This window comes from Calditrichota bacterium, from assembly GCA_013152715.1.
Taxonomy (GTDB): Bacteria; Zhuqueibacterota; Zhuqueibacteria; order Thermofontimicrobiales; family Thermofontimicrobiaceae; genus 4484-87.
Genome location: JAADFU010000131.1, coordinates 1 through 53,184, shown reverse-complemented (window position 1 = coordinate 53,184; position 53,184 = coordinate 1). Strand labels below are relative to the sequence as shown.

Sequence of the window (53,184 nt, the reverse complement as noted above, 5' to 3'; positions counted from 1 at the left end):
GAAATTGCAGAATAGAGCACCGCAATGCCGAGGCAAATGAAAACAGCCGTATGTTTGGGAATGTTGAAAGTCAAATCCATGATTTTGGTCATGGAAAGGATTACCCACCCCATGATAAGGCAATTGTACGGCAGGGACAAATAGACAGCACGAAAGCCGCGCAAGAATTTGGCAGATTTACCGGAATAGCGGATATTCACCAGTTCTGTGTCAGTGAGCACTCTGGCTCTCTTCCAGAGACGGGAAAAAAAGAAGACTCCCCCGGTGAAAATCGGTATTTGCGCCCACCAGAACCAGTTTCCCCAGATGCCCTGTCTGACGACTAATCCGCTGATCGCCAGCGGCGTATCTGCAGCAAAAGTTGTCGCCACCATGGAAGTGCCGAGAAGCCACCACGGACTCCCGCCGCCGGAAGCGAAGTATTCGGCAATGTTTTTCCTGCCGCGTTTGGAAAAATAGAGACCGATGGAAATTGAAAAGAGAATGAAAAGTAAGATGATCGAGAAATCTATAGTCGTGAGATTTGATGTGAAGGTGAATTCTTGAAGTTGAGTGTTCATTTGCGGTTTGGGTTAAAGTGAATGTTTCTGGTAAAATTTTGTATAGCGTCAATCGTCTGGTCGTAAAATGCAAATTCTCTCTACACGTATTTTTTGTTGAACTCCTGCGGAGTTCCTCGCCGTGATAGAATCGGTTTTTTCTACAAATGTTTATCCGCCTGTCAGCGGATTTTATCCTCAAATTTTAAACGTAACCCAGAACGCCGAAGGTGTTCGACATTTGTAGAAAATATTCGAACGTGGCAAATTGCCAACCCCGCTGGCGGGGTTGAACATAATTCACAAATCGATATATTTAGGATCATAATCCACACCAAATCTTTTCAACATTTCAATATATTCCTCTTTGAATGTTTTCTTGCGGTGGTGTTCTTTTTGATTTTTTATGTAATCAATGATATTGGTCAAATGCGATCTGGAATAGCTAAAAGCACCATATCCCTTTTGCCAGGCAAATTTAACAGGGAAAAATTTATTATCATTGATGAAATTGGTGGAACAGCGTTTAACCTCTTTTACCAAATCAGAAATGGTTTTGTCCGGCGACAAGCCGACTAAAATATGGACATGATCCGGCATCCCATTGATGATGATCGGTTTATGTCCGATATTTTTGATAATTCCGGTCATGTATTTGAATACCCTCGTTTTGGTTTCACCCATCAGCAGAAGTTGGGGATTCTGGATATGGAAAACGATATGGATGTAAATTTGGGTGTAGGTGGACATTTTGGTAATTCTCCTTTTTTTGTTTGATTGTTATTTCTGTTGAATTCCTGCGGAGTTCTCCGTTTGTGTTGCGACCGTTTTTTGCTACAAATGTAAATCCGCCTACGGCGGATTTCGATCTCAAATTCTTATTGAGCCAAGAACACGGGAGGCATTCAACTTTTGTAGAAAAACACCAATCAGACCAATTACAACCTAAAGGGTTGAACATTGTCAAGGTGTAGTCCACTTCAGAAGTGGACTACATCTTAAACTTACTATTCTTTCTTCATCCCAAACTCCGGATCGATGGGCAAAAATTTACACAAAATAATTCCGGGAATTGTCGAGATGAGCACCCAGATGAAAAAATTGTTATAGCCAATCAATTCCTGAACCCAGCCGCTAATCATGCCGGGAATCATCATGCCCAGTGCCATGAATCCCGTTGTAATGGCAAAATGGGCGGTTTTGAACTCGCCTTCGGAAATGTAAATCATGAACAACATATATGCGGTGAAGCCAAATCCGTAGCCAAATTGTTCGATGCCAACGCAGAGATTGATGATGAAAAAATTATCCGTCTGCGTATGCGCCATGTAAAGGTAAACGGCATCGGGCAGATTGATGAAGATCGCCATCCAGATGAGCCATTTTTTGAGACCGTATTTTGCCGCGACAAATCCGCCCAGCAAACCGCCGATGGTGAGCATGGCGATGCCAATGGTGCCGTAAACAAAACCGACTTCGCCGGTCGTCAGTCCCAGTCCTCCGGCTTCCTGACTGTCCAACAGAAATGGCGAGGCGATTTTCACCAATTGCGCTTCCCCGAGACGGTAAATGAGCAGAAATGCCAGAGAAATGCCGATTTTGTCTTTTTTGAAAAAGAGCACGAACGTGTTGACAAAATTTTTGAAAAATTGTTGCACATCGCCCAGAGAACGGGACACATCTGCTGCCGGGTGCGGGAGAATAAATTTGTGGTAAATGGCGAACAGAAAAAACAGCGCCGCCATAAAGGCAAAAGTCAGAATCCACGACAAAGGAATATTTCCGGCGCGGGCGGCGAAGACTGCAGAGGCAGCGTGATCCAGTTTCGCGTCAAGTTGAACGATGACCATGAGTGGCTGATTCCAGTTTTCCGCTGTGAATTCGCGACGACTTCCTTCAATCAAATTGATGCTTTTGTCTCCTCTCTCCCTGCCGAAATTGACGACGATTTTTTCGCCTGCGTCAGGTTTTTTTGACAAATAGAGGTAGCCGACGCCGATATTTCCCACATATTTTGAAATTGCTTTTTCTTTTTGCTCAATGCCAAAAATCGATTGAATTCCGCTGCCCAACGGTTTGGTGACATGCTCGTGCCACCAGCCAGGTTTTTCCTGCTTTTGTTTTTGTTCCTGAATTTCGCGCTGGGTGGCAAATTGACTGTTCCATTTTTTTGCTTGAGCAATGAGTTCATTCACTTTTTCTGCAGTGCGTGGAACAGCAGCAATTTCCAACTCCGGCGGATAGGCGATAATGTGCAGATGTTCATCCAGAGGCGTAATGTGCAAACTGTCCGGAGAAATGACTTCCTGCACTGTCTGCCCCGGCGCTGCAGAAACGCGATAATCAATACTGGGCAGACCGCTGTGGCTCTCGATGTAGCCGGCCAAAATCACCAGCAGGCCCTGACCGGTCAACATAGCGAAACGGTAAAACGTACTTCTCACTCCCACAAACCATGCCTGTTGGTGCTGATTCAGCCCTAACATGTAAAATCCGTCGGCGGCAATGTCGTGCGTTGCCGAGCTGAAGGCTAACAACCAGAAAAAAGCAAGAGTGAACTGAAAAAATCTGGGCAAAGGAATGGTCAGCGCAACAGAAGCAAGTCCCGCGCCGATGATGAATTGCATAGTTACGATCCAGAAGCGCCGCGTTTTCATTAAATCAACTAACGGACTCCAGAGTGGCTTGATGACCCAGGGCAGATAGAGCCAACTGGTGTAAAGAGCAATGTCTGTATTGGAAATACCCATTCGCTTGTACATGATTACGGAAATTGTCATCACAACAATGTAAGGGATGCCTTCAGCAAAATAGATGCTCGGCACCCAAAGCCAGGGGGAACGTCCGGGAGATTGATTTTGCGCTGCGGTTTTCGCCATTGGTTTGCTCCGCTTTTATTTGATAATTTTCATAGATATTTAATTCTACTGTCCGTCGCTACGACCATTAAGATCACGGATTGAGAGATGAGACACTACTCCTGTGCTTTCGCCCACCACTTTGAACTTAAATATTTCTAAAAACAATCCGGACAAATTACGACTTAATGAAAAAGACGATAATAATTACCCAAACAACAACAGCAAAAATTTTTCTTCCCAGTGAATATTCTGACCAATTGCGATAATCGGCTAACAATGCCAATGCGAGCCAGACAAATACCAGAACTATCAAAATGGTTTTCCCAGTCGGGCTTTTTGCAAAATTTGCTAATGGTTTCCCTAATGGAGTTGATCCCAGAATGACAAAAATCAACACAACGACAGTAATGATGAGTACAGCTTTCGGCAACGAAATTTTTCGAGAGTTACTCATGTGCACCATCCTTTCTTGTTTGAATTCTGTTTGTTCGCAGAATTGTCACCAGTAGTTGAATTATTACAACAAACGGTTTACCCTTTCCCCGAAAAGTCACTTCATCACCGCTTTAATATTTTTTCCCACTCCTCGCGCAAAATACCCATGACCCAGAAGTCAAAATAGCGGTTGTTTTTGAACATTGCCTGGCGCAACACACCTTCTTTTTGAAATCCAACGCGTTGGTAAATTTTTATTGCAGGCGTATTTTTTTCATTTACGTGCAGTTGGATGCGGTTTAAATTTAGCGTTTGAAAGGCATAATCGACCATCAATTTCGTGGTTTCGGCGCCAAAACCGGAACCCCAAAATTTTGCATCGAGAATTGCAAGATAAAACACCGCTGCGCGGCTGATGTAATCGATACGAAAAAACGCGGTCTGTCCTACGGTGATATGGCGGTCTTTTGTCACAATCATAAATACGATCTGGCTGGGATCATTGATGGATTTTTCAATTTTTTCGCGGGCGGCGGAAAGGCTTACTGGCAACGCCAAAAACAGCGCATCGCGGACAAGTTCGTCATTCTCCCCCTGGTAGATGAAATTGGCGTCATCGATTGCAATCGGCCGAAGGTAGATTTTTTCTCCGGCAATAAAAGAGTGGACCGTGTTTATTGATCCGGAATCTATTTTTGCATCTCCTTGTTGGATAATGTGTTGTTTGGCAGCTTTTTGAACAAAAAAATGGCACCGCCATGAAAGCATACCATTTCAATGAAATTTATCGAGAATGAATTTTATTGTTAAAATTATTGTTGGTGACGCTCATGTTTCAAGTTGGCAATCTCATCGCGGATGCGAGCCGCGTCTTCGAATCGCTCTTCTCTGATAGCTTTTTGCAGCTTGATATTGAGTTCTTCCAGTTGGTCGACATCGCGCAACGGCCTATCTGTTTCCTGGTTTTTAATGATTTCCTTTGGCTCGGAATCTTCGGCAATGGCGGCGTTCACCATCACCATTTCTTCTACAAAAATTGGCGCTCCCATCCGCAGAGCCAGCGCGATGGCGTCGCTCGGTCTGGCGTCGATTTCGTATTTTTTCCTGCCCTGATGCAGATAAATGATAGCGTAGTAGGTGTTTTGTCTCAGGTCGTTCACGATGATTTTGTCGATCTCTATGTCGATGGTTTTCAACAAATCTCGCAGCAAATCATGAGTCAGAGGACGAGGCGGAACAATGCCTTCCAATTGTAAAGCGATTGCCTGCGCTTCAGTTGTGCCCACCACGATTGGCAGCCAACGGCTAAATACATCATCGCGCAAAATGACGACAAATCGGTTCGATGATGTATCTAATGTCACGCGATCAACTCTCACGGGGATTTGCATTCACCTACCCCTCCTCTCATTTATGAAATTACACCTCTGAAATACCTGTTGCATTTGAAGATTGCCAACACTTTATTATATCAAATTATTCGACAAGTGTCAAGTAAAATTTGTAAAAAGTTACATTTTTTATGGTTGGCTACCGAAATGTAATCAAGATTCTGGACGGCAAATCAGGATTTTTTTCATTTAATCCAATTTTGATATTTGTTTTAAAATTACAAAAATAATACTTGACAAATTCAAAAAAAATTCCTAAACTTAATTGAAATAATTTTTTTACCAATGATTTAAAATGGAAAAAATATTTCGCGTGCACATTGAGAATAGTCTTTAACCGTTAGTTTTTGGAAAAGCAATAGCGATTTCCGTTTTAAAATCATTTCAAAATAACCCCGTCCCTGGATCCCGAATCAACCTGGACAGGCAATTTGGTCAATTTTTGATCTTCAATTCATTGTCGAATTAATTTGCTCTTCCGCTGAGGTGTGATAAAATTTTCGCCAAATGAAAATTGACGAATTCGCAGAATGAACTCAAAAATGGTTATTTCAGGACAGAGAAATGGGGCGAAAAAAATTACCAACAATTGCTTTTTAGGGAAGATCCAGAAATTTGCCTGAAGGATCAGTGAATATTATTTCCGGTCGATATTTGCCAAAAAGAGGCATAGAGAGCAAGATTTTGTCAATAATATGTTAAAATAATTGAAATAGTGAATAGTTACTGACATTGAGTTGAGAAAGACAAAAAATGGATGCTGAAAATGTATGCGAGACACTCATTCTGATAAAGGGTGCAAAGGTTTACGCTCCCCGATTTCTGGGGAAAAAAGATGTGTTGATCACTGGCGAAAAAATTGGTTTGATTGCTGAAAACATTGATTTCCCTGCTTCCCTGCAAATAAAAGTTCTCGATGGAACAGGCAAGTTGCTCATGCCCGGATTTATCGACAATCACGTCCATATCCTCGGCGGCGGCGGCGAAGGAGGTTTCAAAACACGCACTCCGGAAATTGTATTGACGGATATTACCCGCGCCGGTGTGACTACGGTTGTCGGGTGTCTGGGAACGGACGGAATCACCAGAACCATGAGCAATTTGTTGGCCAAGGCGCGCGGTCTGGAAGAAGAAGGAATTTCTACTTTCGTTTACACCGGCTCTTACGAGGTCCCGGTGCGAACAGCGACCGGATCTCTTGTTAATGACATTATTCTCATCGATAAAATTATCGGCGTTGGCGAGGTCTCCGTATCTGACCATCGTTCCTCGCATCCGACGATTGAGCAATTGGCGAAATTGGCCTCTGACGCGCGTCTGGGTGGCATGCTTTCCGGGAAAGCGGGAATTGTGAACGTCCACCTTGGCGACAGCGAGCAGAAACTCGCGCCAATCGAGCAAGTCATTGAACGCACAGAGATTCCGCCGACGCAATTTGTCGTCACCCACGTTAACCGAAACAGACCGCTTTTCCTCTCTGCAATTGCATTTGCCAAAAAAGGCGGATTAATCGATATGACCACGGGCAGGGAGAGAAGAGATCGACAAGAGATTCCCGGTTCGTGCGCCCAGTTGCTCAAGGAAGCTCTGGAAGCCGATGCCCCGATAGAAAACATTTCCTTTTCCTCGGACGGGCAGGGAAGTTTGCCGGTGTTCGACGGGAACGGCAATTGCACCGCACTGGAAGTTTCCGGCGTTGACTCGATTTTGCACCAGTTAAAATTGGCAACTCTTGAGTTAAATCTGTCGCCGGAAATAGTTTTGCAGACAGTGACCTCGAATCCTGCCAGAAATTTGAAATTGAGCAATAAAGGCGAAGTTGTGGTCGGAAAAGATGCCGATTTAGTGCTGCTGGATGCCGACTGGGAAGTTGACACAGTGATTGCCCGCGGCAAAGTGATGGTTGAAAACAAAAAAACGCTCGTGTACGGGACTTTTGAACCAAGAGATTGATTTTTGAGAATGGGACGCGGATTTTCGCGGATTCAATTTTGAGCAGATCGGCAAAACAGGGCAGAACGCCCGCGCACGAAAAATAACTAATGCCTTCGCCGAAAATAAAGGAACGACAAAAGCGGAATAATACAAATAGCCGCAAAATTAAATTTATTTTTCCGGCGCTCATTCAAAACAACAATTTTTCAGGGTATCCTTGTGGAAAAAATATTTGAAAAAATAGGCCATTCCCTTGGCGCAACTTTTAACAAAGGAAAATGGCTCTACCAATCGGCCTTCGGATCAGAAAAAGATGCGCTCCAAGCTGAGTTAAAAGTCTCACGCGATCTCGTCCGTAAATTAAAAAAAGAAATCACAATTTTAATTCAATCCGATGGACAGAAGACATTAGAGCGCATCGGTTCACGGCTTTGCGATCAATTCAGGGAGACGGACAGGGATTTTCGCTTTTATCTCATAGCCAGCCGCGATGTCAATGGTTTTGCTCTGCCCGGCGGGTTGGTTTTTCTCACTTCCGGTTTGTTCAGAAAAATCGAAAACAACGAGGATGAGATCGCTTTTGTGCTGGCGCACGAAATGAGCCACATTCAACTTCGCCATTTGATGAGCCGAATTCTTGCCAATTATTCTATTCAAACCATTTCCCGATTATTGAGACCCGGCGGCACTCTTGGCGCCCTGGCGAGTGAGATTGTCGCCAATCTGCTCAAAAGTGGTTTTTCGCAGGAAAATGAATTTGAAGCGGACAAAGGAGCGGTTCGCCTGATGTCGCGCGCTAATTTTGATGTCACAGCTTCAGCCTCGCTGCTCAGAAAATTGCAGTCGGAGAATGAATCGAGCCCTGCAATTCATCACTATTTTTCCACGCATCCGCCGGTTCAGGAAAGAATTCGGGCGCTAACGCCGCTAATCAGGAAGAAATTGAAATAACTTTTGCTGAGAACAAATCTGTCGGAAAATTGGAGAGGAGAAAATCATGCCCCGCAAAGCCATCTTGCTTTTCATTTTTTTTCTGTTTCTCATTCAAATAACAGCCTTTGCTGATGTCCCGTCGCCAGAGCAATTTTTAGGCTTCAAGCCCGGCACAGACCGAAAATTAGCTGACATGCGTCAAATTGTGGCATATTTCAAAATTTTGGGCGAGAATAGCGGGCGCGTCGCCGTGGAAGAAGTTGGTAAAACGACCCTGGGAAATCCGTTCATCGTCGCCGTCATTACTGCCGAAAAAAACCAGTCCCACCTGTCTGATTTCCAAAATTATCAGCAACTGCTGGCAGACCCCAGAAAAATTTCTCCGCAACAGGCGGAAGAAATCATACGCGATAAGGGAAAAACTGTGGTGATGATCAACTGTTCCATTCATGCCTCCGAAATCGGCGCTTCGCAAATGGCAATGCAGCTCGCCTACGATCTGGCAACAAGCCAGAACCGGACATTTCAGGAAATTCTCGACAAGGTTATTTTGTTACTCGTTCCCATGCACAATCCCGATGGCGTTCAGATGGTTGTAGATTGGTACCGTCAATATTTGGGCACTCCCTACGAAGGCGGAAGAATGCCGTGGCTGTACAACAAATACGTGGGACACGACAATAATCGCGATTGGTACATGTTCACGCAGGTGGAATCGCGGCTCACACTAAAAGTGCACAATGCCTGGCATCCGCAGATCATCGTTGACATGCATCAGATGGGCAGCAGAGGCGCGCGTCTTTTTGTGCCGCCTTACGTGGATCCATTCGAGCCAAATGTAGATCCCATTCTGCAGCAGGAAGTGGGAATGATGGGCACTTTTATCGCGACGGAGTTGACGTCGCAGGGCAAGGCCGGCGTCATCCACAGCAGTCGTTACGACGCCTGGACTCCGGCGCGGGCTTACCATCATTATCACGGCGGAATTCGGATTTTGACGGAGTGCGCCAGTGTGCGCGTCGCCACGCCGATAAAAATCGAACCTTTTGAATTGGCGGCAGATGTCAGAAAACCCTCGGTGCGAATGCCGCTTCCCTGGCAGGGAGGCGATTGGACGCTGGAAGATATTGTTGATTACGATTACGCTGCGGCGGTTGCGGCGCTGACAAATGCCGCACGGCTGCGGGAAAATTGGCTGAGAAATTTCTACCGAATCCACTGGAAAGCAGTGAACCGGACAGCGCCGCCATTTGCGTTTGTCGTTCCTGCCGCGCAAGGGGACTATTCCACAACTTTGAAATTGCTCGAAGTGCTCAAACTAGGGGCAGTGGAAATTCACCAGGCACAGGAAGATTTCGCCGCAGACGGGAAAACTTTTTCTGCCGCTTCTTTCATCATTTACATGGCGCAGCCCTACGGCAGCTTTGCCAAGACGCTGTTGGAGCCGCAGGTCTATCCTGAAATTCGCGCTTATCCCGGCGGACCTCTGAAACCGCCTTACGACGTTGTTGCCCACACCTTGCCGCTGTTGATGGGGGTGAAAGTAATTCAAATTAGCAAGCCTTTTTCAGCGTCGGCTGAATTGCTCAGATCACTTCCTGCGCCGCAAAGTCAAATCGACGCGACGACTGCTGAATTTTACGGCTATTTTTGGGACAGCGGGACAAATGACGCTATCGTCGCTGCGGAGCGATTGCTGGAAAAAGGGTTTGGCGTTTCGCGCGCGGCTGAAGATTTTCATCAGACAGGAAGTACGTTCAAAGCCGGTTCCTTTTTCGTGAAAAAGAAAAAGGGGCTGTCTGCTGCCGTCAAAAATATTGCTGATGACCTCAATGTGCATTTTCAACTATTGAAAGAAAATCCTGACGTTCGCGTCCTCAAATTAAAAAAACCAAAATTAGGTTTGTACCACAGTTGGTCGGCTTCGATGGACGAAGGTTGGACACGGTGGGTGTTGGAACAATTTGAAATTCCTTACACGCGAGTGGAAAACAAAATGGTCAAAAACGGAAATCTAAACAAAAAATTCGATGTTTTGATTCTTCCGGACATTCACGAAAGAATGATCGTGAAAGGGATTTCGGAAAAATCAATTCCGCCAGAATATGCCGGCGGTATCGAAGACGTGGGTGTGAAAAATGTGATTCAATTTGTGGAAAATGGCGGCGCTCTGATCACGCTCAACCGCGCGGCTTCTTTCGCTATCAAATATTTTCAAATTAACGTTGTCGATAGCAGCAGAAAATGGACGCGAAAGGATTTTTATTGCCCGGGCTCTATTTTGCGCGCCAAAGTGGATAATCGGCATCCGGTCGCTTACGGTTACGGCAGCAGCAGCGCGATATTTTTCCGGGGCAGCCCGGTATTTTCCGTGAATGAAGGAACCTCGGTAGTCACTTATCCCGACAAGAATTTGCTTCTCAGTGGTTGGATTAACGGCGGAGCGCATCTTGCGGGAAAAAGTGCCATTGTCGAAGTCAAGCGTGGCAAAGGGAAAATCATCCTCATCGGATTTCCGACGCTTTACCGCGGCCAGGCGCACGCGACATTCCGTTTTTTGTTTAATTCAATTTTTTACGGAAGCGCGAAAGAAGGAAAATTTTAACTTTCGTCCGACAGTCCGATTAATTTGACAAAGAAAATTAGGAGGATTTTTTATGACAAATAAAATTAGCCGTTTTTTGATCGTCTTTTTGCTACTATTTCTATTCTTCACGCTTGGTTTAGCTACAGAAAAGCCAATTTTGCACGGAAAGCACTGGGTGGCGATTACAGGCAAGCCACTGGCAGCGACGGCAGGCGCGAAAATTTTTATTCGCGGGGGAAATGCCGTGGATGCGGCTTGTGCCATGTTAGCAGCGACCTGCACCATGTGGGATGTTTTGAGTTGGGGCGGCGAAACACAGGCATTAATTTATAATCCCAACACAAAAAAAATCATTGGCATCAATGCCCTCGGTGTTGCGCCGACGGGCGCCACAGCGGGGTTTTTCAAGAAAAAAGGTCTGAAATATCCGCCCGAGTACGGCCCGTTAGCTGCCGTCACGCCGGGTACGCCGGGCGGTTTGATGGTCATGCTCGCGGAATTTGGAACCATGAGTTTGAAAGAAGTTTTGCAGCCGGCAATGGAAATGGCGCAGGGATATCCCATCGAAGCGCAGACAGCCAATTCAATCGAACACTACAAAAAACGCATCAAACAGTGGCCTTATTCCAAAAAAGTTTTTCTCACTCATCTCGGCGAAAAACGAGAAGCGCCTTACCCCGGCGAGATTTTCCGGCAGGCCGATCTTCTGCAAACGCTGGAGAAACTTGTCGCAGCAGAACAGCAGGCGCTGACACACGGGAAAAACAGAAAAGAAGCAATCTATGCGGCTTACGACCGCTTTTACAAAGGCGACATCGCCGATGAATTTGTCCGCGGCTGCCAGGAACAGGGCGGCTTAATCACCAAACAAGACTTGAGGAACTGGAAAGTCTATCAGGAAGAACCAGTCAGCACGAATTACAAAGGAATTGACGTGTACAAATTGACATGTTGGGTGCAAGGACCTGTGATGCTGCAAACGCTGAATATTTTGGAAAATTTTGATCTCAAATCCATGGGGTACAACAGCGCGAATTACATTCACACTTTGTACCAAGCGATGAATCTGGCTTACGCTGATCGGGATTTTTACTACGGCGATCCCTACTTTCCGCCCGAAGAGCCGCTTGCGGGACTGCTGTCAAAAAAATATGCTCAAGAAAGAGTAAAATTGATCGACACGGAGAAAAATGATCCGAATGTAAAACCCGGTGATCCTTATTTTTTCATGGGGGAAAAGAATCCTTTTCAAAATATTTTAAAAGACTGGTCGGAAATTCAGCGAAAAGGGCGGTCGCTCACGCCGGAAAAATTGGCAGAAGAATTTTTCCGCGGCACAACGTCGATTCAGGCTGCTGATGAAAATGGCTGGGTAGTTTCAGTGACACCGAGCGGCGGCTGGATTCCGGCGTGCATCGCCGGCAAGACCGGCGTGGGAATGAGCCAACGCATGCAGAGTTTTGTGCTTGACAAAAAAGAAAATCCGTTTAATGTTGTTGAACCGGGGAAAAGACCGCGCGCAACATTGACGCCGACAATCGCCATGAAAGACGGGAAACCATATTTGTCTTTCTCCATTCAGGGCGGCGACACGCAGGATCAGAATTGTCTGCAATTTTTTCTCGACATCGTCGAGTTCGGCATGACCGTGCAGGAAGCGTGTGAAGCGGCAAACATTGTGAGTTACCAGATGCACAGTTCTTTTGGCGCCCACGATAAATCACCAGGACGCCTGAGTTTGCGCCGCGATGTGCCACAGTGGGTGCAGTCAGAATTGAGAAAACGCGGCTATCAAATCAGATTACAGAGCAAAACTTCTGGACCCATGAACGCGATCTTTTTTGATTGGAAGCACGGCAGCTTCTGGGGCGGGTCCAGTAATTACGGCGAGGATTATGGGATTGCATGGTGAGAGGAAATTATTAGTCAAACATTTCGTTGTTCCTTTTTACGTTTCTCAAATTGGAGATTTGAAATGTTCAAAAAAATAACGTTAATTTTCGCATTGACGCTGCTTTTTCTTTTTTCCTGTCAAACGAATAATCAAACCTATGATTTAATTATTCGATCAGGAAAAATAGTCGACGGCGCCAAGAATCCTTTTTACTACGCTGACATCGGCATTCGCGGCGAGCGTATTGCTGCCATTGGAGATTTGTCTGACCGCAAGGCAAAAAAAATAATCGACGCCAAAAATCTCTACGTGACGCCCGGATTCATTGACGTGCACACGCACACCGATCGTCTGATTGACTCATTGACGCAGGTGAAAAATTATTTGCTGCAGGGCGTAACTACTGTTGTCGGCGGCAATTGCGGCGGAAGCAGATATCCGCTAAACAAGTTATTTGAAAAATTGGAAAAGAAAGGGATTGGGATTAATTTTGCTTCGCTTGTCGGACACAATACCATCCGCTCGCAGGTGATGGGCGCCGCTGATCGACAGCCCTCGCCGGAGGAACTGGAACAAATGAAAAAATTAGTGGACCAGGAAATGCGCGCTGGCGCCATTGGACTCAGCACTGGGCTGGCTTACGTTCCGGGCAGGTATTCGAAAACAAAAGAAATTATTGAACTTGCAAAAATGATTGCCCCCTATCGCGGCGTTTATACCAGCCATTTGCGCAATCAGGGCAAAGGAATAAAACGAGCAATCGAAGAAGCAATTCGAATTGGCAGGGAAGCCGGCGTGCGTGTTGAACTTTCTCACATCAAATTAGCCAATGACGCTGTCTGGGGACGCTACGAGTTCATCACTGATCCGGTGGAAAATGCGCGGAAAGAAGGGCGGGAAGTTTACATGGATCAATATCCGTACACAGCGACCAGTTCCGGTTTTAGCAGCAGTTTTCGCGGCTGGGTCGTCGCTGGCGGGACAAAGGCTTTCATCGACCGCATGAAAAATCCCGCGACTTACGAAAAAGCGAAACAGGGACTGATTCAAAGACGTTTTGTCTCGGCTCGCGGCATCAATAAATTGGAAAAAATTTACGTTGCTTACAACAAAAATCATCACGAATACGAAGGAAAAAATCTGGCGGAAATTTTGGCAATGCTGGGGAAAGACAAAACTGTTTCCAATGCAGCGGATCTGGTGATTCAGATGACCATGTACGATCATCCGCGAGGGATATTTTTTCAGATGGACGAAAAAGATGTTCAGGAAATAATGAAAAAACCTTACAACATGATTGCATCAGACGGAAAAATTGAAATTCCGGGGGTGGAAGTTCCCCACCCGCGGGCTTACGGTACGTTTCCGCGGATTATCGCCCGCTACGTCAGAGAAAAGAAAGTACTTTCTCTGACGGACGCCATCCGAAAAATGACCAGTTTGCCGGCGCAAGCTATGGGTTTTTATCAGCGGGGCTTGCTCAAACCTGGCTGTTTTGCCGATATTGTTATTTTTGATTTTGAAAAAATAAAAGACAATGCGACATTCCAGCAGCCGCATCAGTATCCTTCAGGCATAAGCTACATCATCGTCAATGGCAAGATTGCCGCGAGAGACGGCAAAATTGTGTTTGACAAGGCAGGTAAAATTTTGTACGGCAACGGAAAAAAATAGCAGAAAAAAAGGGACTCTCTGCGGGGAAAGAGTCCCTGAAGTGTCTCAGCTCAGTTTCTTGAGCGCTAACCTTCGCAATTGAAATTTTACCGATTCGTATCAACCAGAGTGATATGATTGCGGTTTCGCGTGACCGGCGGCTCAAAAATCGTCTGCAGCGCCAGGGCAATGGCGCCTTTCACGCCCGCCATTTGTTTCAATTCACCGGAGACAATGGTACTCGCTTTGAAAGGAATATCTTGCATGTGCTCATCGGCTTTGATGATAATTTTTTTCATGATGTAAGACGAGTATTCGATAACGAAACCGTTGATGACGATCAGGCTTGGATTTATAGTTTTCATCAATGTTGTGCAGAGTCCGGCGACGATTTCCGCATATTCATCAAGGACAGCGCGGACTTCAGCATTGCCTCTTTCAGCTAATTGCAAATAAATTTGTAATAATTCGTCGTCAGTTTTTGACTCGCCAATTTCAGCCGCGAGTTCCGGCGTCGCCTTTTTCAATTCCACTAATAAATTCGACTCGGCAAGCAAGTCTCCGAGAAATTTTTGGCCGTGGAAAAGTCGTTTTTCCTGATTGGCACACGAGATCAAACTTTCTGCTTCAAGAAAACCGATCTCGCCGGTATTGCCACTTTCGCCTCGGATGAGTTGATCGCGCATGATGATTCCGGCGCCGACGCCTTCGCCGATCCAGATGCAGACCAGATTTTGTACGCCTTTGCCGGCACCTATCAATTTTTCCCCGAGCGCAATCGTGTTGGCGTCATTTTCGAGAATAATCGGAATGGGGTAAATTTCATAAAATCTTTTCACTAGCGGAATATCAGCCCAGCCACTGAATTTGTTGATGGCGTGAAGTTGGCCGTTTTCATAATCGACAACACCGGGCACGCCGATACCAATACTCACGAGTTTATCTTTTTTGACTTTTGCCCGATGCATCACTGAGCTGATTTTTTTTCTCGTCATTTGAAGAAAATTGTCAAACCCAATGCCTGGCTCGTATTCAATTTGCCCCCTGGCTTTTATTTCAGATTCAATGTCCGCAAGCGCGATATTAGCGTAGCTCTGCTTGATTTCAATGCCGATCACGTAGCCCGCATCAGGATTGAGTTTCAACAAAATCGGGCGTTTACCGCCGCGCCGGGTGGATTTCCCTTTGCCAATTTCCAGAATGAACCCGGCGATATCCAGGCGATTGACAATTTCCGAAATGGCTACTTTGGAAATTTTGCTTTGTCGGGCAAGTTCGTTGCGAGAGATGGGGCCGTGATCGCGAATGAGGTTGAGTACTCGTTTTTCATTTAATTGTTTAATGAGTTGAATGTTCACTTTTTCTTTCATTTGATTGTCCCGATTTTAGCTTTCATCATGTTAATTCTATTGAACGGCGCTAAAAATGATGAATAGCGCTGCGATTCAATTCGGAAATAAAGCGAGTAAGCTTCTCTCACAACGGAAAAGTTGCAATTTTTTCAGAGAAAGCAAGGATGATGTTTCATCAAGAATTTCGGCTTGGTTTGTTCGGCTAACTAATTATTAAATATTAACGAAAATTATTTTAATAATCAAGAAAAATTTTAATATTTCTCAACGCAGCAAGCTGCGTAATTTCATCGCAAAGGCGCAAAGTTCACAAGAAAAAAACTGATTATTATGCTTGGCGTCCTTCGCGTCTTCGGGACAATAAAACTTTTGCCAAAAGAAACCGAAGCAAATTTTTGAACGCCCATTAAAAACACAAAGCACTATTTTAAAAAAAGCTTTGAATTTCAATGATTGTGTCATTATATTTAATTTTCAAGATACAGCAGACCCGAGTTCCTGAAAATATCTGACTTGCGGCGTCAAACGAAAAAAGAAAAGAGGAGAAAAAACATGCTTCGAAAAATAAACGGACGGACACTGGAGTTGATTCAGGGGGACATCACAGATATGGAAACAGATGCTATTGTCAACGCGGCGAATGCGCAATTAATTTTGGGGGGCGGCGTTGCCGGGGCGATTCGTCGCAAGGGCGGGCCTCGCATTCAGGAAGAATGCAACCAAATCGGCGGAACTTTTGTGGGCGGAGCGGTTATTACTTCCGGAGGGAATTTACCAGCAAAATATGTCATTCATGCGGTGGGACCGCGACTGGGCGAAGGCGATGAGGACAATAAATTGCGCAATGCGACAAAAAACAGTCTGCGTGTGGCGGATGAAAATAGACTCAAATCCATTGCTTTCCCGGCAATCAGCACCGGCATTTTCGGTTATCCACTCGACCGCTGCGCGAAAATCATGCTCGAAGAAACAATAACATATTTGCAAGGGGGCACAACTATTGAAAGAGTCGTTTTTTGTCTTTTTGAGAGCAAAGCCTATGCCATATTTCAGAGCGTGCTGACACAGATGACGACCATAGAATAAGAGGCATTTCATCCAAATTTAGAAAAAAATGTTAGGAATTTTCAGATTTTATTCTTATATTTTAGTTTTAAAACTAATTCAATTATTTAAATATCGATAAGGAGAGGTTCATGAGAAGAATTCTAATTATTGCTTTCTCTATTGCTATTCTTGTTGTTGCGTGCGGAGGCAACAATGGCGTCAAATTACAACCCGATACGCCGGAATATGCGTTGGCAAAGGCGTTGTCAGAGAAGGTCCCCTATTTTGATCCGGATAAGAATAACGTCCTGGTAAAATCCAAAAATTTTGAAATTCGCACGGGAGAATTTTTTACCGAACTAAAAGCAGGCATGGGCAACAATGCTGATCAACTGAAGAGCATACCGGTCGAGAAAATGAAAGACTATCTGAAGAGTATGGCGAAAAGATTTGGCGAGCAGAAACTGCTGTTAAGCTTGGCCGACAAAGCCGGCGTTCAGGTGACGGATGCTCAGATTGACAGTATTCTGCAAGCGCAATATGCCCGTGCCGGCGGCGAAGAAAAATTTAACAGCATGCTTGAAAGGCGAGGCCTTTCAATGGACTTTGTCCGCAATGACATTGCCAAAAATTTGAAAATCAACGCTTATTTGGACAAAATGTTAGAAAAAGAGATGCAGGTCACCGAGCAGGACATTGAGAACGAATACTCACAGGACAAGACGGCGACGGTGCAGCACATTTTGCTGCGCACGCAAGGCAAAAGCGATTCAGCGAAGCAGGAAATTCACAAAAAGATGGAAGGCATATTAGCAGAAGCAAAAGCCGGCAAAGATTTCGGTGAATTGGCGAAAAAATACAGCGAAGACCCGGGTTCAAAAGATCGCGGTGGTTTGTACAAAGACTTCGCGCGCGGACAAATGGTCGCCCCGTTTGACTCTGCGGCTTTTTCCGTGCCCGTCGGGGACATCAGCGGTATTGTCGAGACAAATTACGGCTATCATATTTTGAAAGTTTTGGATCGCAAAAAAGAGACAAAGTCGCTCGCTGAAGTCCACGATCAAATCGCGCAGAAAATCAAAACTGATCGACAACAACGGCTGATCCCGAAGTTGATCGAGAAACTGAAAAAAGACGCTGATTTCGAAATCGTCGAATTTTAACTTTCTTTGTTATTACGAAAAAAGCCTTCCGCTTTACCCAAGGGAAGGCTTTTTTTTGTTCCCGACTCAAGAGATTAATTAATGATATCCGTGCAAGGCGGGATAATTGTTCCTCTGGGAATAATAGTAATCCCATCGCGGATGTAGTAAAGCGGATCGTCTTTGTCCGCAGCTTTGTCCGTGGTGATAATTCGCACGCCGTCGCCGACGCGCACATTCTTGTCGATGATCGCCTTTTGTACGGTGCAATTTTTTCCGATTCCCAACGGCGGTGCGTTTTTCTGGATCATCTCCCTCGTTTTTAGCGTTGGTTCTTCTTGGTAAAAATCTGCCCCGGACATCACAACATCTTCTATGATTGAGCCTTCGTCAATAATACTCCTGGTGCCGATAATTGAGTTAGCGATTCGCGCGCCGTGAATTTGCGAGCCTTCTCCGATAATGCAGTCGCGAATTTCAGAGCGCGTAATTTGGCTGGGCGGCAAAGATCTGGTCCTGGTGTAAAAAGGCCAGCTTGCTTTGTACAAAGAAAAGGGTGGGTTGGGTTTTGCCAGCGACAGATTTGCTTCAAAATAGGATTTGATGGTGCCGATGTCTCGCCAGTAATCGACAAAGGGAAAGGTCGCCACGCGAAATTTCTTGATGGCGGCCGGGATGACTTCTTTGCCAAAATCTTCGTAATTGGTTTTTTCAATAAGCTCGATCAAAATGTCCGGGTTAAAAATGTAGATTCCCATGGAGGCGAGATATTTATCCTTTTGGTGGGGCATTTCGGCGTCGTAAAATAGTTTCTCCGGCGCAGAAAACTGACTGATCAATTGCGGATCTTCAGGCTTCTCGATGAATTTCTTGATGATCCCGTCGTCGTCAACTTTGAGCAGACCAAATTCCGGCGCTTGCTCGGCGGTAACTGGCGTGACGCAAACAGTAATGTCCGCCGTTTTTTTTCGATGGAATCTGAGCGCTTTTTGATAATCCATACGATACAAATGATCGCCGGACAAAATAATCATGTAATCAAATTTATAGTAAGTTGTGTGCCGAAGAGTCGCGCGAACCGCGTCGGCTGTTCCCTGAAACCATCGTTCACCGCGCGGAGTTTGCTCCGCCGCCAGGATATCAATAAAACCGTCAGTAAAAGTATCAAATTGGTAGGTTTGCATGATATGGCGATGCAGACTGGCGGAAAGAAACTGCGTGAGGACGTAGATCCGATTAATGCCTGAATTGATGCAATTGGAAATCGGAATGTCGATTAGCCGGTATTTTCCGGCGAAACTCACCGCTGGTTTCGCCCGTTCGCGCGTGAGCGGGAAAAGTCTTTTGCCCTGGCCGCCGCCAAGGATTACCGCGGTCACATTTTTCATCTTTGCGCTCCAATTGGTTATCTGCTCATCTCGAATACTTTTTAGAATGGACTGCTTCAACAACAAGATTTCATTTTTACCAAATTGAGAAATCAAATCAGCGCCTCGCCTCCTATGCCGCTGCTTGCAAGCGGAGTTGAAAGGTGCCCTTTACTCAAAATAATAGAATTCTGATAAATGTCAATAGAAAAATGCCGCCAAAGCAGAGTTTTTGTCGGATTAATTTCATTCATTCTGCGAAAAAGGCGAACAACTTTGCCAGACGAATCATGAATTACAAAATTCGTCCAGCAATTTTCAAAAAAATTAGCTTGTTCTTTATCTGGCATTATTGAGCTGAATTTACGGAACAATCTCTTCGCTAAACCAATCGCTATTAATTCATCACTTGCTTTTGCCAAAAAAGAAGCCGGAATTCAAAGTCCGATTATTTGAAGCCGAAGTTATTTTCTCATTCGATCAATTTAATTTTCATTCTACCGAACCAGCGAGAGCCCGGCGATGATCCCTGAAACAAATAGGGACTGTATCCGGTTTTTTGAAGAAATTGTTGGCGCAGTTTTTCTACTGATTCGAGAGCAGATTTTTTACTGAGCAGGGCAACCGTGCCGCCGCTGCCGCCGCCGGTGATTTTTGCGCCGAAAATTGCGCTGTTCGTTTCGGATTGCCGCGCCAGTTCGACGAGCAAGTCCGTGGCATCAGAGCCAAGGCCGCAAGCAGAATAGCCGGCGTGGGATTGGTACATGAGCTCTCCCAAAATATGCAGCGTTTTCTCACTCACTGGTTTTTCGATCAGGTTGGCAAAAGCCTTCACGCGAAAATTTTCATAAATCGGATGCTTCGTCGGATTGAGAACGGCGTAAGTGCGCCCGGGATTAACTTGAGTGACCGGGTCGGTGATGCCGCCGTATTTTTCAAGAAATTCGCTACCCTTAATTTCCGGCGGTAACTGTTGTGCAAGAAATTGCTCAAAAATAGAAGGAGACAAATTTGCGAGATAGCCGTGCCAGCGCGGGTCATTGATTCTGGTTTTTCCCTTTTCCGCACTAATTTTCAGCCCGGCAAGTTCTGCAATGATACGATAGCCCATGAAAGCGCCGACGCGGACAGAAGTGTAATCCGCTCCGGAAACAGAATGGCGCACGCCAGAATCCAGTCCGAAAAATTCGATTTCGTCCGGAATTTTGACAGGTGCTAATAATTGCGCCGGTTGGCAGAGCAGCGCCATCAATTCATTTTCCCTGCCGAAAACCGCCGTCATCTGATCCATCACGCCGCAGGGCGCGCCCACGATAAAATTTTCCACTTTTTGGCACAACAGGGCAATCTCTTCCGGCGTCAGGGAGAAATTGTACAGAGCAGCAATCGCTTCCATCGCTGCAACTTCCAGCGCTGCTGAGGAACTGACGCCTTTTCCCTCCGGGACATTGGAGCGAATGAGCAGCGTTGCGCCGTGTGGGAAATGAAAGTTTTTTTCTTGTGCCAGAACTAAAAACGCTCCGGCGACGTAGGCTGCCCATGACGTTTTTTCATTTTGTTGAAAAAATTGCTGCGCGTCTTCGTAAGCAATGGGAGTTTTTCCCTGAAAAAAATAATCCAAAGAAATTTCAAATTCAGCATCGTGCGCGGAATTCTTTCGATTCAAGCTGGTGATTCGGATTTGGCGATCCGAGCGCGCTTGAATGGCGCAAATCGTGGCTTCTCTGATGGGCATTTGCAAAACCAGCGCGCCGGAGTAATCGGCAATGCCGCCCATGACGTCGAGTCTGCCGGGCGCGCGCGTGATCGTAATCGGCTGGCTTGAATCAAAACCAAACGCTTTTCCTTGTGAAAGTGATACGCCGAAATCGGAGATGAATTTCTCCACATCTGGCAGCGCCTGAGTTTTTCCGGACAAAATTTTCATGGGTGGAGTTCCAAAAATATCAAATCAAATCACGTTTTTTTAAAATTCGCTGTAAAACTGGCTCGAGGGCGGCGCGGATTTTTTCATTGGCGTAGCCGATCCAGCACAAATTTTCGTCCACGTCCAGCTTTGTGCGCAGCGGCTGGCCGTATTCGTCGGTAATGACGACGCCTGCTTCCCGTGCGATGAGTTCCGTGCAAATATCGTACGGATGGCAACAAATTCCCAGCTCGAATCCCTGTTTCGCAAGAACTTTGTCCATCAAAGGCCTGATGTCTGCGTTGAAACGATCGTGGCCGGCGATGAGTTCGTAAATCTGGCCGCCGGTGGAAAGATATTGATCTTCGAAACAATGAGTTTTTCCTTTTTGGACAGGCCCCAGAACGGCACGAATCAGTTCCTCGTCAATTTCAGCCAGCACATCCCGCGCGCCGGGGAAAAAACGCGAGATCATGGCAAAACCGTGCGCAATTGTGTCCGCTGTCGATGGCTGTAGCGCAAGCGAAACGGATTTTTGGCTCAATCGGTCGTATCGTTCCGCTTGCACGCCTTGTCCTTTTTGCGCCCAGAGCACGTCGCACAGATGCTGCTTGACCAGCGGAATTTCCGTCTGCACTGCTAATTCGATGTCCTGCAAATTGGTATTCTCCCCTTTGTTTGGCGCCACGCCGGTGAGAATCCAGGCGCTGCGTTTCTGGTACATGATTTCCCGGGTGCCGTCGATGGGGTCGATGATAATTCGCCACTGGGCATCTTCTTCTTTGGCGCTGGCGGGAAGAACGACCTTCCCGTCTCCGATGCCTTCGGCAATGAGCACAATCGGCGCTTGCGCTGCAATTTTTTCCGAGAATAATTCCAGAATCAAATCCTCGCTAATGCGGTCGATGGCGTAAATCGTGTCGCTGGAAGATTCGTGATGAATTTGCGCCATCTGATCAATGGAAAGTTTTTCGCAGGATGCAATGATCTCATCTCTGATTTCAGCGTGAATTTGCAAAAGATGTGGGAGCAATGATTCGATTGTCAGCAAGAGGACTCCTTTTCTGTTTCTTGAAATCTGTTTTTGTCAATTTTGTAGCTTGTAATGAAGTGTCGGCAGTCGCTTCAATTCTTTTGCTTTTTCTTCGGGTGACGTGTCGCTGAGAAAATTCCCGCCGCCGATTTCCGGTCCTGCCAGATATTTCAGCAGATTGGGTTTGCGCAGCGGCGGGTGAAATTCAATGTGAAAATGAAAATTATCATATTTTTCCCCGTCCGTCGGCGCCTGATGCAATGCCATGACGTAAGGGAATGGCATTTGCCACAAATTGTCAAATTTGATGAGAATTTGCTGTAGGATGTCAGCGAGATCATTTAATTCGTCATTGGAAAGAGCGGCCAAATGAGGGTGCGTCTTTTTCGGCGCGACAAAAACCTCGTAAGCGTAGCGCGCGAAATAGGGCATGAAAGCGATCACCGTTTCGTTTTCGCAAATGATGCGTCTGCCATCTTCTTTTTCCGTTCTTAAAATATCCTGAAATAGAATTCTGCCAGTGTCAGCAAAATGCCGCTCGCACACCCGGGCTTCGGTCTCGATGTATTTGAAAATGAAATTTGTCGCGTAAATTTGACAATGCGGGTGCGGATTGGATACGCCGACGACTTCGCCCTTGTTTTCAAAAATGAGCACATGATTGATTTCAGGATGCGCGCCCAATTCGAGATATTGCTGCTGCCACACTTTCAGCAGCGTGATGATTTCCGAAGTTTCCAGTTCGGCGAGTGTCAAGTCGTGGCGCGGACTGTAGCAGACGACGCGTGCGATACCGCGCGCCGGTTTGCGTTTGTAAATGGAGTCGGTGAGTTCTGGCACATTTGGCGCATCAAAAGAAACGCAGGCATGGTCATTGTCAAAGACGAAAGTTTGCTTGTAGTCGGGATTTTGCTCGCCGCTCACGCGTATGTTTCCCGGGCAGAAATAACAGTTCGGATCGTACGGCGGTAGTTGAGTTTGCGGCTGACGAACGGTGTCTCCGATCCAGGGCCTGTCCTGTCGGTGCGCCGCCACAATGATCCATTCTTCCCTCAGCGGATGCCATCTCTGTTCCCAGACCATTTTTCAGCTCCGATTATTTTTGTGAAAAAAAATATTTTCAAGGGTAAGTCGCTGGCAAGCGATTATTTCTGATTTTTCCCCAAATACAAACGGGCAATTTTTTCCGCCACTTCATTCAGCATCGGCTTATTTCTATTCGTTAAAATAATTATGCTAAATCGGTCATCGGGAAAACGCTGGATGATTGTCGTGAAGCCGCATGTCTGCCCGGTGTGGTGAATGCGGCGATGTCCCAGAAATTTGTCAATGCGCCAGCCGAAACCGTAAATTGTCGGCGTGCCGTCGAGCAAAGTGTCAGGCGTGAAAGCGAATTTCAGAGATGCGGAAGACACAAGTGTCTCCGTGTACAGCGCCTGGTCCCATTTGTACAAATCGGGCACCGACGAGTAGATGCCTCCGTCTCCGAGTACGGCGCTGGTCAGACTCTGATCTTTGGGCACAAGTTCTCCGTTTTCCAGCGCATAACCGTAGGCGCGATTTTCGACCGTAGAGATTCCTTTTTCGTAGGCGACGGTATTTTTCATGCCAATTTTTAGGAAGATATTTTCCCGCAAAAAATCAGCAAAACGCTGCCCTGAAATTTTTTCGATGATCATCGCCAGCACAGCGTAGCCGGTGTTACTGTATTGATACTTCGTGCCTGGCGCAAAATATGTCGAGTCCTGCGCTTTCATCATTTCCAGCACATCGCGATCGAGAACTTGTTCTGTGGCAGAATCGGGAATGAGAGATTCGTAGTCAATTAAACCTGAGGTGTGATGAATAAGATTGTGAATGGTGATCTTTTTCCCGTAGTCGGGGAAGTCGGGAAAAATGTCCTGCAAAGTCTGTGTCTCGGACAATTTGCCCTGCTCCATGAGCATGAGAATGCACATCGCTGTGAACTGTTTTGTCACTGATGCGAGCCGAAAATTTGTTTCCGGCGTCACTGGAACTTGATTTTCGACGTCCGCCATGCCGTAAGTTTTCACTAAAATCGGTGCGCCGTTTTTGACGACCATCAGAGCGGCGCCAGGCGAATCGCTGCCGGAATACATCGCCATCCAGCGATTGATTTTTTCTTCCGGAGTTCTGGCGCAAAAAGAGAGAGAGAGAATTGACAATAGCAGGAAAATTTTCAGTAGCTTGTTCATTTGTTCTTTCCGTTGTTTTACCGAATAATTTTGCCAGAAATTGAGCCTCAAAAACTGCTGATTTGGATTTGTTCAATCTAAAAAAAATATATCCCCTGCACGCTGATTTTGGGACCGCTGAAGTTGTCTGTCGGACCTATGATTTGACTGAAAGTAACGTAATGATATTTGAATTCCACAGCGATGTTGAATTTGTAAATTCTAAAATCGAAGCCGGCGCCGACATTAAATCCCAGTCCCAATTCCGGATTTTGCAAATAGGAAAAATCCGGGTCGTCAAGAGTATGCTCGTTCCCTAAAAACCATCCAATGCCGTAAATAACGTAGGGAGAAAACCAGATGTCCGCAAGCATGGAATATTTCATGTCCATTGCGACCGAACTGATCTGCAGCAGGCTTTTGGATTTTTCGCCGTGATATTCCCAATAGCCGCCACTGAAACGGAGCGCAAAACTGCGCCACGGCTTCAGAATAACAATGCCGACGTAAGGATTTTGCCTGGCGGATTTCAGCGACGAAAGCTCAGCGTTGTCAGTGAGTCGCGAGGGGAGCCACTGTCCCATTTCCACACCAAATCCGATCGATGCCGATCCCCGCTTTTTCTGCGCGTGCGCACGATTGCCCCAAAATCCCGACAACATTGCCACGAATAAAAATAAGACAATGATTTTCTTTTTAATTTTATTTCTCTTTTTCATCTTTCAAAAAATAGCCGTTGAGCCTTATTCATTTTGCGGTTTGAATCCGAACGATTTCGATTTTGAGTCTCCCAAAATGCGAATTTCCCCGAAATTTGCCTCGTACTTTTTGATATTGTCTTCCAGCGCCCGAAGCAGTGATTTCGCGTGTTGTGGCGTCATAATGATGCGCGCGTACACTTTTGTCTTGGGAACCCCGGGCAACATGCGGGTAAAATCGATCACAAACTCTGCCGGCGAATGCGTGATCAACGCCAGATTTGAATAAATGCCTTCCGCTTCCTTTTCGCCTAATTCAATATTAATTTGTTGTTGTTTTTGTTGATTCATGGCAAACACCTCATTCTTTTATTTCAGTTAATATTTTGCGGTTCTGTTTTTTTTGCAATTAGCGATGGTATTACAAGAGAAGTTTTCGTTTTATTTAAAAAGATTTTTGCGTCTGCCTTTTCAAAGATTTCGAACTTTTAAAAGGGTTTACCGTCCCGTATTTTTGCGAGTTTGAATTTTAGCTTTTTCAGTGCAGTCTAATAATAAGAAATATTTAACTAATAGTCAATCAAAAACCCTCATTTGTAAATTTAAATTGCCCTGATGACTGAGAAAGTCTGAATTTTTATTGACATTGTGAAAATTTTAAATTAAATTAGAAATTCCACTTCACCAAAATAAAGGAAAGTTGAATGACCGACACAGAAAAAAAATTATTTTTAATTGACAGCATGGCGCTGATTTATCGCGCTTATTTTGCAATTGAGAGAAATCCGCTCATTACGACCCGCGGCGAAAATGTCGGGGCAGTGTATTTATTTTTAAAGTCACTCTTGAAAATTCTAGACGAACAGCGGCCTGATTTTTTAGCAGCAGTTTTCGACACGCCAGAGCCGACTTTTCGCCACAAGATGTTTCCGGAATACAAAGCCACTCGCGAAAAGATGCCCGACGAACTTGTCGATCAATTGCCGCGCATCCGGGAAATGCTCGATGTTTTGAACATTCCGCTGATCGAGGTGCCCGGTCTGGAAGCGGACGACGTCATGGGAATTCTCGCCAAAAAGGCGGAAAAAATGGGCATGGAGACATTTTTGGTCACCGGTGACAAGGATTTCATGCAGTTGGTTTCATCGAAAATAAAAATTTACAACCCGGGCCGTTCCGGTGTCGATGTGACCATTCTTGATCCGGATGGTGTTGTCAAAAAAGTGGGATTGAAACCGGAGCAGATTATCGATTATCTGGCACTGATGGGCGACCAGTCCGACAATGTACCCGGCGTCCCGAAAGTGGGGCCGGTGAATGCGTTGAAATTGCTGAAAAAGTATCACGATCTGGAACACATTTACTTGAACATCAGAGATGTCGAGCCCGAACATATCCGCCGTCAGTTGGAAAAATACAAAGAGCAGGCATATTTGTCAAAAATGCTCGTGACGATAGATGCCAATAAAAAAATCCCCTTTGATGTTAAAGATTTCCGGCTCAAAAAAGCTGATGAAAAAAAGGCATTTGCGTTGATGAAAGAGCTGGAATTTAATTCATTGCTGGATCGGTTTTCCTCGGCGATGAGAAAAAGACCTGTGCAAAAGTATGAAATTATTCGCACCAGCGCGGCACTGGAAAAATTGAAAAAAGATCTCGCTGCTTGCCAAAAATTTACGCTGGATCTGGAGACCACAGACGTTGATCCCATGAAAGCGGAGATTGTGGGACTTTCTTTCAGTTGGCAGGAAGGCGAGGCTTTTTACGTGCCGATTTTGCAGGGAGAAGGCGGAGCTACCGGAGATCTATTTCAGACTCAGGATTTTACCGGTTTCTCAAAAAAAGAAATACTTAAAAAATTGCAGCCGATTTTTCTTGACGAGAAAATAAATAAATGCGGTCAAAATATCAAATACGATTTGATTGTGCTCAAAAATGCCGGCGCGGAAGTCAGCGGCGTAGATTTTGACACCATGGTCGCCAGCTATCTCATCAATCCCTCGTTGCGGCAACACAATCTGGATGCGCTGTCGCTGCAGTATTTCAATTATAAAAAAGTGAGCACCAAAGAGCTCATCGGCAGCGGGAAAAAGCAAATCAGCATGGCGGAAGTGCCGCTGGACAAAATCGGATTTTACGCTTGCGAAGATGCCGATTTCACCCAAAGACTGCGCACGATGCTGGAACCGAAATTAACGGAATTGGGCTTGAAAGACCTGTTTGACAAAGTCGAACTGCCGCTGCTGTTCGTGCTCATGGAAATGGAAATGAACGGCGTGGCGCTCGACGTTCAGTTGTTGCAGCAGATGTCCGCGGAATTGGATGAGCTTTTAAATCAAATCGTGAAGAAGATTTATTCCATCGCCGGCCTGGAATTCAATATTAACTCGCCGAAGCAATTGTCCGAAGTTCTGTTTGAAAGACTCAACCTGCGCGTCGTGCGGCGCACAAAGACAGGCCCTTCCACGGACGTGGGCGTGCTCGAAGAATTGTCCAAAGAACACGAGCTTCCGCGCTACATTCTGGAATATCGCCAATTGTCCAAACTGAAATCCACTTACGTCGATGCGCTGCCTCGTTTGATTAATAAAAGAACCGGCAGAGTGCACACATCGTACAATCAGACCGTTGCAGCGACAGGGAGACTTTCGTCCAGCGATCCCAATTTGCAGAACATTCCCATTCGCACCGACTTGGGCAGAAAAATTCGCATGGCTTTTGTTCCCGGAGACAAGAATCACATTTTAGTGGACGCAGATTACTCGCAAATCGAGTTGCGAATTATGGCGCACCTTTCCGGCGACAAAAATTTAATCAAAGCATTTCAGGATGGTGCAGACATTCACCGTAGCACTGCGGCGACGGTTTTTAGTGTCCCGCCCGAGGAAGTCACCGAAGACATGCGCCGCCGCGCCAAGGAAGTGAATTTCGGCATCATGTACGGCATGGGCACCTATGGTCTGGCAAATCGGCTGAATATCTCCAACGAAGAAGCCGAGAACTTCATTCAGACCTATTTTGCCAGTTATCCGGGCATTCGAAAATTTATGGAAGAGAGCAAAGAACTGGCGCGCAAACAGGGCTTTGTAACCACGTTGCTCAATCGCCGGCGCTATTTGCCGGAAATTCACAGCGAGAATCGCCAGTTGCGCGAATTTGCCGAGAGAAATGCCATCAACACGCCCATTCAGGGCAGTGCCGCGGATCTCATTAAAGTTGCCATGATTCACATCTCGGAGCGGATCAAGAAAGAGAAACTGCAAACGAAAATGATCATGCAGGTGCACGACGAACTCGTTTTTGAAGTGCCGAAATCAGAATTGGACGCGGCGAAAGCGCTGATTAAAGAAGAAATGGAAAGCGCCATTGACTTGAACGTGCCCATCAAAGTGGATATCGGAGTAGGGGAGAACTGGCTGGAAGCGCACTGATCGCTTCCGCCAGCTCTGCGGTTTTTGCAAATCTTACCGTGAAATTTTAATATTCCCTGTGCGATTGAACGGCAGCGACAATTGCGGCATGACTTTCAGGGACGAAGTCAACGCTGCGTCTCCTTTGAGCTGGTAATTCAAACCGGATTTCCCGGTGAGCATGCTGTACACGGTGCGCCCGATTTCCACGAAATTCAGCGACAGAGGAATTTTGATGATGCTGCTGCCTTTTTGATTAATCTGCAGCGCCTCGGCGATCTGTCCCACGCCCCACTGTTTATTGTTCACCAAAAAATCATAATTCAATTTGTTGATGTTGAGCGAAAACGCGTTGGGGTTATCGACTTTGAGTTGCAGCTCCACTTTCGCCGATGAAAAATTGATTGATTTCAATTTTAGCGAAGATAGCTTGATCGAAGGAATTTTTGCCAGCGGCAATTGTCCTGTCTTTTGCACCGGGATGCGCGTTTTGCCCAAAATAGGCAGATCAAAAGTGAGCCCGGCGGCGATTTTGTAGCCGGCGTTGTCGCTGTTTTTCAGGGATTTGTAAGTGTCGTAAATTTTTTTGAAAGTCAACGACAGCGGAATTTGCAGTGTGCTTTGGCCATTGGCGCTGATCGTCGTTTGCTTTGCCTGATTGCCGGTGAGAAAGGATTGTCCGTTGAGCAAAAAATTGTAATCAAAACCCGCCAGCGTCGCCGCGACCGGGTTCGGGTTGGTGATGTTCAAATCTATTGCCAGATCCACTTTGTCGAACGTGATATTCGTCAATCTGACCTGTCCGACTTTCACTTGCGGCTTTTGTACGTTTGCCAATTGCTGCAAAGCTGCGCAGGAGAAAATTAGCGGCAACGAAATGAGCAGAATCAGCAATATGGTTTTTGTTTTCATTTGTGCGCCTTTCTGATTTTTTTATTAGAAAAAAGGATTATTTTCTTTCTCCTGCCCGACTGTCGTGTCCGGTCCGTGGCCCGGATGGATGATGCAGGAATCCGGCAGTGCAAAAATTTTGTTTTTCACCGATTTGATGAGTTGTTCGTAATTGCCACCGGGCAAGTCTGTTCTGCCGATCGATCCCCGAAAAATCAAATCGCCGACAAAAAGGTGGTTTTCTATTTGAAAAGTGACGTTGCCCGGCGAATGTCCCGGCGTGTGCAAAACTTTCACTGCTAATTTCCCAATTTTCAACTCACCGCCGTCGTGCAGAAAAGTATCCGCAGAAACATTTCCCGGTTCAGGCATGCCGAACATCATCGCTTGTGTTGAAGCGTTTTGGGCAAGAACCTGATCCGCCTCATGCAGCAGAACCGATACGTCCCATTTTTGTTTGAGCGTGTTAACGGCGGAGAGATGGTCAAAATGACCGTGAGTCAGAAGGATGAAATCCGGAATGAGGTTGTCATTTTCAACAGCAGCAAAAATTTTATCTGCCTCATCTCCCGGATCAATCACAGCGCAATGTCTACTGTCCTCGGGGGCAATAATGAAACAATTTACTTCGAGTGGTCCGACAACAATTTTTTTGAGAATCATACAACTCCGGGGTTAAGAAAATTTCATAGTTCTAATTTGCACGTTAACTTTCATCCCTGAAATAACTGCTTTTCTGCCAATCTTTTGCTTTGTCTTGCACGTGCTTCAAATAACAGCGACTTTTTTTGTCGCGCACGTCGTAAATGGCGTGCCGCAGGATCACCACGGGAATGCCGCCTTTCAGATACAAAGTGATTTCGTAGCGGGAAAAGTCCGCAATCACGCCGCGAAGGATTTCCCCTTCGAGCAGAGTGAAAAACAGCACTTCTTTGTCTTTCATCAACGGAAACAAAGATTTGTTTTTCACAAATTTTCGATCTTTGACGGTCAGAATCGGCTCCAGCATCTGCTTCTTGACGTGCTCGTTGTATTTGAGCAATTTTGAAATTTGCACCTGATGTTCGTGCAAATGTACAAATTTTATGTTATGCTTTGGCAGCAAAATTTCTTTGCCATTTTGAAGAGAAAGTTTTGCCTCGTAAGCCTGATTGTCAATTACCTTTGCTGTCAAAATTTGGTTGCTGTGAACGTGAAAATCATAGAGCGATTCATCAGCGAGTGCTTCTTTAAAAATACTTTTTTCGTAATTCTCAGCAAGATATTCTTTCAAGCCGATCAACTTGGGCACAGTGTTACTCCGATGTTCCTTTTTCCATCAAAATTTCCAATAATTTCAACGCACTTCTTTTGCCGCTGTCGCCGGTCTCTTCAGCGGGACCGACGCAGGACGGGCAGCCCGATTGACAGGGGCATTCGGCAATGAGTTGCTTTGCTGCCACGAGTAAATCGTCGTGCACGTAAAATAATTTTCGGCTGAATCCCACGCCGCCGGGATAGGCGTCGTAAATGTAAACCGTGGGGCGTTTGGAAAAAGTGGCGCGAATCATGGGAATCGTCCGCAAATCCGCCGGATCAGCCATGACGTAAAACGGCGCCACATTACCCAGCACATTTGCCAGAGCGCGCAGCGCGTAGCCCAGATCTTCTTCGGAAAGTTTCATTTTCTCCATTGCTGCTTCGTCCAATTCCAGCCAGTACGCCATCGTGTGCATTTCCAGTTCCGGCAGATGAATATGCCCCATACCGATATTTTCGTGGGTGTGAAATTTGATTTTTTTGTACGCCGTCGCTACAGTGGTGACGCTGACCTCACCGTAGGCTTTTTTCCCGCCGATCACTTCCTGTTCGTCAAAAACGTCCAGCACTTTCAAATTGGTCTCGGAATGGGCGTCGGTGTAGTGGTTGACTTCGACTTCGTGCACGTAAGCCTTACGCCTGTCCCAATCGAGTGTGTCCACGTGAAATTGCCGGCTCTCGTGGATGTAGATGGCATCCTCGTAAATCAACAGCGGAGCGCTGAAATAATCGACTTCGCCGATGACGCGCTCGTCGTGCGTAGTGTCGATAATGACAAAATTTTCCGGCGAAGCGCTGCGCAGGCTCACTTCCTGCGCCGGGTAAATTTCACTCATCCAGTGCCATTTTCCCTCTGTGTGGTGAAGCACGCCATTTTCCTCAAGATAGGCGAGAATGTCCTGCGTGGCGTCAACGCCAAATTGCTCGTCGTCTTCAAAAGGAAGTTCAAAAGCGGCGCATTTGAGATGACTCATGAGAATGACTAAATTATTAGGATCGACGATACCGGTTTCCGGAGATTTCTCGAAAAAATACTCCGGGTGATTGATGATGAACTGATCCAACGGCGCGCTGGAAGCGACGAGAATGGCGACGGAAGTTTCTGCGCGTCGGCCGGCGCGGCCTGCCTGTTGCCAGGAACTGATTATTGTCCCCGGGTAGCCAGCCATGATGCACACGGATAATTGACCGATGTCAATGCCTAACTCCAGCGCATTGGTGCTGACGACTCCCAAAATATCGCCTTGGCGAAGCCCCTGTTCGATATCGCGTCTTTCCAAAGGCAAGTACCCGCCGCGGTAGCCGCGAATGAGCTTGGGCGACTTTTTCATTTTGCGCATGATTTCTTTGAGATAAGTCACCAAAATTTCCACGCGCAGCCGGCTGCGGGCAAAAACGATCGTTTGAATCCCGCTGGAAAGAAATTTTGCCGCTAATTTTTGCGCCTCATTAATCACAGAACGCCGAATGCCCAGTTCCACATTCACGACCGGCGGGTTGTACATGATGAAATGTTTTTCTCCGCGCGGGGCTCCGTTGTTGTCGATCAGATCGATGTCAGTTTCCAAAATTTTCTCTGTCAGTTCTTTTGGATTGCCGATAGTCGCGGAGCAGCAAATGAATTGCGGGTTACTGCCGTAAAAATTGCAGATCCGCTTGAGACGGCGGATAATATTTGCCATGTGGCTGCCGAATACACCACGATAATGGTGTATTTCGTCAATTACAACATAATTTAGATTTTCGAATAATTTAATCCATTTTGTGTGATGCGGCAGAATTCCCTGGTGCAGCATGTCCGGATTGGTAATCACAATATGTCCGGCGGTACGAATTGCTTTTCTTGCTGAAGCAGGGGTGTCGCCGTCGAAAGTGTACGTTTTTATGTCTCGATCCAATGCGTGGGAGATTTCGTACAGTTCATTCAATTGGTCCTGCGACAACGCTTTCGTGGGAAACAAATAGAGCGCGCGCGATTCTTTATCTGAGATGAGTTGGTTGAGTACCGGAATATTGTAACACAGCGTTTTTCCCGATGCCGTGGGCGTAACAATCACCACATTTTTTCCCGCGAGAATATTTTCAATGGCGGATGCCTGGTGGCTGTACAATTTTTTTATCCCGCGATCTTGCAGAATTTTGACCAGGTCGGGATGAATGGCATCGGGAAATTCAGAGAAAACAGCGGGGCGCGCCGGAATTTTTTCCCAGTGCGTGACGTTAAGGTAGATGTCAGGATTATTTTTGACGACGTCGAGAATCTGGTCTATGGTCATGAAAATTTACGTCCTGATAGTGAACGGATTGAAATGAATTTAAAAAAAATGCAAACCTTTTTTGAAGGAAAGGAAAATAGTTCAACGCCTGAACATTAATAAAATTAAAATACATATTTTCCGCAAGATTGTCAAGAAGAATTTATTTGCAAAAAAGCCCAATTCCTTTTGAGAATCGGGCTTTGATTTCATCAATGGCTTTGAGAAGCAGCTTTTTTGGTTTGCTGCCTGGCTTTCATCGTCTTGAATTCGCTGACTAATTTTTGCATGTCCGGGTCAGCCGCGATTTTTTTGTCCAGGGTGACAACTTTTCCTGTGCGCTTGATTATTTCCTTTCTCTTGTTAAAATCGATCCGAATGTCGCCGATTTGCTGGCCTCGGTTGCCGCCCAAAATGGCCACAGAATTTCCGTATTTTTGAATTTCCGGTTTGTAAATCGGATCGTGGCAGCCAATGATGACGTCGATGCCGGGTACTGTCTCTGCGAGCATTTTCATTTGCGGGTAGCGGATGTGCGCCAGCGCAACGATGACGTCGCATTTGTCGCGGATTTCGGCAACAACTTTTTTCGCGGCTTCAATCGGGTCCGTCACCACGAGCTGCGGCTCTTTCTGGTCGACGACAATTTGCAGCCGCTTAAACACAACGCCGAAAATTCCAACGCGCAAATCTGGTGCATTTTTGCCGTTGATTTTCGCGCCTTTCAAAGTTTTAATAATGTACGGCTTGAAAAGGAGTTCTTGTCCGCCGGGTTGGTAAATGTTTGCAGAAACAAAAGGCAAATTGTACTTTTTCTGCATCGTGGTTAAAAATTCCACGCGCTGCCAGAAATCGCGCTCGCCGAGAGTAATGGCGTCACAGCCGATTCGCATCAGCGCTTTGAGCGTGTATTCCGCTTCCAGCCGATTATTTTCACCGCGTCTGCCGATAAAATCGCCGGCGTCAACGACGAGACGGAATTCGCTATCTTTCTCATGGGATTTGATGTATGCAGCCCGCCGGGCTACACCGCCGCTGCGTTTTCCGCCTCAGCCGCAGGGGGCCAGATTTCCTGTCAGATTGGTAGAACTGAAAATACGAAGCGAAAAGGCCTTTTTCGCTGGCTTTTTGTCTTTGGCCATAACAGAAAATGAAAACAATCCTGAGAAAACAAAAACTGCGGAAAGAAGAAAAAATCTTTTTGCTCGATCCATTTGTCTCTCCTGTTAAAAGTTTGAATTATTGCACACGATAATTCCGACTATTGAAATAGCGATACGAATTAATGACTTCAATATGCTCAACAATCTTTTGCTGCAAGAAATGGTTTTTGAACAAGGGCGTTAATTTTTACAGAAATTTAATTAACACTACTTGGCCAAATTATGAATATCAAGACTTATTATGTTATTTATGCAGTTAAACATCCCTCTAAATCCCCCTTCAAAGGTGGACTTTACTGGATCCCCCCCTTTGAAGGGGGGAAAGGGGGGATGTTTAGAATCAAACTGACTAAGCAAAGTTAAAAAGTACAAAATAAATTAATTAGATTCAAGAAAAAAATAGACAAAAAGCATTTCTCCTGATTATTGTCATTCCAGGCGTGATCATTCTAAAAAACAGGCGGCAAATTGACCGGACTACATTTATATTTGAGTTGCTGAAATGTGGCTCATTTACTCATTAAATTTAATATATTGGGCAACGGCAGAAAAAACGCTTGATTTTAAAAAAATTTTTCATTAATATATAAGACTTTTAATTTATGGAGGAATGTCCTGCAAACGATGGTATGGAAAAAACTACACACGATCATTGAGTCTCATCCGGATAAAGAGGCGCTTGTATTTCAAAATCATCGCATTTCTTATCGCGCGTTGGGAGAAATCATCAATCGACTGGCAAATGGATTGAGAAAAGCGGGTATTGAGAAAGGCGACCGCGTGGCTTTGATACTGCCAAATGTGCCTCATTTCGTTTTCAGTTACTATGCCGCGCTTCAGATCGGGGCGCAGATTATTCCGCTAAATTATCTCATGGAATTGGATGATTTAAATCAGGTGCTGAATAAAGCCGACCCCAAAGCGGTAATATTTTGGGGAAAATTTCGCAATTTGCTGAGTTCGTATTTTTCCAATGAGAATGATTCTCTGGTTCGCATCGTGCTGGGGAAGAAATTGAACGGCGAGGAATTGTCGCTGACGCACTTGATCGCCTCAGCAGATGAACATTTTCAAGCCGAAGAAATTTCGCCGCACGAAATCGGCGCGATTCAATTCACCGCTGGAACGAGCGCATCGCCTCAGGGCGCGCTGTTATCGCATTCTTCGCTAACGGAAAGTTGTCGGGGCATTACAAAATTTTTCAGATTTTCCGATTCGGATGTATTCCTGGCAGTGTTGCCGCTTGCCTTTGGGGTCTCTCAAAGCGCGGTGATGAATGCCGCTCTGAACAAAGGAGCGACGCTCGTTTTAATGCCCAAATTGGATATTGAATCGATCATTCGCATGATATCGGAAGAGCGAGTAACGACGGTCGTCGGATCGCCTCGATTATTTCAGAAAATAGCCGAATTGGAAACGCCGATTGAAGGTCAAAAACTGAAGATTTGTCTGTCGGTGAATAATTTCTTGAGCGAATCAATTCGGGAAGCTTTTGAACAAAAAATTGGCGTTCATTTGTTAAATGCATATTCGGTCACTGAAGCCGGCGGCATTGTTGCAGCCATGCATCCGTCATCTTTTAATCCGAGAAATTCTATGGGGATGGTTTTGCCGCACGTGGAAATTCAACTTTTTCAGGATGGCGGTGAGCTATTGCCTGTCGGCGAACGAGGCGAACTGCTCATTCGCGGCGCCAGTTTGTTCTCCGGTTATTTCCAAAACGATGAATTGACGGCAAATCGTTTGCGCGATGGATGGTTCCATAGCGGAGATATCGGCAAGAAGGATGTAGATGCGTTCATTTATTTTATTGACCGCAAGTGTGACACGATTTTGAAAAGCGGCTTTCAAATTTTAGCCAGGGATGTGGAAACCATTCTACGGACGCATCCAAGAGTTAAAGAAGTCGCAGTAATCCCGGTGCCACATCCAAAATTCAAGCAGGATGTTAAAGCGTACATTGTGACAAAGGGTAATAGCTTGACACAAACGGAGGTTCTTGAATTTTGCAAGCAAAAATTTCCTATGTACATGTGTCCTTCTCTGATCGAGTTCCGCAGCCAATTGCCGAGAACGAGAATGGGGAAGATTTCCAAAAGAAAACTAAAAAATGAAGTTTGGCTTTAATATACAATCACTGCTAATCGAAGGAGGCTTTTCGTGAAAGAGTATTCAATTGACAAGATTCGTAACGTTGTATTTGTGTCACACGGAGATACTGGCAAGACGACTCTCGCTGAAGCGATGCTGTTTTCTGCGGGAGAGACAAATCGTTTTGGTAGTGTGGAAGACGGAACTACTACATCCGATTATAGCAATGATGAGATAGAGCGAAAGATTTCTATTTCAACATCTCTAATGCATCTTGAGTGGAAAAGTCATAAAATCAACTTGCTGGATACGCCCGGCTATTTTGATTTTATCGGTGAAGTTAAATGCGGCGTTCGGCCGGCTGATCTGGCGGTCGTGTTGCTGAATGGCGTGGCCGGCGTCGAAGTTGGCGCTGATATTGCATGGGAAATTTTGGATGAATACGGAACGGCGAGAATATTTTTCATAAATCATATGGATAAGGAACATGCAAATTTTGATAATGTTCTCAAAGATGTGCGTGACGCTTATGGTAATGGTGTTGTGGCGCTAAATTTTCCCGTCAACCAGGGCGAGCAATTTGACAGCGTGATAGACGTATTGCGAATGAAAAAAATTACTTTTGCGGCCGACGAAAGCGGCAAATATACCGTTGACGATATTCCCGACGATTTAAAAGAAAAAGCTCAGCAATTGCGAACCGAATTTATCGAAAAGGTGGCTGAATGTGATGATGAGATTTTGGAAAAATATTTTGAAAGCGGGGAATTGACGCCGGAAGATATTGTCAACGGAATTAAGATCGGGTTGATGAAAAAAACGATATTTCCCTTGTTGTGCGGCGCGGCGAAAAAGAATGTGGGCGTCCATCTGTTGTCGGATTTCATCGCGGAATACGGACTTTCGCCGGCGGATTTGTCTCCGTACGTCGCAGAAGAAAACGGCGAAGAAATAAAAATCGAGGCAGATGCAGCGGCGGACTTTTCCGGATTTGCATTCAAAACGTTGTCGGAAATGCATGTGGGAGAGCTGTCTCTGGTGCGCGTCTATTCGGGCGCTTTAAAACAGGGCGATGAAGTATTAAATTCGACACGGGGGAATTCAGAAAAGATAGGTCAAATTTACTCATTGAACGGCAAGACTCGAAAGGAGATTGGCGTCCTCACGGCCGGCGATATTGGCGCACTGGTGAAATTAAAAGGGACACACACCAACGATAGCCTGTGCAGCAAAAAACGGAAAATTAAATTTAAACAAATTGAGTTTCCGACGCCGGTAACTGAAGTGGCGGTAAAGCCGAAAAGTAAAGGCGATGAAGATAAAATATCCAGCGGTTTGCAGACGCTGAATGAAATCGATCCCAGCTTCAAGGTGAGAATAGATTCGGAGTTGCATCAGACGGTCATTTCCGGCCAGGGAGAAGTGCATTTAGCGGTTATTTTGCAGCGTTTGAAAGAGCGCTATGGTGTGGATGTGGAGCGCAAAAAACCGAAAATTCCTTATCGCGAGACGATTACGACCAAGGCCGACGAAAAATATCGCCACAAAAAACAGTCCGGCGGCGCAGGGCAGTTTGCCGAAGTCTGGATGCGCATCGAGCCGTTGGAACGCGGGCAGGGCTTTGAATTCGCCAGCAAGGTCGTCGGTGGCGCGATTTCTTCGGTTTTCATCCCTTCCATCGAAAAAGGCGTGCGGCAGGTTTTGATCGAAGGCGCGGTCGCCGGTTACAAAATTGTTGACGTGAAGGCGATTGTTTACGACGGCAAAGAGCATCCGGTGGATTCTAAAGACATCGCTTTCCAGATCGCCGGTCGTGAGGTTTTCAAAATGGCGGTGAAAAATGCCAAGCCGATTTTGCTTGAACCAATTTACACCGTTGAAGTGAAATGCCCCGAAGAAAACATGGGCGACATCATGGGCGATATTTCCACTCGCCGCGGTAAAATTTTGGGAATGGAATCGGCAGGACGGCTTCAAGTTGTGAAGGCGCTGATTCCGTTGGCTGAATTGCACGATTATTCGACGGCGCTGCGTTCCATGACCCAGGGACGCGCCAAGTATTCGCGCGAGTTTTCTCACTACGATCCGGTGCCGAAAGATGTCGAGGCAAAAGTGATCGCAGAATCTCAACAAGAAGAAGAATAAAATTTATCAGGTTGAAAAATCAAGGGTGCGTTTCGTTTTTGAACGTGCCCTTTTCTTTTTAACATTTGGAGGTTTGCATGAAAAAGCTCTGGGCGCCGTGGCGCATTGAATATATTGAAATGCCAAAAGAAGACGGCAGCGAGTGCATTTTTTGTGAGAAACCAGCGCAACAGCGCGATGAGGAAAATTTGATCCTTTACCGAGGGAAGACCTGCTTCATAATTTTTAATCGGTTTCCCTACAATAACGGCCATCTGATGATCGTGCCGTTCAAACACACCAGCGATCTGAACGATTTGTCAGCGGAAGAAAAATTGGAATTGATGAATTTGCTGATCGCGAGTCAGCGCGCGCTGTCCGAACTCATGTCGCCGCAGGGGTTCAATATCGGGATGAATCTGGGTCTCGTCGCCGGCGCCGGCGTGAAAGACCATCTCCATTTTCACATCGTTCCGCGCTGGAACGGCGACACAAATTTCATGCCTGTGCTCGCTGAAACCAAGGTGATTTCCGAAGGGCTGGAACAGACATATCGCAAGCTGAAGCCCGTTTTTGAGCGGCTCGTCGGAAAATACAAATAAATTTATTTTTCAAATGGAGATCGTGTTTTCACGTGAAATTCGGTTTTTCTATCCGACGATGCGGACATTCACCGCCCGGTCGCCTTTCATGTCTGATTTGACGTCAAAAGCCACGCGTTGATTTTCGCGCAAGCGTTTGTCTTTCACCGTGATGTCCAGACCGCTGACATGCACGAACAGTTCGTCGTCGTCTTCAGTGACAATAAAACCAAAACCGCGATTTGAATCCCACATTTTTACGTAGCCGTATTGCATGGTTCCCTCCGTAAAAAATTAATTGTGACGAAATTAGAAATTTTCTCTGATATATTCCACGGCATTCAGAAAAATTTTTTCCCCGTCAGCTTCTTTTTTCAGACCTTCTCTTGTCCAACGCGGATGCTGCGTGGGATGAAAATGGCGCTCCGGATGGGGCATGAGTCCGAAAATTCTGCCGCTGGGGTCGCAAATGCCGGCGATGTCGTCGATCGAGCCGTTGGGATTCCAGGGATAGTCCGCTTTGGAACCGTTCGGCGCAATGTAGCGAAAAACGATCTGGTCGTTCTGTTTCAGCCGTTCCAGTACTTCTGCATTTCGCGGGATAAATTTGCCTTCACCGTGGGCGATCGGGAAATAGACCGACTCGCTCATTCCTCTGGTAAAAACGCATTTTTCGCTGGCGGGTTGCAAATAAATCCAGCGATCTTCGAATTTCCCGGAGTCGTTGTGTGTCAGCGTGACTTGCTGCACGTCATTTTCCAGATCAACATCCGGCAAAAGTCCGGCTTTTACCAGCACCTGAAATCCGTTGCAAATGCCGAGAATAAGTTTCCCCTCATCAACAAATTGGCTCATCTGTTTTTTGATTTTGAATTTGAATTCATTGGCCAGAATTTTTCCTGCTGCGATGTCATCGCCGTAGGTGAAACCGCCGGGAATTGCCAAAATATGATAGTCCCGTAAAGATACTTTTTGGTTTACAATTTGATTAATGTGCACCAGATTCACTTCCGCGCCGACGCTACGAAAAGCGTGAACTGTTTCGTAGTCGCAGTTGGAACCTGCGGTACGGATGACAATTGTTTTTGTCTTTTTCATGTCAAAAATAATCCTTCGGATGTTTGGATTCACCAGCGCAGTGGCTTTTGCCAGGCTTCTTTCAATTCATTAATGTTTTCGTCGAGAATGATTTTGCCGTTCAAGCCCGTTGCCTGCAAGTGGCTTTCTGATGACACAATGCCAATTTGGGTGTGGGGGACATTTTGCAAAATTTGTTCAACTGTTTCCTCGTTTTCCGGCGTAATTTCTGCGACAAAGCGGCTGTTAGATTCGGAGAAAAGCAATTTGTCGTCTCGGGTCAAATGGTCAGAGCTGGGTATTTTTGCCAGATCAATTTTCGCGCCCAGCCCGCCGGCGAAACACATTTCCGCAAGCGCCACGCCGATGCCGCCTTCGGAACAGTCGTGGCATGAACGCAGCAACCTTTGATTCGTCGCATTGCTTATTGCCGTAAAAATTTTCTTTGCTTCGGCAGCATCAACCGCCGGGACATTTCCGCTTTGCAGACCCAACATTTCTAAATAATGCGAACCGCCCAATTCATCTCTGGTGTCGCCGATGACGTAAATCAAATTTCCGGCCTCTTTCAAATCCATGGAAATAGTTTTCGTGACGTCGTCCATGATGCCAATGGCAGAGATGAGCAGCGTCGGCGGAATAGAAATAGAGGTATCTCCGACCTGATACTCGTTGTTCAGACTGTCTTTCCCGGAAACAAAGGGCGTGCCATAAATTTTCGCGACATCGTAGCACGCCTTTGCCGCGAGCACGAGACTGCCAAGCCGATCCGGCTTGTCCGTGTTTCCCCAGCAAAAATTATCCAGCAGCGCAATTCTTTCCAGTGACCCGCCTACAGCGATGATTTGTCTGATCGCTTCGTCGATGGCGGCGGCTGCCATGGCGTAGGGAGCGATGAGTCCGTATTTGGGATTTGCGCCGTTGGAAATGACGATGCCGCGCATGGAATCCAGCACAGGTCTGAGGACAGCGGCGTCGCCAGGGCCGTCATTCTCGATGCCGACGAGCGGCTTGAGCACGCTGCCGCCCTGCACTTCATGGTCGTACTGGCGAATCACCCATTCCTTGCTGCACACGTTCCACGCTGAAAGAATTTGCTTTAAAATTTTTCCCGGATTTTCTGGTTGAGAAAATTGGGGTTCGCAAATGTCAGGCTTTTGCCACACTGCTTTGCGTGTGATTTGCGGAACGCCGTGGTGCAAAAATTGCATCTCCAGGTCGGCCACTTCGTGCCCCTGATAGCGCAGTTGCAGCCTGTGGGTGTCAGTCACTTTGCCGATGACGGTGGCTTCCACATTTTCCGCGGAAAAAATTTCCAGAATTTCCCGCTCGTTTTCCGGCGGAACGATAATTACCATGCGCTCCTGCGCTTCGGAAATCCAGATTTCGGTGTAGCTCAAACCTTCGTATTTGAGCGGCACTTTTTCAAGGTCAACTGTAGCGCCGTGTTCCTCACAAATTTCTCCCACGGCCGAGGACAAGCCTCCGGCGCCGCAATCGGTGATTGCAGTGTACAGTTTTCGGTCCCGCGCTTGCAGCAAAGTATCGACCATTTTTTTTTCAGTGATCGGATTGCCGATTTGCACGGCGCCGCTGGAAACAGTTTCCGATTCAGTGGTGAGTTCGCCCGATGAAAAAGTCGCGCCATGAATCCCGTCGCGCCCTGTTTTGCCGCCAACGACGATGATCAGGTCGCCTGGCTTCACTTTTTTCTCAGTGGAATTTTTGGGCATGATGCCCACATTTCCGCAAAAAACAAGCGGATTGCCCACGTAACGCTCATCAAAAAAAATCGAGCCATTGACAGTGGGAATGCCCATGCGATTGCCGTAATCCCGAACGCCGGCGTGCACGCCGCTAAAAATTCGCTTGGGGTGTAGCGTTCCCGGCGGCAGTTTTTCTCTGGGAAAATCTGGCGGAGCAAAACAAAAAATATCTGTGTTGGCGATGGGCTTGGCGCCGAGACCGGTGCCGAGCGGATCGCGAATCACGCCGCCGATGCCGGTATTGGCGCCACCGTACGGCTCCAGCGCGGACGGATGATTGTGCGTTTCCACTTTGAAGCAAACATCGTGTTCGTCGTCAAATTCAATCACGCCGGAATTGTCCTTGAAAACGGAAATGCACCACGGTTTGTCCAGTTCCCGGGTCACGCGCATGACCGTGGATTTGAGCAGGTTGTCGATTATTTGACCGTTAAATTCGATTTTCCCGCGAAAAGTTTTGTGCACGCAATGTTCAGACCAGGTCTGCGCCAGCGTTTCCAGTTCCACGTCAGTGGGATTTCTGTCCATTTGTCGAAAATAGGCTTGGATCGTTTTCATTTCAATCAAATTGAGAAAAAGCTGGCCTTCTGTGCTGATTTGCTCCAATTCAACGTCTGAGGCGTCCAGCAATTGAATTTCTTTGCGCTGAAAATGATAGGGAGGAGACGGCGCAAAAATTTCTTCGTTTGGCAGCACGACGTGTTGGATGAGTTTGTTCATTAGAATTTTTTCGAGAATGATATTTTTCTCATTTTCAGAGAGAGAGCCTTCGATGTGATACTTTTTTGCTGTTTTAACGCGTGACACCGTATTGATGCCCAGGTCGCGAATGCCTTTGAGCGTGCTTTCCTCGACCGGGTCCATCACGCCGACGGTGTACGTGATTTCCGCCTCCCAGACATTATTTGCGGCGGCGTGAAGCGGCGCATTGACGGCGAAGTGTTGCGTGATTTGGTCGGTCAAGAGCGACTTGCATATTTTGTTGATTTGTGAATCGGACAACTCTCCGAGCAGGTAATAAATCTCAAAGCTTCTCACTGAAGCGACATTTGTGATTTCGAGATTTTTCATATTGGCGCGAATATTTTCGCCATTCACATCGGTAAATTGTGGCTTAATGCCAACTTCAATTTTCGTAACCAACGGAGTCCTCTTTTTTTCGACAGATTGGATGAATGAGTTCATTCTGAAAAGGGAAAAAATTTGCTATTTACAAAACCAGAGCGAGATGATCGCTATTGATTCTGTTGACGTTACAACTTACTATTTTTTGACATTTTTGAAAATACCAGATTATTAAACTAAAGTCACGACTTGTTCTGGAAAAGCAGCGATTTCGTTTGTCAGTAATAATAAGCATTTCTTTGATAAAATGCAATAAAAAACCTGAACCGATTGGCTCAGGTTTTTCAAAAATAAAAAGGATATTGATGGGCATTATGCGTTGACTTTAAACAAAAGTAAGGTTTTTTTCAGCGTGGGAAAAGCGTTGTTCCAACGGCGCCGTGAATTTTTTTGCTAGAGTTCAGCGGCGGGATGTCCGATACGGGAATAAAATCCGGACGAGCTTTCTTTGCCGCGGTAATTTCCAGTTTTCCACTCAATTCCTTTCTGACTTCGCCGTCGAACGTTCCCTCGGCGGATATGCGGAAAAATGCCAAAATAGAGGGGAGAATGTCCACGATGTTGATTTGCCTCAGGCTTTTAGCAGCAGCGTACTCAGGCGATTTCATTAAAAAAATGCCCGAGTCGTCGCGCTGAGCAAAAATCGGATTCTCATCATTTGCCGAGCCAATGCACAATCTCGATGTACGTTTTTGCGGATGCAAATAGTAGCGATTTTTGCGTGGAACGAGGATCACATCCGGAGCGTTTTGGGCGTATTCACCGCTGAAAATGTCTTCTCGTCGATACAGATCTTCAAAAACATATTCAAAGGTATAGGGGTCTTTCATGTGATAGAGCTCGCTGATGATCTGGTTTTGCAATTGTTTGTATTCTTTCCCGGAGTCGACTATTCCGAATGGCTCTCGCCCTTTCACATTCAGTTGAATACCTTGCAAATTATTGGAAATAAAAAAGGCTTTTGATTTGTTCCAGATGATGTTCAGATATTCAGTGTGAAAAAGCTTTTTTACCGATCTCGGAACCGCTTTGTTGAGAACCTCGCTCACGTTATTAGGTAGAACCGAGCGAATATTGTTTTTCGTGATGCCGGATTTTGCCAGCAAGCCGGGAATAATTCGACCGTTGCCGTTGGAGTGAGCTGAAAAATATTCGTCGATGTCGGAAATAAAATTTTTTTCGGTGGAGATTTTTCGTTGCTGCAAGCCTTTTTCCCAGAGCCATTCATTAACGAAAAGCTTTTTGTTGATCGGCGAGTAGCCAAAATTTGAAAAAATAATGACTGATACATCATCTGATAAAATTTTGTCGAGACTACCAAGCAGAGAGTCAAGCTCCAGATACACTCGTTCTATTTTATCGCAATCATTCCAATAGAGCGGCTGAATGCGATCAAGGACATTTGATGTGAAAAGCGCCAAATCCCATTCCCGGTTGATCAAGAGATCTCGGAATACAGTAAATTGTCTTTTTACCGTGTCGATTGCTGTCCTGAAATAATCCTTGTCGTTTTTTTTCCTTTTCGGCTCAACTTCAGGCACATAACCCTGTCTTTGCAATTGATTATTCAGCGAGTCCGGATAGGCAAGACTTTCCCCCTCCGGCGTCAAAAATCCGCTGACAAGCACGCCGTTGACCGGCTCAGGAGCTTGCAAAATGGGCACGTTGAACAGAATTGTTTTTAAACCAGCCTGATCGGCATAGTTCCACAGGACTTTTGACTTAATCGATTCGCGCGTCGTCAAAGTCGGTAATTTTGCGTCTGCCCGATAATCGAGGAAATCAAATACATTATGTTTGCCCGGATTTTTGCCGGAGAAAAAAGACGCCCACGTACTGGCGCGATTGATCGGATAAGTGGATTTCAGGCTGCCATGCAAGCCCAGCGCATAGAGACGAGAAAAAAACGGCAATTTTTTTTGCTCGATTAGCGGTTTTAGTTGCGTAAAAGTTGCGCCTTCAAGGCCGATCAGAAGTAGCTTTTTTTGTTGCTGTCTATTTTGCATCTACCCCCCAGTTGCTTGCTGACGGAAAAAATCGATACGTCCTCAGTTGAATTTCACTTTGACTTGTTTTATTCGACACGAGCATTCTCAATTTCATTTGTCCGTTAACTTGCTGGTCTTTGCTCTACTCTGGAAAATTTATAATAGTCAGAATAGACCAAATTTAGTTTGTTGCTGTTTTTTAATTGGTTGAATGAAGTAAATTTCCCACCGGTGTCAAGTTCCAGAAGCCTAATTATTTTTTCCGCCCGAGCCGGCTTGTTTCTTGAACTAAATACAATATGCTTAAAATAAAGCTGTCCGTCGCCTGTTTGTGTCTTTACGCCGTCTTTCGACATACTGACGATTTCGCCGGGTTCAAGGACTTTTTTTGAGTTTTCTGCAATTGTCCAGGCTGGCGCCACAATTTCAATGGGATATTGGCCAAGATAAACAAAGGTCGTGGCCGGCCGGACGTCGGGGAAATCTAATGCATGAATGAGACGCCTGATTTTTTCAGCGGGCTCGGACCAATTAATTAAGCATTGATTCGGATAACCTGCCGCGTGGAAAGTAGCTTTATTGTGATTTTGTCGGATACGAGGAGCTGTTCCCGAAATAATTTTTGGAAAATACTTATTGAATAGCTTGATGCCCATTTGTGTAAGGCGATTATAAATAGTAAATGAAGTATCTTCTTTGCTGATGGGAGTCGTGTCTTGGGCAATAATGTCTCCGGCATGAATTTTTTCATCGACCCAGTGAATGGTGACGCCGGCTTCGTCGTCTTCGAACACCGACCAGACGAAAGGTAAATCTCCGCGATGACGCGGCAATTTTGAAAAATGAACGTTTATCGTCCCGATTTTAGGAAGCGCCAGCAGGGACGGGTCCAGAAAATGATTGTATTCAGCAGTGATGATGAGGTCAGGTCTTTCCATGCTGTGAATGTCTTGTAAAAATTCCGAACTATGCGGTGAAATTGGTTGAATAACCCGCAGTCCCTTGGCAAGAGCGACGCGCGTGAGGGAAGCATTCCAACCATTGGGTTCCAGTACCGCACCGTTATCGCTCCATTGGCTAACGACCAAAGGGATACTGACGTTTTTCATGCGAAATAAATAGCGCAAAATTTTACAGCCGATTAAGTTTCCTCCCATTAAAATTATTTTGAGCTTGGATTTTGAGCACATGCTTGCTTCCTTTCTTATTGACAGGAATGGCTGTATTATTGACAAGACTTTTTAGAATGCGTTGACCATAATGAAGAGAAAACCAATTGCGATCCATTTTAGATATACCAATGTTTTTACAGGCAAAGGGAGATATTTGCAGAAAAGAAATTCAGAAAATTAACAATATGCTGTGTTCAAGCAGGCGAGTGGGTGAATATATTGAAAAATCGGCCAATGAGATGAAATATGAAGCGTCATCTGTTTTTATGAAGCATTATTTCGCTGTTGATTTGTCTGAGCAAGTCATTTATTTCGTGCCGGAACATCGCCAGCGTGGTGTGGCTGATGATTTTCATTTCTTTCAGTTGCGGAATTGTCAGCAGCGACGAAAATAGCGAACGCCGCGAGCGTTTCAGCGCCGCTAAAATGAGACCTTTTTCCGCTTCCAGGTTGTCGTCAATGTTGTCGTAGCCGGCGCGGATGAGCTTACTCATGCACTCGAAAAGTCCTGTTTGAAAAGTCACCAACGGATGCTCGCGATAAGCCACGTCCACGTGACGGAAAATTTTCAACATGCGCAAAATAAGCTGGTAGACTTGCTGAAAAAGCGGGTGTGAGGCTTCCATGAAATAATGATCGGACTCATCTGATGACCAGTCGCTGTATTGCTGCTCTAAAATTTCATCAATAGAAAAATCTTCTTCATCTTCCTCGTCTTCGTCAAAATCCAGATCCTTTTCGTCGGGGAGGTCGTAGCCCATTTCCTCGAATGCCTTGCGCAATCCTTCTTCGGAATAGCCGTATTTGTCCATCAACTCTTCGAGGCGGCGTTTCTGTTCATCTTCTTTTTGAAAAAATTCTTCCCAGCGCGCTTCGTCCCATTCTTCTTCAGGGAGATTATCGTCAAAATCGTCAAAGTTGTCAAAATCATCGAAGTCATCGAAATCGTCGAAGTCATCAAAATAAGGCATTACTACGGTCCCTCGTCATTCTACTCAAATTGTACTTTTTGAATATACAAGATTATGAAATATAATGCAAGAAAAATGTTATTTTTTTTTGAAACAATCCAAACACAGCCGATGAAATTTGGAGGGAGAGAATTATTTTCACAACCATCCGTCAAAAAAATTTGACATTGGGGAATAATTTTATTAAATTTGTTGTCTAAAAAGTAAAAACAGGAGAAATGAAAATTTGACCGATGCTGCTTTGCTGGAAAAAATTCGTGCCGGTGATGAAGAAGCTTTCCGCGAGGTGGTCAAAAAATACGAGCCGCGCGTGGCAGCGATAGTGATTCGTATGCTCGGAAACAGTCCGGAAGCAGACGATGTCGGACAGGAGACGTTCATTCGATTTTTCAATGCTGCAAATCAATTCCGCGGCGATGCCTCCATTGCGACGTACCTGACGCGGATCGCCATGAATCTGTCCCTCAACGAATTGAAACGAAAAAAGCGGAGGTCATTTTTTTCACTGAGCCACGGTGACGAGGAATTTGATGTTCCTTATCAGGATCGATCCGGCGAAATCAGTGAAGCAAAGGAATTAGTGGAAAAAGCATTGAGTAAATTAGAAGCAAAATTTCGGGCAGTCGTTGTGCTACGTCTGATTGAAGGATATTCCACGACAGAAACGTCTGAAATATTAGGTTTGCCCACAGGTACGGTTCTTTCCCGGTTAGCGAGAGGCCAGAAAAAATTAAAACAAATAATTGAGCACTACTTGGGAGAGACGTTATGAATAAAAAATTAGTCGAACTTTTGTACAGATCATTCGACGCGCCGCTCTCTGCCAGTGAGCAAAAAAAATTAGAAAAAGCGCTGGAGAAGTCCGAAGCTTTGCGGCGGGAGAGAGAAAAAATTGTTGCCCTGCGCAAGAAAATGGCTGCCGTGCCGGCAGTTACCTTCAGACCTTTCTTTGCCGAGCGCGTGCTGAACAGCGTCAAAGCGCCGAGGAAAGCTGCTGCTGAGCAGACTTCGGTGTTTGATTTTCTCGTCGCTGCCTTCAAGCCGCTGGCGATTGCCGCGGTGATTTTGTTGGTCTCGCTGATGTTTTACAACCTGAGAGCGACAAAAAATTACACCCTCGCCGGTGCGTTGGGCAAAGAACCCGTAAGTCTCGAACAAATCGTCGATCCCGTGTATGCAATGGAATTGGAGTAACCTATGAATACCAAAACTAAATCTGTTTTCGTTTTAATTGCTGTGTTTGTGTTAGGCGTAGTGTTGGGAATTGTCGTAGATCGGACAATCGTGGAAAGTCAAATGCGCCGTCGTTTTTTGCGCGCCCAAGGCCCGGGAATGGCGCGCGTTGTTCTGGAGCGAATCATCCAACCGACTCCCGGGCAGAAAGCACAAATCGATTCCATTCTGGAAAAGTACGGTGAACGATTCCAAAAATTGCGAGCTGCAACGAGGATGAAAACTCTGAATTTGATGGATTCGATGCGCGTGGAAATCGAACCAATTTTAACTAATGAGCAGAAAGAACAGATGCAGCAGCACATTGAACGCATGCGTCGAGGGGCAATGCGCGAGAGGCCTTTCGAAAAAGGACGCTGGCGAAATTTCCGTCGCCCTCCGGAAGAGAGACCTCCTGAACCGCCACCACCAATTCCGCCGGAGTAAAATTTATTTCCCATCCAAAAAACTATTTTCATTTTCTCACCCTTTCAAAGGTTCCGAATCTTTGGAAGGGTATTCAATAATTGTAGCGTTTTTTCCCTTTCGAATATCCTGCAAACAACTTTTCTCAGTGCCAATTCTTAAAATTGAATTTGAAAGAAATATTTGTGCCCTCAACCATTGGTGGCAAAAAAAATTTTCATTCACGGGAATAAAACAGAATTTCATTTTGTCAAATTAGCAGAAAAGAAATTCGTAACTGTTCAGCTTGAGTCGTCTATTTATAATTTTGTAAGCTGCTGAAGCAGCTATTTGCTTTTTAGTTTGGATTATACCACCATGCTGAAGCATGGTGTTCGTTCAAAAAGCCGATTGTACTAACACCACGATTCATCGTGGTGCCAATAAATCAACCTTGCAAGCTAATTAGCCGCTTCAGCGGCTTCCGGAATGGCCACACCTGAATAGTTACAGAAATTCAAAGGAGATAAAAAAGATGATCAAATTAAACGAACAAACACAATCCAATCAAATAATCAGCGATGACCTGGCTCTCGCAGCCTACCTGAAAATGAAAGGTTATCGTTTGACAGAATTTCATCACAACAAATCAAAAATTTATTTCACTTTCGACCTCGACGACGCAGACGTGCGTCAGCTCAAGACCGATTTTGTGAATAGCGATTTTCTCGTTTTTTACAATGAACTCAGAAATTTAAAAAAAATTATGTGAAGGAGGTAGTGCAAAATGAAGAAGACGATTTTTATCATTACATTGGCGATCAGTTTACTAACAGTTTTTGTGCTCAATAGTCAGGTGATGGCGCAAAAGCCGCACAATCGAGGCGGGCAAGAAAACATGTTTGCCGGCGACCGCGGCGGATTCTGGAGCCAACTCACTGATGAGCAAAAAGAGCAAGTGCAGGCAAGGATTCAGGAATTGCGTCAGCAAGGCGCGACTCGGGAGGAAATTCATGAAGCCGTAAAAGCAATGTTGAACGAGTTCGGGATTCAGGTTCCTGAAAACCCGCCGCAGAGACGTCAGGGTCCTGGGCTTCGTGGGAACAGCCCGTATCTTTTTGAATTGAATGAAGAGCAAATGGCTGAATTGAGACAACTGGTGCAGGATTTGCGTCAGCAGGGAGCGACGCGACAGGAGATCAGAGAAGCAGCAAATGCACTTGTGCAGAGCTGGGGAGTCGATGTTCCGGAAAAACCGGGAAAAGGTTTTCGGCGAGGTCACAAGCCCGGCATGGGATTTTTCGCCGATTTGACATCGGAACAACGACAGGAATTGCGTGAAACAGTCAGTGGACTGCACCAGAAAAATGCCTCTCGTGAAGAAATTATCACTGCTGTCAAAGATTTACTCAGTGGCTGGGGAGTTGAAGTCCCGGAAAATTTTGACGAAAGATTTATGGCAGGCCCGCCTGAACGAGGACGCTTTTGGAAAGATTTGACGGATGATCAGAAACAAGCGCTGCGGACGGAAATTCGTGACATGCTTGCCAATGGCGCCGAGTTCGAAGCCATTCACGATGCGGTAATGCAGCAAATTCAGCAGTGGGGTTACGATGTCCCGGAACGTCCTGACAAAAAAGGATTTCGCGGGCAAAAACTCGCCGGGAAATTGACGGATGAACAGAAAGAGCAATTGCGGGCGAAAATCATCGCGCTTCTGGACGCCAATGCTGAACCCGGAGAAATTTTTCTGGCTGTGGGCGACATGCTGCACAATTGGGGGATTGAACCGCCCCATCCCGGATTTCACGGACGACGTCCTTTTGGACCGGGAGTAATGAGTCAACTCACTGAGGAACAGCGCCAGGCGATTCACGACCGGGTTGAAGAGTTGCGCGAGCAAGGAGCAACGCGGCAGGAAATTCACGAAACGGTGCGCCAGATGTTAGAAGAATTTGGCGTGAACTTGCCGGAAATGCCCGGAAATCAGCGTCCGGGAAAAGCTGGCGACAAAACCGGCTACCGCAGTGAAAGCGATCTGAAAGTCACGAACTATCCCAATCCGTTCAATCCGGAAACTCAAATATCCTACACTTTGAGCAATGCCGAACACGTCTCGCTGAAAATTTACAACATGCAAGGTCAACTCATTCGCACGCTGATTGATGAAACGCAGTCGGCAGGCTCCCATTCGGTGAAATGGGACGGAACCAACGACGCTGGCGAAAAAGTTGTCTCCGGCGTGTACTTGTACAAATTGCAAGCGGGAACTGATAGTTTCAGCCGGAAAATGATGCTGATGAAATGAGGTGCTATTGCTGATCAAAGGCAGCAGGCTAACTCACCTGGGAATGGTCTGCTGCCTGTTTTTTATTTTTTAATGGCAGAAAATGTGAGTGAATAAGAGAATTTAAATTTTTTTTAAGCAAATCGGAGCGAGGAATGAAAAAATTGAGTTTTTTTATGTTAGTTTTTCTTGGCGTTTTTTTAGTCCATGGCTGCAAGAATCAGGAATTAATGAATCAGTGGAAGCCTGGTGAACTAAAAATTGACGGCTCGGACGCTGACTGGCAAAGCCTGCCGCTTTTCATGGAAGAAGACATGAACGTGGCTTTCGGTTCAGCGAATGATGAGGAAAATGAATATCTGATAATAAAAATCGGGGATGTGCGGCTGGTTAGACGAATTCAAAGAATGGGTTTGACAATCTGGCTTTCGCGAGAAGGAAAAAAAGAAAAAAGATTTGGGATTCGCTATGTTGGAAGCGAATCTCTGGCAAGGAGTTTACGGCAAAACATGAATTTCGACAGACAAAGAACCCCATCGTCACGGATGAGAAAATTCAAAAAGAGCGATTTGCCGCAGGCGGGGATGATTGGTATCCTTCACGACGGGAAATTTCGCATCGAGCCGGAAAACAATCCCTGGGGACCTTCAGCGGCTTCGCAAGAGGTCAACGGACTTTTTTGTTACGAATTCAAAATTCCAATTCGGTTTGGCTTAAGCGCGACTGATGATAGTGAAGAAGAAATGTCGGATAAAATAAAAATCGGCATCGAAATCGGCGGCATTACGCCGGAAATGAGGGACGCGATGCGCGAAAACATGTCCGGAATGCGCGATAGGAGAGAAGGAATGCGTGGCATGGGAGGAGGCAGAGGCGGCGGCATGGGAGGCCGCGGCGGAATGGGGAAGTCAGGTGCTGGCATGAATGCCGACATGTCTGACTTGGAAGGAAAGGAATTTTGGTTCGATTTGATTTTGGCTGAAAAATAGATTCCTGAATTTCATTATTTCAAACTTGCAAGAAAATGAAATTCTATTAGTATCTTCATTCAACTTATCGAGAATAGGGTACAGTTAGCACGGATTGTTCTAACATGCAGATGATTTTTCGTGTCAGGGCAATCCGGTCGGCAGATAATGGGAGAAATGGCGTAGTATTTTTCTATTTCCATTTTAACTACTCCAGACAGAAAATATCTTCTGCAATAACTCTCAAGTTTCCTAATCTAAATTTCACATCTTTCAAAAAAATATCCCTTACATGAAGTTCGGAAAGACCAAAACAGAGAATAATTTCAAAAATATCGCCCGCGCTGTCTCCTTCTTCGCCCATTTGGTCGAATTAAAAATGAAATCAATCCAAATTTGAAATGAGAAAAGATGTTAACTTCTTAAGAAACATTATGTTTTAATCTTTGGCATATCTTTTGTCTAATGATAGAGCAAAACAATAAAATGTTAATCAAAAAGATGAAAAAACTATGGAGGAAATAGTTATGAAATTATCAAAAAATTTAACTCTGGTTATGATGCTGATCTTCAGCGCGCTGATTTTTGCACAATGTTCAGATGATGCGAATCCGGCTGCGCCGGTAGCAACGGATAGTCAATCTAATAGCGCTGATTTTGTTGCCTCGATTGAGGATTATCCTTTGGAAGATGTCAGCGAAGCTGAATCTGAAGGTTTGGCATTTATGCGCGAAGAAGAAAAATTAGCGCGCGATGTGTATATTACTCTCTACGAACAATGGGGGATGCGTGTTTTTACCAACATCTCCAGAAGCGAACAAATGCACACTGACGCAATTGCTACTTTGTTAGAGCGTTATAATTTGCAGGATCCGGTTGTTACCGATTCGGTTGGCGTTTTCACAAACACGGATTTGAAAGCGCTGTATGACCAGCTCATTGAGATGGGAAATCAATCACTGATCGATGCGCTCAAGGTTGGTGCTGCTATTGAAGAAATTGACATTCTGGATTTGAAGAAACAACTTGACGATGTGGTCGATAATCAGGATATCGCTTATGTTTACGAAAATCTGATGCGAGGTTCGCGAAATCACTTGCGCGCGTTTACCAGAAATCTGGGAAATCAGGGTGTAGATTACACGCCCCAGTATCTTGACCAGGAAACTTATGACGCGATTGTGAATTCTCCGATGGAACGAGGGAATAATTAAAAGATAATCAAGCAGCAAGATTGTTCATGTGTGTTCTCCTGAAAAGCCGCTTCAATCCGAAAACAGTGGATCGAGGCGGCTTTTTTATTTTGTCTTTTTTGAAACCACGGAGCACGCGGAGGAGGCGCAGAGCCCTTCCTACCGGCTCATTTTTTGATTTCAATTTTTTCACAAACCCCGGTTTCTCAAAGAAAACAGGGTTTGTAAAAACCATTCG

44 protein-coding genes are annotated in these 53,184 nt (G+C 45.7%); 18 read left to right on the top strand and 26 right to left on the bottom strand.

The genetic code is table 11. The features are described 5' to 3' along the window. The 6 genes from GXO74_10885 to GXO74_10860 all read right to left on the bottom strand — a co-directional run. Positions 1-560: sodium:proline symporter (locus GXO74_10885; GenBank protein NOZ62177.1), on the bottom strand; the 560-nt coding region annotated here is incomplete at its 3' end. A gap of 279 nt (positions 561-839) precedes the next feature. Continuing rightward, positions 840-1,289 carry an IS200/IS605 family transposase gene (tnpA, locus tag GXO74_10880; protein NOZ62176.1) on the bottom strand — a complete coding sequence of 150 codons (450 nt, stop codon included), beginning with the start codon at positions 1,287-1,289 and terminating at the stop codon, positions 840-842. A gap of 257 nt (positions 1,290-1,546) precedes the next feature. After that, on the bottom strand, positions 1,547-3,418 hold the full coding sequence (locus tag GXO74_10875; GenBank protein ID NOZ62175.1) for an AmpG family muropeptide MFS transporter: 1,872 nt from the start codon (positions 3,416-3,418) through the stop codon (positions 1,547-1,549). 157 nt (positions 3,419-3,575) lie between these two features. After that, on the bottom strand, positions 3,576-3,854 hold the full coding sequence (locus GXO74_10870; GenBank protein NOZ62174.1) for a hypothetical protein: 279 nt from the start codon (positions 3,852-3,854) through the stop codon (positions 3,576-3,578). Positions 3,855-3,958: 104 nt separating this feature from the next. Continuing rightward, entirely contained in the window at positions 3,959-4,603 is a 645-nt protein-coding gene (locus tag GXO74_10865; GenBank protein ID NOZ62173.1) for a GNAT family N-acetyltransferase, read from the bottom strand. Between the two features lie 44 nt (positions 4,604-4,647). Next, complete coding sequence (locus tag GXO74_10860) at positions 4,648-5,226, bottom strand: hypothetical protein (GenBank protein ID NOZ62172.1); 579 nt, start codon at positions 5,224-5,226, stop codon at positions 4,648-4,650. A 753-nt stretch (positions 5,227-5,979) separates the two neighbouring features. On the opposite strand from GXO74_10860, the gene GXO74_10855 reads away from it, so the two are divergent. The 5 genes from GXO74_10855 to GXO74_10835 all read left to right on the top strand — a co-directional run bounded on the left by GXO74_10855 (position 5,980) and on the right by GXO74_10835 (position 14,249). After that, positions 5,980-7,179: a beta-aspartyl-peptidase gene (locus tag GXO74_10855; protein ID NOZ62171.1), complete on the top strand. Its 1,200-nt coding sequence runs from the start codon at positions 5,980-5,982 to the stop codon at positions 7,177-7,179. A 201-nt stretch (positions 7,180-7,380) separates the two neighbouring features. After that, on the top strand, positions 7,381-8,112 hold the full coding sequence (locus GXO74_10850) for a M48 family metalloprotease (protein NOZ62170.1): 732 nt from the start codon (positions 7,381-7,383) through the stop codon (positions 8,110-8,112). Between the two features lie 46 nt (positions 8,113-8,158). Further along, positions 8,159-10,699: a hypothetical protein gene (locus tag GXO74_10845; protein ID NOZ62169.1), complete on the top strand. Its 2,541-nt coding sequence runs from the start codon at positions 8,159-8,161 to the stop codon at positions 10,697-10,699. A gap of 52 nt (positions 10,700-10,751) precedes the next feature. Further along, a complete protein-coding gene (locus GXO74_10840; GenBank protein NOZ62168.1) occupies positions 10,752-12,593 on the top strand; it encodes a gamma-glutamyltransferase family protein in 1,842 nt (613 codons plus the stop codon). Positions 12,594-12,656: 63 nt separating this feature from the next. Continuing rightward, positions 12,657-14,249 carry a D-aminoacylase gene (locus tag GXO74_10835; GenBank protein ID NOZ62167.1) on the top strand — a complete coding sequence of 531 codons (1,593 nt, stop codon included), beginning with the start codon at positions 12,657-12,659 and terminating at the stop codon, positions 14,247-14,249. 86 nt (positions 14,250-14,335) lie between these two features. Here GXO74_10835 and GXO74_10830 read toward each other — a convergent pair whose 3' ends face one another. Further along, positions 14,336-15,598 carry an ROK family transcriptional regulator gene (locus GXO74_10830; GenBank protein NOZ62166.1) on the bottom strand — a complete coding sequence of 421 codons (1,263 nt, stop codon included), beginning with the start codon at positions 15,596-15,598 and terminating at the stop codon, positions 14,336-14,338. Between the two features lie 534 nt (positions 15,599-16,132). Between GXO74_10830 and GXO74_10825 the strand changes: the two genes are divergently transcribed. Both GXO74_10825 and GXO74_10820 read left to right on the top strand, forming a co-directional pair. Continuing rightward, on the top strand, positions 16,133-16,666 hold the full coding sequence (locus tag GXO74_10825) for a macro domain-containing protein (protein NOZ62165.1): 534 nt from the start codon (positions 16,133-16,135) through the stop codon (positions 16,664-16,666). A 110-nt stretch (positions 16,667-16,776) separates the two neighbouring features. After that, positions 16,777-17,790, top strand: a complete 1,014-nt coding sequence (locus tag GXO74_10820) for a hypothetical protein (protein ID NOZ62164.1) — start codon at positions 16,777-16,779, stop codon at positions 17,788-17,790. 74 nt (positions 17,791-17,864) lie between these two features. Here the strand turns inward: GXO74_10820 and GXO74_10815 are convergent, their stop codons facing one another. The 8 genes from GXO74_10815 to GXO74_10780 form a co-directional block, all read right to left on the bottom strand. Beyond that, positions 17,865-19,157 (bottom strand): glucose-1-phosphate adenylyltransferase, encoded by a 1,293-nt coding sequence (locus tag GXO74_10815; protein NOZ62163.1) that lies wholly within the window; start codon positions 19,155-19,157, stop codon positions 17,865-17,867. A 92-nt stretch (positions 19,158-19,249) separates the two neighbouring features. Further along, the gene (locus GXO74_10810) at positions 19,250-19,558 is read right to left on the bottom strand and encodes a hypothetical protein (protein ID NOZ62162.1); all 309 of its coding nucleotides are present in this window, start codon (positions 19,556-19,558) and stop codon (positions 19,250-19,252) included. A 50-nt stretch (positions 19,559-19,608) separates the two neighbouring features. Continuing rightward, positions 19,609-21,063 carry a GHMP kinase gene (locus GXO74_10805; protein ID NOZ62161.1) on the bottom strand — a complete coding sequence of 485 codons (1,455 nt, stop codon included), beginning with the start codon at positions 21,061-21,063 and terminating at the stop codon, positions 19,609-19,611. 19 nt (positions 21,064-21,082) lie between these two features. Then, positions 21,083-21,994, bottom strand: coding sequence for an inositol monophosphatase (locus tag GXO74_10800; GenBank protein ID NOZ62160.1), 912 nt, complete (start codon positions 21,992-21,994; stop codon positions 21,083-21,085). A 135-nt stretch (positions 21,995-22,129) separates the two neighbouring features. Next, complete coding sequence (galT, locus tag GXO74_10795; GenBank protein NOZ62159.1) at positions 22,130-23,158, bottom strand: galactose-1-phosphate uridylyltransferase; 1,029 nt, start codon at positions 23,156-23,158, stop codon at positions 22,130-22,132. 62 nt (positions 23,159-23,220) lie between these two features. Next, positions 23,221-24,291, bottom strand: coding sequence for a beta-lactamase family protein (locus GXO74_10790; GenBank protein NOZ62158.1), 1,071 nt, complete (start codon positions 24,289-24,291; stop codon positions 23,221-23,223). A gap of 77 nt (positions 24,292-24,368) precedes the next feature. Then, positions 24,369-24,989 (bottom strand): outer membrane beta-barrel protein, encoded by a 621-nt coding sequence (locus tag GXO74_10785; GenBank protein NOZ62157.1) that lies wholly within the window; start codon positions 24,987-24,989, stop codon positions 24,369-24,371. A 24-nt stretch (positions 24,990-25,013) separates the two neighbouring features. Continuing rightward, positions 25,014-25,319, bottom strand: coding sequence for a DUF3467 domain-containing protein (locus GXO74_10780; GenBank protein ID NOZ62156.1), 306 nt, complete (start codon positions 25,317-25,319; stop codon positions 25,014-25,016). Positions 25,320-25,672: 353 nt separating this feature from the next. Here GXO74_10780 and polA point away from each other — a divergent pair, with 353 nt between their 5' ends. Beyond that, the gene (gene polA / locus GXO74_10775) at positions 25,673-28,399 is read left to right on the top strand and encodes a DNA polymerase I (protein ID NOZ62155.1); all 2,727 of its coding nucleotides are present in this window, start codon (positions 25,673-25,675) and stop codon (positions 28,397-28,399) included. 33 nt (positions 28,400-28,432) lie between these two features. On the opposite strand, the gene GXO74_10770 is transcribed toward polA, so the two are convergent. The 5 genes from GXO74_10770 to GXO74_10750 form a co-directional block, all read right to left on the bottom strand. After that, positions 28,433-29,290 carry an LEA type 2 family protein gene (locus GXO74_10770; GenBank protein ID NOZ62154.1) on the bottom strand — a complete coding sequence of 286 codons (858 nt, stop codon included), beginning with the start codon at positions 29,288-29,290 and terminating at the stop codon, positions 28,433-28,435. Positions 29,291-29,314: 24 nt separating this feature from the next. Then, the gene (locus tag GXO74_10765) at positions 29,315-29,932 is read right to left on the bottom strand and encodes an MBL fold metallo-hydrolase (protein NOZ62153.1); all 618 of its coding nucleotides are present in this window, start codon (positions 29,930-29,932) and stop codon (positions 29,315-29,317) included. A 43-nt stretch (positions 29,933-29,975) separates the two neighbouring features. After that, positions 29,976-30,560, bottom strand: coding sequence for a hypothetical protein (locus tag GXO74_10760; GenBank protein NOZ62152.1), 585 nt, complete (start codon positions 30,558-30,560; stop codon positions 29,976-29,978). Between the two features lie 4 nt (positions 30,561-30,564). Next, positions 30,565-32,844: a DEAD/DEAH box helicase gene (locus GXO74_10755; GenBank protein ID NOZ62151.1), complete on the bottom strand. Its 2,280-nt coding sequence runs from the start codon at positions 32,842-32,844 to the stop codon at positions 30,565-30,567. A gap of 191 nt (positions 32,845-33,035) precedes the next feature. After that, entirely contained in the window at positions 33,036-33,716 is a 681-nt protein-coding gene (locus GXO74_10750) for a hypothetical protein (protein NOZ62150.1), read from the bottom strand. On the opposite strand from GXO74_10750, the gene GXO74_10745 reads away from it, so the two are divergent. The 4 genes from GXO74_10745 (at position 33,694) to GXO74_10730 (ending at position 38,803) form a co-directional block, all read left to right on the top strand. Then, entirely contained in the window at positions 33,694-34,053 is a 360-nt protein-coding gene (locus tag GXO74_10745) for a hypothetical protein (GenBank protein ID NOZ62149.1), read from the top strand. The genes GXO74_10750 and GXO74_10745 overlap by 23 nt on opposite strands. A gap of 557 nt (positions 34,054-34,610) precedes the next feature. Continuing rightward, entirely contained in the window at positions 34,611-36,113 is a 1,503-nt protein-coding gene (locus GXO74_10740) for a long-chain fatty acid--CoA ligase (GenBank protein NOZ62148.1), read from the top strand. Positions 36,114-36,146: 33 nt separating this feature from the next. Then, entirely contained in the window at positions 36,147-38,222 is a 2,076-nt protein-coding gene (gene fusA / locus GXO74_10735; GenBank protein ID NOZ62147.1) for an elongation factor G, read from the top strand. 77 nt (positions 38,223-38,299) lie between these two features. Next, positions 38,300-38,803 (top strand): HIT domain-containing protein, encoded by a 504-nt coding sequence (locus GXO74_10730; GenBank protein ID NOZ62146.1) that lies wholly within the window; start codon positions 38,300-38,302, stop codon positions 38,801-38,803. A gap of 48 nt (positions 38,804-38,851) precedes the next feature. Here GXO74_10730 and GXO74_10725 read toward each other — a convergent pair whose 3' ends face one another. The 6 genes from GXO74_10725 to GXO74_10700 all read right to left on the bottom strand — a co-directional run bounded on the left by GXO74_10725 (position 38,852) and on the right by GXO74_10700 (position 46,881). Further along, on the bottom strand, positions 38,852-39,058 hold the full coding sequence (locus GXO74_10725) for a cold shock domain-containing protein (protein ID NOZ62145.1): 207 nt from the start codon (positions 39,056-39,058) through the stop codon (positions 38,852-38,854). 33 nt (positions 39,059-39,091) lie between these two features. After that, positions 39,092-39,880 (bottom strand): phosphoribosylformylglycinamidine synthase subunit PurQ, encoded by a 789-nt coding sequence (gene purQ, locus GXO74_10720; GenBank protein ID NOZ62144.1) that lies wholly within the window; start codon positions 39,878-39,880, stop codon positions 39,092-39,094. A gap of 29 nt (positions 39,881-39,909) precedes the next feature. After that, positions 39,910-42,810: a phosphoribosylformylglycinamidine synthase subunit PurL gene (gene purL / locus GXO74_10715; protein NOZ62143.1), complete on the bottom strand. Its 2,901-nt coding sequence runs from the start codon at positions 42,808-42,810 to the stop codon at positions 39,910-39,912. A gap of 287 nt (positions 42,811-43,097) precedes the next feature. Next, positions 43,098-44,756 (bottom strand): hypothetical protein, encoded by a 1,659-nt coding sequence (locus tag GXO74_10710; protein NOZ62142.1) that lies wholly within the window; start codon positions 44,754-44,756, stop codon positions 43,098-43,100. A gap of 104 nt (positions 44,757-44,860) precedes the next feature. Continuing rightward, positions 44,861-45,928 (bottom strand): methionyl-tRNA formyltransferase, encoded by a 1,068-nt coding sequence (locus GXO74_10705; protein NOZ62141.1) that lies wholly within the window; start codon positions 45,926-45,928, stop codon positions 44,861-44,863. A 236-nt stretch (positions 45,929-46,164) separates the two neighbouring features. Continuing rightward, positions 46,165-46,881 (bottom strand): hypothetical protein, encoded by a 717-nt coding sequence (locus GXO74_10700; protein ID NOZ62140.1) that lies wholly within the window; start codon positions 46,879-46,881, stop codon positions 46,165-46,167. A 226-nt stretch (positions 46,882-47,107) separates the two neighbouring features. Between GXO74_10700 and GXO74_10695 the strand changes: the two genes are divergently transcribed. From GXO74_10695 to GXO74_10670, 6 genes are all read left to right on the top strand, one after another. Further along, on the top strand, positions 47,108-47,653 hold the full coding sequence (locus GXO74_10695) for a sigma-70 family RNA polymerase sigma factor (GenBank protein ID NOZ62139.1): 546 nt from the start codon (positions 47,108-47,110) through the stop codon (positions 47,651-47,653). Then, positions 47,650-48,075 (top strand): hypothetical protein, encoded by a 426-nt coding sequence (locus tag GXO74_10690; protein NOZ62138.1) that lies wholly within the window; start codon positions 47,650-47,652, stop codon positions 48,073-48,075. Before GXO74_10695 ends, GXO74_10690 begins: the two co-directional genes overlap by 4 nt. 3 nt (positions 48,076-48,078) lie before the next feature. Then, the gene (locus GXO74_10685) at positions 48,079-48,540 is read left to right on the top strand and encodes a hypothetical protein (protein NOZ62137.1); all 462 of its coding nucleotides are present in this window, start codon (positions 48,079-48,081) and stop codon (positions 48,538-48,540) included. Between the two features lie 493 nt (positions 48,541-49,033). Further along, positions 49,034-49,270, top strand: a complete 237-nt coding sequence (locus tag GXO74_10680) for a hypothetical protein (protein NOZ62136.1) — start codon at positions 49,034-49,036, stop codon at positions 49,268-49,270. Positions 49,271-49,285: 15 nt separating this feature from the next. Continuing rightward, positions 49,286-50,806 (top strand): T9SS type A sorting domain-containing protein, encoded by a 1,521-nt coding sequence (locus GXO74_10675; GenBank protein NOZ62135.1) that lies wholly within the window; start codon positions 49,286-49,288, stop codon positions 50,804-50,806. A gap of 1,504 nt (positions 50,807-52,310) precedes the next feature. Next, complete coding sequence (locus tag GXO74_10670) at positions 52,311-52,967, top strand: DUF2202 domain-containing protein (GenBank protein NOZ62134.1); 657 nt, start codon at positions 52,311-52,313, stop codon at positions 52,965-52,967. Positions 52,968-53,184: the final 217 nt, after the last annotated feature.

What these genes read in the sequence shown, in the direction of transcription:
- GXO74_10750 (NOZ62150.1), bottom strand. Translation starts at nt 33,716, where the DNA reads ATGCGAATCGGCTGTGACGCCATTACTCTCGGCGAGCGCGATTTCTGG.
- GXO74_10865 (NOZ62173.1), bottom strand. Translation starts at nt 4,603, where the DNA reads ATGCTTTCATGGCGGTGCCATTTTTTTGTTCAAAAAGCTGCCAAACAA.
- GXO74_10815 (NOZ62163.1), bottom strand. Translation starts at nt 19,157, where the DNA reads ATGAAAAATGTGACCGCGGTAATCCTTGGCGGCGGCCAGGGCAAAAGA.
- GXO74_10675 (NOZ62135.1), top strand. Translation starts at nt 49,286, where the DNA reads ATGAAGAAGACGATTTTTATCATTACATTGGCGATCAGTTTACTAACA.
- GXO74_10830 (NOZ62166.1), bottom strand. Translation starts at nt 15,598, where the DNA reads ATGAAAGAAAAAGTGAACATTCAACTCATTAAACAATTAAATGAAAAA.
- GXO74_10785 (NOZ62157.1), bottom strand. Translation starts at nt 24,989, where the DNA reads ATGAAAAAGAGAAATAAAATTAAAAAGAAAATCATTGTCTTATTTTTA.
- GXO74_10700 (NOZ62140.1), bottom strand. Translation starts at nt 46,881, where the DNA reads ATGCCTTATTTTGATGACTTCGACGATTTCGATGACTTCGATGATTTT.
- GXO74_10690 (NOZ62138.1), top strand. Translation starts at nt 47,650, where the DNA reads ATGAATAAAAAATTAGTCGAACTTTTGTACAGATCATTCGACGCGCCG.
- polA (NOZ62155.1), top strand. Translation starts at nt 25,673, where the DNA reads ATGACCGACACAGAAAAAAAATTATTTTTAATTGACAGCATGGCGCTG.
- GXO74_10780 (NOZ62156.1), bottom strand. Translation starts at nt 25,319, where the DNA reads ATGAATCAACAAAAACAACAACAAATTAATATTGAATTAGGCGAAAAG.
- GXO74_10790 (NOZ62158.1), bottom strand. Translation starts at nt 24,291, where the DNA reads ATGAACAAGCTACTGAAAATTTTCCTGCTATTGTCAATTCTCTCTCTC.
- GXO74_10845 (NOZ62169.1), top strand. Translation starts at nt 8,159, where the DNA reads ATGCCCCGCAAAGCCATCTTGCTTTTCATTTTTTTTCTGTTTCTCATT.
- GXO74_10875 (NOZ62175.1), bottom strand. Translation starts at nt 3,418, where the DNA reads ATGGCGAAAACCGCAGCGCAAAATCAATCTCCCGGACGTTCCCCCTGG.
- GXO74_10725 (NOZ62145.1), bottom strand. Translation starts at nt 39,058, where the DNA reads ATGCAATACGGCTACGTAAAAATGTGGGATTCAAATCGCGGTTTTGGT.
- GXO74_10670 (NOZ62134.1), top strand. Translation starts at nt 52,311, where the DNA reads ATGATGCTGATCTTCAGCGCGCTGATTTTTGCACAATGTTCAGATGAT.
- tnpA (NOZ62176.1), bottom strand. Translation starts at nt 1,289, where the DNA reads ATGTCCACCTACACCCAAATTTACATCCATATCGTTTTCCATATCCAG.
- GXO74_10705 (NOZ62141.1), bottom strand. Translation starts at nt 45,928, where the DNA reads ATGTGCTCAAAATCCAAGCTCAAAATAATTTTAATGGGAGGAAACTTA.
- GXO74_10730 (NOZ62146.1), top strand. Translation starts at nt 38,300, where the DNA reads ATGAAAAAGCTCTGGGCGCCGTGGCGCATTGAATATATTGAAATGCCA.
- GXO74_10860 (NOZ62172.1), bottom strand. Translation starts at nt 5,226, where the DNA reads ATGCAAATCCCCGTGAGAGTTGATCGCGTGACATTAGATACATCATCG.
- GXO74_10800 (NOZ62160.1), bottom strand. Translation starts at nt 21,994, where the DNA reads ATGGCGCAAATTCATCACGAATCTTCCAGCGACACGATTTACGCCATC.
- GXO74_10710 (NOZ62142.1), bottom strand. Translation starts at nt 44,756, where the DNA reads ATGCAAAATAGACAGCAACAAAAAAAGCTACTTCTGATCGGCCTTGAA.
- GXO74_10745 (NOZ62149.1), top strand. Translation starts at nt 33,694, where the DNA reads ATGGCGTCACAGCCGATTCGCATCAGCGCTTTGAGCGTGTATTCCGCT.
- purQ (NOZ62144.1), bottom strand. Translation starts at nt 39,880, where the DNA reads ATGAAAAAGACAAAAACAATTGTCATCCGTACCGCAGGTTCCAACTGC.
- galT (NOZ62159.1), bottom strand. Translation starts at nt 23,158, where the DNA reads ATGGTCTGGGAACAGAGATGGCATCCGCTGAGGGAAGAATGGATCATT.
- GXO74_10770 (NOZ62154.1), bottom strand. Translation starts at nt 29,290, where the DNA reads ATGAAAACAAAAACCATATTGCTGATTCTGCTCATTTCGTTGCCGCTA.
- GXO74_10765 (NOZ62153.1), bottom strand. Translation starts at nt 29,932, where the DNA reads ATGATTCTCAAAAAAATTGTTGTCGGACCACTCGAAGTAAATTGTTTC.
- GXO74_10840 (NOZ62168.1), top strand. Translation starts at nt 10,752, where the DNA reads ATGACAAATAAAATTAGCCGTTTTTTGATCGTCTTTTTGCTACTATTT.
- GXO74_10805 (NOZ62161.1), bottom strand. Translation starts at nt 21,063, where the DNA reads ATGAAAATTTTGTCCGGAAAAACTCAGGCGCTGCCAGATGTGGAGAAA.
- GXO74_10855 (NOZ62171.1), top strand. Translation starts at nt 5,980, where the DNA reads ATGGATGCTGAAAATGTATGCGAGACACTCATTCTGATAAAGGGTGCA.
- GXO74_10755 (NOZ62151.1), bottom strand. Translation starts at nt 32,844, where the DNA reads ATGACCATAGACCAGATTCTCGACGTCGTCAAAAATAATCCTGACATC.
- purL (NOZ62143.1), bottom strand. Translation starts at nt 42,810, where the DNA reads ATGAACTCATTCATCCAATCTGTCGAAAAAAAGAGGACTCCGTTGGTT.
- GXO74_10835 (NOZ62167.1), top strand. Translation starts at nt 12,657, where the DNA reads ATGTTCAAAAAAATAACGTTAATTTTCGCATTGACGCTGCTTTTTCTT.
- GXO74_10685 (NOZ62137.1), top strand. Translation starts at nt 48,079, where the DNA reads ATGAATACCAAAACTAAATCTGTTTTCGTTTTAATTGCTGTGTTTGTG.
- GXO74_10825 (NOZ62165.1), top strand. Translation starts at nt 16,133, where the DNA reads ATGCTTCGAAAAATAAACGGACGGACACTGGAGTTGATTCAGGGGGAC.
- GXO74_10870 (NOZ62174.1), bottom strand. Translation starts at nt 3,854, where the DNA reads ATGAGTAACTCTCGAAAAATTTCGTTGCCGAAAGCTGTACTCATCATT.
- GXO74_10740 (NOZ62148.1), top strand. Translation starts at nt 34,611, where the DNA reads ATGGTATGGAAAAAACTACACACGATCATTGAGTCTCATCCGGATAAA.
- GXO74_10680 (NOZ62136.1), top strand. Translation starts at nt 49,034, where the DNA reads ATGATCAAATTAAACGAACAAACACAATCCAATCAAATAATCAGCGAT.
- GXO74_10820 (NOZ62164.1), top strand. Translation starts at nt 16,777, where the DNA reads ATGAGAAGAATTCTAATTATTGCTTTCTCTATTGCTATTCTTGTTGTT.